The organism is uncultured Brachyspira sp. (genome assembly GCF_944390845.1).
GTDB lineage: Bacteria > Spirochaetota > Brachyspiria > Brachyspirales > Brachyspiraceae > Brachyspira > Brachyspira pulli.
In genome coordinates this window covers 1-57671 of record NZ_CALXRM010000008.1, presented here as the reverse complement: position 1 = coordinate 57671, position 57671 = coordinate 1, and the positions used below count along the sequence as shown (strand labels likewise).

Here is a 57671-nt window from a genome sequence, read left to right as displayed (position 1 = left end):
AAAGGTGCTTTAAAAACTTTATCTACAGAAAATAAATATAGAACTTTTGTAATACCTGATGATGTTGGCGGAAGATATTCAGTTCTTACTCCTGTAGGACTTATACCTATAGCTGTTGCTGGAATCAATATAGAAGAATTCGTTAAAGGATTCGATTCTATGGCAAAAATAACTAAAGAAATGGATTATAAGAAAAATCCTTCTATGCTATATGCTATGCTTAGAAATGCTCTTTATGCTAAAGGCTACAGCACAGAAATAATGGTTAACTATATACCTAGAATGCACTACATATCTGAATGGTGGAAACAATTATACGGTGAAAGCGAAGGTAAAGATAAAAAAGGTATATTCCCTGCTTCTGTTGATTTCTCTACTGACTTACACTCTTTAGGTCAATTCATACAAGACGGTAAAAGAGGATTATTTGAAACTGTTATAAGAGTTGATAAAGAAGATATTGACTTAACAATGAAAAAAGAAGATTCTGATTTAGACGGATTAAATTATTTAGATGGAAAAACTTTACATGAAATAAATAAATCTGCATTAGAAGCTACAGTTCTTGCCCATGTTGATGGAGGAGTTCCAAATATCATATTAGATATAGATAAAATCACTCCATTCACTATCGGAGAGCTTTTATATTTCTTTGAAAAGGCTTGCGGTATATCTGGTCACATGCTTGGAGTTAATCCATTCGATCAGCCTGGTGTAGAAGCATACAAGAAAAATATGTTTGCTATGCTTGGTAAAAAAGGCTACGAAGAAATGGGTAAAACTTTAAGAGCTAGATTAGAAAAATAATAAAATTATAAATAACAATAAAAAATAGGCTGATAATTTCTTATCAGCCTATTTCATTTTTAACTAACTTAAATAATTAAAATAAATCCTTAATAATTTCAGGATATTTTATACTATCTATTTTTTTATTCTCTGCCATATTATCAAATTCTGTTATATGCACCTTTATAGGATTAACCTGACTTCTGATATACTCTATAACAGATTCTGATACAAATATATCTTTCTTCACATTTATAATTATGAATGGTACTTTGAATCCTCTTGTATGAAATAACTCCACCTGCTCTAAAGAAGAATGTATAACATTTGAATCATACTCTACAACTGGTATTATATGAATTTCATTTTCTTTTTCTATATCCAATATTAAATCCATAAAATTATAATTCTCTTTTATAGGTTCATATAGGCATAATGATTCAAATACCATATAATCATAAATATCATTATTTTCGTATATTAAATCAGTAATATCTCTTTCATCTATTTTTGTGTTAATACTATGAAGCGGTGAAATACTTCCATTAGTAGCATAAGAAACAAATATTTCTGATGCTTTTAAATTAGTGGTATTTCTTATATATTCAGTGTCAAATAATTTATTGTCGCGTACTCCCATAACAAATGGCTTATAGTAGCATACACTTTTATCAAACAATTTTAATGATGATACTATATGAGAAGATATATAAGTTTTACCAACATAATTTTTATCTGATATTACACAAAACAGTTTCATTAAACACTACCCTTAAAATCAAATATCTTTAGCAGTTACTTTTATTTTATATTGAACTTTCTCACCAGGTTTCAAATTTATTTTCTTACAGCAAACTATAGTAGAATTTTGATAATTCATTTCAAGTTTATCAACAGCATCTGATATAGTATAATTAGGCATATATAAGAATGTAGTTTCTTCATTTGCTTCAAGAGATACTTTTACTTTTACATATCCTTCATCAACCATACCAATAGATTTGCCTTTATATTCAGAAGCTTCGCAAAGATTAGAAGATATTTTCTTATCATCTCCTATATAATATCTGTCCGGTTCCTGTCCTGCAAGCAATGTTATATTATTTTCTAATGCATATACAAATTCTGCATCTTCATTAGATTTATTTTGTATAATAGATTCAAGAGTGAATGTACCGTCTTTATCTATTACATATCTTTTCATCAAATAAATATCTTTGCCATTAACTTTAGAAACCTTATCATAAGAAATAGTAGCATAATCTTTATTTATTAAATTTTCTACTACATTATAATAAGACTTATAAAAATCAGCATCTTCTTCATATTTCATTAACTGGAATTCTTCAGCAGTAGGAATTTTATTCAAGAAGTGATCAACAGCAAATACTTTTTCGTTCTTATCGAATACCAAATATTTAGCTATTTTCTCATCAACTTTTTTAGCTATTTCATGTATTGATACATGCTCGCTGTCATTATTATCTTCATTAGCAGCATTTCTCATAGCAGCTATATGATATGCTTCTTCTCTTCTTTTTAAACAGTCTATTAAATTAATAGGAGTATCCTTTTTTAAATCCCATTCTATAATAGAACCGCTTAATCTATGGAAAATAATAGCAGATCTTTCACATGAAATTATAACTTCTTCTCTGCCGTCCATATCAAAATCTAAATGATGGCTTAAGAAATATTCTCTGCCGTATACTTTTTCTAATGATATAGATGTAGCTTTGATTAAATTAGCATAAGTAGCATGTCTTAAATTATTTAAATAAAGTCCTCCAAAAGTACCATGCCAATAAGGACAATTACACTGACCTTTTAATAAATAATTTAATGCTTCTTCTTTATCTTTATAATTAGATTCTGTAATCTCCCCTATCATATTAGAAACAAAAAGCATTCTTTTATTCATTCTGTTGCTTTCTGTATATTTAGTGAAATAATTTCTCCAGAAACCGCCTCTCATAAATCTAGTAATAATTTCATTTTCTTCTGATTTCTTCAATTCTTCTTGTTTTCTATGGAATTCATCTTGTATTTCAGCAGGCAAAACCCAAGTAAGCATTTCTTCATAAGAACCTGTAGGTATATATATTTTTGATACAGGAGGATATTTTTCCATATATTCACTGTATGTAGTAGTAATAATAGTATCCTTTTCTTTAGTTAAAGCTTCAAAGAATTTCTCAAGCCATTTATCTTCATAAACCCATTTTTGAGTACCAGGCCAATCTCCATATTTCTCACCATCATCATGAAGTACTACTACCCTATCGCCTTCCTCTGTAGCTATTGACTTTAAATATTCGATAGATTTCTCTACATCTCTGAAAGGTATTAAATAACGAAGTTCCTGAGATATTGGGAATATATTTAATTTATAATTTTCATTATCAGTAATGAAATAACCAAACATATTTTTAGTGTCTATACCTGTAGTTAAAAACTGTGAATCGTCTAACATTAAATATTTAAGTCCATTCATAGCTAAATTTTTAACTAATGTAGGTTCCCAAACTCTTTCAGCTATCCAAGCACCTTGAGGCACACAATTAAATCTGCTGTATATATATTTATTTAATCTGTCTATTTGTATATCTTTATCTTTATCTGGTATAGAAGGCATTATAGGTTCATAAAAACCGCCGCTTTGAAATTCTATTCTTTTTTCATCTGATAATTTTTTCAAAGCCTCTATATGTTCTGGGTGATTTTTTTCTATCCATTCTAAAAGACAGCCTGTATAGTGAAAATTAAATTTGATATCTTTATATTTTGCTAATATATCCAAAAAAGGCTTATAAGCTTTTTGATATGTGCTTTCAAATACAAAGTCAAAATTACCTACTGGCTGATGGTTATGATTTCCTAATATTAAATTAATAGTTTTCATGATGATGACCTGCTTAATTATAAATTTCCATATTATAGTGTCGTAATAATAAAAAATTTAATTAACATAATTCTATAATAAATGACCATTTTTGTAAAGCACATCATCTACAGTATTACTTCAAACAGTATTGACTTTTTAGCTTTTTTATTTATCATTTTAAATTATTAAAAAACTGATTTTTTTAATTATATTTTTTGATAAAATTTTATTTAAGGACTTTTTAATTTATGTGTGGAATAGTTGGATATATAGGTAATAATAATGCATCAGATATATTAATGCAGGGATTATCTTCTTTAGAATATAGAGGATACGATTCTGCTGGAATATCTATTGTTGATTCAAGAAATGATATTATTACATTTAAATCTGAAGGAAAACTTGAAAATTTAAAAAACATATTAAAAAATGAAAAAACATAGAATCAAATATAGGCATAGGTCATACAAGATGGGCTACTCATGGAGCTCCTTCCGATATCAATGCTCACCCTCATTTTACAGAAAGGCTTACATTGGTACATAACGGAATTATAGAAAATTATAAAGATATAAAAAATGATTTGATAAAAAAAGGATATAAATTCCTATCAGAAACAGATACTGAAGCAGCAGCTAATTTAATAGATTCATTATATGAAGGTGATCCTTTAACTGCTATAAAAAAGGCTTTAGATATTATAGAAGGTTCTTATGCATTCGCTATAATTTTTAAAGATGATATTAATAAATTATATGCCGTTAGAAAATCTGCTCCTTTGATAGCTGCTTTAGGTGAAAATGAAAATTTATTAGCTTCAGATATACCGGCAATATTAAAATATACAAATAAATATATTTTAATAGATGACGGAAATATAGCAGTTTTAGAAAAAAATAAAATAACTATATATGATAAAAATTTAAAAGAAAAAGATTATGAAGTACTAGAAGCAAATTGGACTGTAGAACAGGCTGAGAAATGCGGATATGAACATTTTATGCTTAAAGAGATTAATGAACAGCCTAAAGCTCTTCTTGATACAATAGAACCTAGAATAGTACATGGTATTCCTGATTTTTCAAGAGACGGAATCGAAGATGAAAGTTTTTGGACATTCTTTGACAGGGTTTATATAATAGGATGCGGTACTGCTATGCATGCCGCTATGATAGGAAAAAGACTCATAGAAGATAATTGCAGAATACCTGTAGAATGCGAAATAGCTTCAGAATTCAGATATAAAAACCCAATACTTACAGAAAAGACTCTTTCAATATTCATATTACAATCCGGAGAAACTGCTGATACTTTAGCTGCTTTAAATTTAGTTAAAGAAAGAGGATACAAAACTTTAGCTATAGTAAATGTTAATAGTTCTTCTATAGCTAGAAATGCTGATTATGTTATATATACTTATGCAGGCCCTGAAATCTCTGTTGCTTCTACAAAGGCTTATTCTGTACAAATGGCTATAATGTATTTAATAACTTTTAAAATCTTATCTGCAAGAAATATTAAAGATAATGATTATATAAAAACTCTAATAAAAAATTTACTTAATACAATAGATTCTGTAAATAAAGTTCTCACTATGAATGATGAAATAAAATCACTATGCTATGATTATAAAGAAGCTAACAGCATATTCTTTATAGGCAGAGATTTAGATTATTATCAGGTAATGGAAGGAGCTTTAAAAATGAAAGAGATAAGCTATATTCATTGCGAGGCTTATGCAGGAGGCGAACTCAAACATGGTGCTATATCTCTTATCACAGATAATACTCCTGTAATAGCATTGGCAATACAGGAAAAGATATTAAGCAAGATGATAAGCAATACAAAAGAGGTAATAACAAGAGGTGCTAATGTTTTACTATTTGTAAAAGAAGGTATTGATATAGATAAAGATTCATATAAAAAAATAGTTTATTTACCAAAAGTTGAAGATATGTTTATGCCTATAGTTTCCATAGTAGCATTGCAATTATTAGCTTATCATACATCTGTAATTAGAGGATGCAATGTTGATAAACCAAGAAATTTAGCTAAAAGTGTTACCGTTGAATAATTATAAAAATATGTAATATATAACTATAAATTATTATTATAATTGTAATTTTTTGTTAATTGATTTATTATTACATAATTATTAGAATACTATAACTTTAATACAAATAATATAAAGGAAGATATTTTGAGAACTATAAGACTTGATATAGAAACCAGAGAAAAAGATTTTTTATCTCCGGCAGCTGCATTTTCATCTGAAAGTAAAGGAACAGTATACCCTAGAGAAAAAGATGATATAAGAACAATTTATATGCAAGACAGAGATAGAATAGTACATAGTGAATATTTCAGGCGTCTTAAAGATAAGGCTCAGGTTATAATGCTTTCCGTAGGAGATTTCAGAACAAGATTAACTCATACTCTTGAAGTTATGCAAATAGCCAGAAGTATAGCAAGAGCATTAAGACTAAATGAAGATTTGACAGAGGCCATTGCATTTGGTCATGATTTGGGACATTCACCATTCGGACATGCAGGAGAAAAAGCTATATCAAAATATTTCAAAGGTTTTCATCATTCTTCACATTCTTTAAGAGTAGTGGAACATTTAGAAAAAGGCAAAGGACTTAATTTAAGTTTTGAAGTCAGAGATGGAATCATTAAGCATACAAAAGGTAAAACTGGAAAATTAATTGCAGATTCTTCTGGACCTTGCACTAATGAAGGTATGATTGTAAGGATATCCGACACTATAGCTTATGCTAATCATGATGTTGATGATGCTATTAGATACGGTCTTTTACAATATGATGATATACCAAAAGATATTACTAATGTACTTGGAAGCACTTATGGTGAAAGAGCCGACACTATGATTATGGCTGTTATAGAAGCCAGTATGGAAAAAATGGAAATAGATATTGATAAAAAAGTATTGAAAGCCATTAATGATTTAAGAGCTTTTATGTTCAAAAAAGTATATGAAAGCAAAGCTATACTTGAAGATGTAGAAAGAGTTAATAGAATTATATCTACAATATTTGAATACTTACTAAAACATAAAGAAATTATATTGGAAGATACTTTATTTAAAAAAGCTGATATTCCATATAATAGTGATGAAGAATTAGTAAAAGATTATGTAGCCCATCTTACAGATTCAGAGGCTATTAGTTTGCATAAAAAAATCACTTATGGAAAACTTAATTATATTTAAAATTTATATATTCAATAATAAAAAGTGCATGCATTTTATGTATACACTTTTTATTAAATATATTTCTTATAAAAATTATTGTATACCTAAAATCTTAAGCATTTCAGCTTCTATTGTTTTAATATCGCCTTTTGCTTCCTGAATAGTTTTGATTTCTGATCTTCTTTGTTCCAATAAATCTTCCTGACCTTGTTTATCTAAAGTAGACTTTTTAGCAAAATATGCATCGCTTATAAGTTTATCAGCCATTCTCAAAGTTCTGTCTGACACGATTGCTTTATCTGATGCATTTTCGGCCTTAGACATATCAAAGCTCGCATCAGTTTTTAAAGCTCCTTCAGGTACTCCATCAAGTATACTTCCTTTCCATTCCAATTTGGGCTGATAACTATATGTAATATAATTAAAAACTTCAGCATTATTTATTTTATTATTATCAATAAATATATCCAAAGCCTCATTAGCAATTTCATTTAACAAAAATATTTTATTTTTACCATCTTCAGTATATATTTTTTGAATACATTCTAAATTTTGAAAATCATTATTATTGATAAGCTGCCCTATTTCTGAATCAAAATCTATTTCCAAATTATCTTTCAAAAGTAAAGTATAATGTACTACACCGCCTCTTCCTCCTGTATAGTGATACTCGCTTGAAACCATTAATTCTTCTTTGCCGTCATTATCGATATCGCATAAGAAGAAAGATGGATAATGCAAAGACCAACGCGAATACATTGCTTCTCTTACATAATCTGAATATTCTTCTTCATTAAATTTACCAAAACTTATAAATTTAGAGTCTTTAGTATAATCTTTCAAATCATTTGTAGAAATTAAATTAATTTTGGCAGATTCTATATTATTTATATCTCCAAGTCTAAAATTATAATTTTTTATCTCTTCAAATGAAGCATATAAATTATCTTTTATAAACTCAGTATTATAATAATGTATATTTACCAGTCCGTTCATAGTGCTTTCAATTAAAAATGTATTCTTTTTAAACTCAAGTAAATTAAGATTGTTCCAGCCATTATAGGCATTATATGTATCAAGATTATAATAATTTTCATAATATGCTAAATACTCATTTATACTATCATCTGTTACCCTATTTTTTATATAAGTTCTTATATATTTGTTAATTATATTTGTATTGATTATTTCTGGTACTATATTTAATGAAGCTACACTAGCTGTACCTTCTTCTACAACTGAAGTTAAAGAATAATTATTTTCATTAAATAAATCTATATAGCCAGTATTTTTTACAATATATTTATAAAAACCATTATTATAGGCATCAATAACTAATTTTTCTGCCCTTAAAGAATCTGGAGCTTCTATTATATAATCAACTAATTTCATTTTATTGCTGTAAGCATTATCATCATCATACTTTTCTATCATCATAGATATATTAGTTCCGCCTGCTTTTTTCCATTCTGTTAAATACTTTTTTTCTTCTTCAAAATAATAAAATGAATCACAAGCAAAATGAGATAAGAATAAAGCTAAATAAACTTCAGCATCTTTTTTATTTAATTTTAATAATTCTTCTCTCGCTTTTTTTAATGCTAAATTTTGATCAACATATAAATATTCATCGACATAATAATCTGTAAAATCTTCATTGTACATATCCCAACTGCTGAATATTTCAATAAATGGATCATAATTAACATTTGATATAAACTCTATAGAATATTTTTTTCTTTCATCATCATTTGCAAATTTCCTATTAAGAAAATCAAAATTTCTTTTTGCATATTCATTATTTTCTCTTGCATTTTTAAGTTCTTCATCAAATTTAGTTTTATCTGCTCTAACACCTTTATAAACATATTTCATATCAAAGAATTCTTTTTTAGTTTCTATTTTTTGATTGTATGATGAAATTTGAGAGTTAGTATTTTGTTCTAATTGATTTGCTTCTTTGTTTCCGCCTCCGCATAAAATTACAGCTGTCATTAAAATAAATGCTGCAATTATAAAAATAACATTTTTCATATAGTACCCTCTGTATGTATTGTTATTTTTGTATCATAAATTAAAATTATAAAAAATTCAATTATAAAAAAACTTATATACCTAAACAAATATACTTTGTCAGAAATAATTTTTTTTAATTTTAAATATCTGCAGGGCTTTGCCCACTGCTAAGCACACAGAGTGCAGCTCTGCGTACTTCGTAGCACCCCACTTCTTTTGCGACTGAAAGGAGTGCCTGCGACCGAAGGAAGTCCTTTAGGGTGGTATTGCCACAAAGAAGCAGGCACAGCCCGCCTTTGGCGAAAGGCTATATTGGGCTTTAATTTAATAAATTATATTACATGTAAGACAACTTTAGTATGATTTAGTACCAATTTTATACCTTGCACTTTCGCAAAGCGTATCCGAGCTTGTCGAGGATATAGCTACTTTGGCAAAGTCCTCAGAGCGTATGCGGCGGGAAAAAGAACAATAAAAAAATTGACAAACTTAAAAATTTTCAGTATATACTATACATCAATTTTTATTTTGACAAACAAATATAATTTTAGTATAATACTTTCATTAGTTTCATAAATACAGAAAACTAAAAAACAATAAAAACGGAATAAATTTTGTATAATCAAAAACATTTAAAAACAATAGATAAAGCAATAGAAAAAGCAAAACTTCTATATGATAACTGTATATGCTGCGGACATATATGCAATGTAAATAGGAATAATAATAAAATAGGAAGATGTAAAATATTTGAAGATACTGATCATATAAAAGTAGCTTCTCATACTTTACATTTCGGAGAAGAACCTATGCTTGTAGGTGATGGAGGAAGCGGAACAGTATTTTTTTCAAGCTGTAATTTAGGCTGCGTATTTTGTCAGAATCATCAAATAAGTTCTGACGGAGTTGGAGAAGTAATAGATATTGAAACTTTAGCTGAATATTTTTTGGATTTAGAAAGACAAGGAGCAAAAAATATTAATTTTGTAAGTGCAACTCATGTTATATATCCAGCTTTGAAAGGATTAAAAATAGCTTTAGAAAAAGGACTCAATTTACCTATAGTATACAATACCAACGGATATGATACAAAAGAATTATTGGATTGTTTAGATGGTATTGTTGATATATATTTGCCTGATTTAAAATATGTTTTTGATGATAAAGCAGTAAAATATTCCAAAGCAGAAAATTATTTTAATGTAGCCATAAATGCAATAGAAATAATGAAGAAACAAGTTGGAGATTTAGTTCTTAATAACGAAGGAATTGCTCAAAGCGGAATAATAATAAGGCATTTAATACTGCCTAATAATGAATCAGATTCCTATGATGTGTTAATAGAATTAAAAGAAAGAGGTTTCTTAAACACTACAATATCATTAATGTCTCAATATAATCCAAAGTTTAAAGCTTGTGATTTTGAATCTATTAATAGGAAATTAAGCAAAAAAGAATATGATGATTTAGTAGATTATGCTCTTGACTTAGGATTTGAAAATTTATTAGTTCAGGAAATGGAAAGCTCAGAAAATTATTTACCTGATTTTACAAAGGATAAACCTTTTGAATAAGAGTTAATATTATATACCTAAACAACTATATTTTGTCAATTTTAGTTTTTTTAATTTTATTGTTTGTGGTGGCTTTGCCCCCACTCCCCCAGTTCTTTTGTTGGCACAAAGAACCAAAAAGCCTGCATTTATGGTCTAAATTTAGGATATATCCTATATTAATAAGTATTTTTAAAATATAAAGTTCTAATAATTGTGTTTTTTGCGTAGCGTATCCGAAGGATAAAAACTTTTTTGTGCAGCAAAAAAGTAGATAACATTTATATAAAGTGTATCAATTGACAAACTCTAAAATTTTAAGTATATACTAAAAATTTAATTTCTAATAAACTTAATATTTTTTATAATAACAATTTTTGATGAATCATAATTAAAAATTTAATTTAAAGAAATTATATATATTCTCTTTTGCTTTTTGTTCTAAAATTTCATCACTGCCCTTTATAGTTACATAAACCTCATCGCCTACTTTCAAATTAAGCTGCATAATTCCTATAATCTTTTTTATATCTTTTGAATTATTTCCTTTAATGATAGTAACTTCGCATTGGCTATCCTTTGCTATTTTAGCAAGATCGCTCAAAGGTCTGGCATGTATATTATTTGTATTATTTATAATATAATTAAAATCTGTCATAACACTACCCCCTCACTATTATTATTTTTCAATAAATACATCAAATTATCAAAAGTTTTATTTTCTATCAATTTCATAACAGTATTTTCATTTAATAAAAAGTCCACCGTATACTGATAAAATTTTTTCAAATTATCATCTTTATTGTTTGATATAGAAATTAAAAACACAACCTGAACATTATTTTTATACCATACAATAGGCTTATCCAATACAGCAACATATACAAAAGTTTTATCAGTTAAAATATCGAATGGATGCGGAATTGCAACTAAGTTTCCAAAATCTGTTTCTGATAAATATTCCCTTTTCATAACTGAATCATAAAAATTATCCGGTATATCTATATATTTTTTTATATCAATACATATATTTTTTATTATTTCATCTCTTGTATTGCCTTGAATATTTAGTGAGAATAAATCTTCATTATAATAATCATGTAAGAAATCATTCTTTGATAATTCCAAAGCATTTTTAACATTTATAATATCATTAGTTTCCAAGAAAAGACCTATCTGTACAATAGGAACAGGAACTTTAAATGCTATTGGAACTGTTGAGAATATATAATTTATCTTTGAAAAATCGAAATCTTTAAGCATTATTAAATCGGTTGTATAAATATTATCTATATATTCACCAAATTCCTTTTTATATTTATACATAAGTAATTTTGAAGTAGTCTTACCGCTGCCGCAAACTATAAGAATATTGATTTTACTTTTATGATCATTATTTTCTTCTAATGCTATTTGAAATAACAAAGCTAAATACCCTATTTCATCATCTGGTATTTCTTTTTTATAATAACTTTTCAAAACTGTATTAGCCTCGGAAGCTATCAAATAAGCTAATCCGTAATTACTTTTTATATCGCAAAGCATAGGATTTTTTTGCAATACATTATATCTTATTCTTATATCGAATGGTATCATGTGGTGATTCAGTAAAAGTCTTAAATTAAGATTATTTCTTAAATCTATTTTTAAATTATTAAATACTAAATCAAGCATTTCATGAACTATATTATCTAATTTATTTTGTATTATAAAATTAGGATTATCAGAAGATATTAATAAACTCTTTGAAGCTATATGTATTGCTACAAATATTACTTCCGTATCATTAAATTTTATACATATTTCTTTTTCTAATATTGCAGCTAATTTCTTTGCCAACTCCAATTCTTCATCTTTTATATCTTTAAGCACATCTTCATTATATGAATTAATTACTCTATTATTTTTTATTCTTTCTGCTGAAACTGATATATATTGTATAAAATTTTCTAAATTGATTTCGGATAATTTAATATCATTATCTTTAATAAAATTAATAATTACATTCTCTACCAATTTATTTTTATATATTTCATCATCTATTTGCTGTTTTAAATAGTAGTCTATAATACAATTTCTAATATCAAATTCGGTTCCTATTAATTTGATGCCGTAATTAGGTCTTCTTTCTATTTTTATATTATAATATTTAATATTATCTTCTATAAGTTTTAGGGTATTAGTTAAAGTAGTTTTTGATATATCAAGTGCTTCGCTTAAAGTATCAGATTTAATATATTCATCATTGTTTATTAAATATTCAAAAATATATTTTACTCTATATTCAAAATCATTTACCATATTAGAATTAAAGTTAATGGCTTTAATATCTTTATTATCATCGCATAATAATATATATCCATATCTTGGCTTGGATACTATTTTTATTCCAGTTTTTTCAAACTCATTATTTAATTCATGAATTTTTATTCTTATTGTTTTTTCACTAACATTAAGCTCTTTTGCCAATCTTTCAGCTGTTATATAGGAATTAGCTGATAATATAGATAATATTTCTTTAACATATTTACTTTTCATACTATATATTATACACCATTTAACGCCATAATCAAACAAAAAACTACCAGATTAATATAGAACTTTTAACGTTTGAGTTATTATAAAAAAATGGTAATCTACTATCATAAAATAAAACTAGAGAGGTTTAATATGACAAAAATTTTATTATTATGTTCAGCAGGCATGTCTACTAGCATGGTTGTAAAAAAAATGAAAGAAGCAGCTGCAAAAAAGAATATAGAAGCAGAAATTGAAGCTGTAAGCACTGCTAGATTTTATGAATTATTAGACAGTTATGATGTATTCTTACTTGGACCACAAGTTAAATTCCAAAAAGCAGAATTCCAAGCAAAAGCTAAAGAAAAAAATAAACCATTAGATGTTATAGACTTCAAAGATTATGGTACTATGAACGGTGAAAAAATATTAGATTTCGCTTTAAGTTTAAAAGTAGAATAATAAAACAGCAATCAAACAATACAAAAGATAAATATTTATAGGATTAAAATAAATTGTAATAGGATTAATTATTTATGAGAGAATTAGGTATTTCTATTTATCCATTTCATTCAAAAATGGAAGATAACAAAGCTTATGTGGATTTAGCTTCTAAATACGGTTTTACTAGATGTTTTATGTGCTTATTATCAGTAGAACATTCTAAAGAAGATATTATTAAAGAATTTTCTACTATAATAAATTATGCTAAAGACAGAGGTATATACACAACTTTAGATATATCTCCAGCTGTGTTTAAACATTTAGATATATCTTATGATAATTTAGAATTCTTTTATAAATTAGGAGCTTGGGGAATAAGATTAGATTTAGGATTCAGCGGCAATGAAGAAAGTTTAATGACTTATAATGATTATAATTTAAAAATAGAACTAAATATGAGCAACTCTACTTCATATATAGATACTATAATGAATTATTATCCTAACAGAGAAAATTTAATAGGTTGTTACAATTTTTATCCTCATGCATACAGCGGATTAGACAAAAAGCTATTTATTGAAAGTATGAACCGTTTTAAAAAACATTCAATAAAATCATCAGCTTTTGTTAATGCCAAAGAAGCAACTTTCGGACCTTGGCCTGTAGATGATGGTATATGTACTTTAGAAGAACATAGAAATCTTCCTATAGAATTACAAGCTATGGAATTATTCTTCTTGGGTGTTGATGCTGTATTTATCGCTAACTGCTATGCTAATGAAGAATCTTTTAAAAAGCTTCAAAGTTTAGATAAAAGATTAATAACATTAAAAGCTAAATTAGTAGATAATATCCCAGAAATAGAAAGAAAAATTATCCTTGAAGAACTTCATCAAAACAGAGCCGATGCTAGTTCATATTTTATCAGATCATCAAATCCTAGAGTAAAATATAAAGGAAATAACTTTAAAATATTTAATCCTATTACAGACATTAAAAGGGGAGATATACTTATAGATTCTTCAGAATATGGTACTTATGCTGGAGAATTGCAAATAGCATTAAAAGATATGAAAAATACTGGAAGAACAAATATTGTAGGTAAAATTGAAGAAAAATATTTATTCTTATTAGATTATATAAGCATGTCCCAAAGATTTAAAATTACAGAATAATTTCACTTAAATCAAATATACAAAATTACATCTTGCAATCCCTAATTTCTTTATATTGCAAGATGTTTTAATTATTAAAAAAATAAAAAAATATATATAACAATTTAATTATGGAGAGTAAATCATGAATGATAAATTAATGGCTATCATAGAAAATAAGGTTTTGCCAATAGCTTCTAAAGTGGCAAGCAACAGATATTTAAATGCAATTAGAGATGGTTTTGTGTTTTCAATGCCTTTTGCAATAGTGGGTTCCTTTATACTTCTTATTTTTAACTTACCACTTACAGATAAAAATACATTTTTGTATATGGAATGGTATACTAATTTAATGGCTGCCTTTAAAAATGACTTAATACAGCCTTTTTATGTTAGTATGGGTATAATGGCACTATTTGTAGCTTACGGTATAGGTTATTCATTATCAGGACATTATCAGCTTAATTCTGTAACAGGCGGATTTTTATCATTATATAGTTTTTTAATAGTATCTGCAAAAGTAGAATACGTTACTATAATAGAATCAGTAGCAAAATCTTTTTTAGTAAATGCTGATACTTCAATACTTGCTATGGATGCTAGATATATGGACTCAAAAGGATTGTTTGTAGCCATTATATTCAGTATAATATCCATAGAAATATTCAAGGTATTGGTACATAAAAAAATGATTATAACTTTACCTGATTCTGTACCTCCAGCAATAGCAAAATCTTTTGAATTGATAATACCAGTTTTTGTTGTAACAGTATTATTCCAAGCTATAAACTTAATAATACAAAAGAATTTCTTGATAATGGTTCCTGATTTAGTTATGAAAATATTTGAACCATTATTACATGCTTCTGACTCTTTACCTTCAGTAATATTAATACTATTCCTTATACATTTATTATGGTTTGCTGGTTTACATGGTACTAACATATTAGGTGCTATAGTATCATCAATTACAGCATATAATATAGCTGTAAATCAAACAGCATTACAAGCAGGAGAAGCTATTACAAAAGTTTGGGCTGGAAGTTTCTTTGACTGTTATGCTTTGATGGGCGGTGTTGGTACTACATTAGGATTAGCAATAGCTATGGTAAGAAGTAAAAATGAACATATTAAATCTATTGGAAAAATATCTATTGTACCTGCAATATTTAATATAAATGAACCTATAATGTTTGGAACACCTGTAGTAATGAACCCTGTTTTAATGATACCTTTCATATTTGTTCCAATCATTAATGCATCAGTAGCATTTATATTGACAAAATTAAATATTATAGGTCATATTGTAGCATCTGTTCCTTGGACAACACCAGGTCCTTTAGGTGCTTTACTTGCTACTAATTTTAATTTTGGCTCTATGATATTAAGTTTGGTATTAATATTTACTTCTTATTTAGTATATATACCTTTCTTAAAAGCTTATGAAATATCTTTGGAAAGAGAAGAAGCAAATAATAAATAAATTAATGAGGTTTTTATAATATGAAACAATATAAGTTTAAAGACAATTTTTTATTTGGAAGCTCTACATCAGGACCTCAAAGCGAAGGTTTCTATGATAAAGCTAATAAAAGTATATGGGATTATTGGTTTGAAATAGCACCAGAGAAATTCCATAATCAAGTAGGCCCTGTATATACATCTAATTTCTTTAGAGATTATAAAGAAGATATAAAATTAATAAAAGAAACTGGTCATAATGTTTTGAGAACTTCAATACAATGGAGCAGAATAGTAAAAGATTTCAAAACTTTAGAATTAGATGAAAAAGCAGTTGAGTTTTACGGCAATGTTATAGATGAACTTATAAAAAATGATATAGAACCTATAATGTGCTTATACCATTTTGATATGCCTTTAAAACTTCAAGAAATAGGCGGCTTTGAAAACAGAGAAGTTGTAGAATTATATGCTAAATATGCTGCAAAAATGTTTGAACTATATGGTGATAAAGTAAAAAAATGGTTTACATTCAATGAGCCTATAGTTGTTGCTGAAGGCGGATATTTATATAAATTCCATTATCCTGAAGTAGTATCATTTAAAAGAGCAGCTCAAGTAGTTTATAACATGAACTTAGCTAGTGCAAAAGCTGTAAAAGCATTTAAAGAATCTGGAAAAACTGGAGATATAGGAATTATATTAAATTTAACTCCTTCTTATCCTAGAGATGAAAACAATGAAGAAGATTTAAAAGCTTCACATATATGCGATTTATTATTTAATAGAAGTTTCTTAGATCCTGCTGCTAAAGGAGAATTCCCAGAAGATTTAGTAAAATTCGTAAAAGAAAATGATCTTACTCCTATATGTGAGGAAGGCGACAAAGAAATATTAAAAGAAAATACAATAACTTTACTTGGAATAAATTATTATCAGCCTAGAAGAGTTAAAGCAAGAGAAACTAAATTTGAATCAGATACTTTAATGCCTGAAAATTTCTTTGAACCTTATGAAATGCCTAACAGACTTATGAATCCATACAGAGGCTGGGAAATATACTACAAAGGTATTTATGATATAGCTAAAAATATACAAAATAATTATTCTAATATGAGATGGCTCATAACAGAAAATGGAATGGGCGTTGAAAATGAAGAAAGATTTATAAAAGACGGCGTAGTAGAAGATGATTACAGAATAGAGTTTGTAACAGAACATTTAAAATGGCTTCATAAAGGCATAGAAGAAGGTTCTAATTGTCTTGGATATTTAATGTGGACACCTATAGACTGCTGGTCTTGGCTTAATTCATATAAAAATAGATATGGATTTATTCGCTGCGATTTAGAAAGCGGTAAAAAAACAATAAAGAAATCAGGACATTGGTTTAAAGAACTTGTAAAAAATAAAGGCTTTGAAGCTTAATTTTTAATAAATCATTGGAGGTATAAATATGTCAAATAAATTAAAAATAGCTACTATTGGAGGAGCTTCTTCATATACTCCTGAAATTATAGAAGGATTTATAAAGAGATACGACAAATTGCCAGTAGATGAACTTTGGCTTGTTGATATAGAACCTTCAAAAGAAAGATTGGAAATAGTAGGAAATCTTTCAAGGAGAATGATAGAAAAAGCGGGATTAAAAGATAAATTCAAAATCTTCACAACTTTAGATAGAAGAGAAGCTATAAAAGATGCCAGCTTTGTAACTACTCAGTTAAGAGTTGGTTTATTAGATGCTAGAATAAGAGATGAAAGAATACCTTTAAGCTACGGCATGATAGGTCAGGAAACTAATGGTGCTGGCGGATTTGCTAAAGCATTAAGAACTATACCTGTAATATTTGATATTTGTAAAGATATAAAAGAATTAGCTCCAAATGCTTATCTTATAAACTTTACTAATCCATCTGGAATAGTTACAGAAGCAGTTTTGAAATATCACCCAGAAATAAAAATGATAGGCCTTTGTAATGTTCCTGTAAACATGAAAAAAAGTGTAGCAGAAATATTGAATGTTCCTGATGAAGAAATTACTTTCGTTGCCGGAGGAGTAAATCACTTCTTATGGGGAAGAGAAGTAATACATAAAGGTGTTGATAGAACTCAGGAAGTTTTAGAAAAATATTTAGATGGTTTTGAAAACGGTCCTGCTAATATCAATACTGAAATAGCTTGGATAAAAGAACAAGTACTTGATACTAAAATGATACCTTGTCCTTATCATAGATACTACTATCTTACAGATGAAATGCTAAGAGAAGAATTGGCAGAATTTAGAGATGGTAAAGGTACTAGAGGAGAACAAGTAAAAGATATAGAGAAAAAATTATTTGAAATATATAAAAATCCAGATTTGAACACTAAGCCTAAGGAATTAGATAACAGAGGCGGAAAATATTATTCTGATTCTGCATGTGAGCTTATAAGTTCATTATACAACAATGCCGGTACTGAAATGATAATATCTACAAGAAATAACGGTACTATAGATTGTTTGCCAGATGACTGTGCTGTTGAAATTACTGTTAATGTTTATAAAGATGAATTAAAACCTCATAAGCAAAAGCCATTCCCTATTGAAGTAAGAGGATTATTACAGCTTATGAAAAACTTTGAACAATTAACAGTAGAAGCAGCTGTTCATGGAGATTATGGTAAAGCACTTCAAGCATTAACAGTTAATCCATTAGTTGTAAGCGGAAGAGTTGCTAAAACTGTACTTGATGAAATAATCAAACAAAATAAAGAATATTTACCACAATTTTATAAAAATAAATAATTTATATTAGGAGATTAAATATGACTGAAGAACAAGAAAAATTTATGGAAGAAAATGTATTTCCTATTATTAGTTTAGCAGGAGAAAGTAAAAGTTTAGCTTATGAGGCTTTAAGACTTGCTAAAGAAAAAAAATTCGAAGAAGCAGCTGAAAAAATTAAAGAAGCTGATGAAATAATGTTAAAATCTCATGAGTTCCAAACTAATTTAATAACTAGGGAAGCAGATGGTGAGAAAATAGAAATTACTATGTTATTCGTTCATGCACAAGACCATTTAATGACTGCTATGAGCGAAAAAAATCTAATAAAAGAAATGATAAGTTTATTAGAAATAAATCATAATAAATAATCTTGCTTTTAAGCCATTCTATTCAATAAAAAAAGGGACTTAAATTAAATATTTAAGTCCCTATTATTTTTTATAATATAAATATTTAATTTCATGCTAATAAATCTCCTTTATGGCTTATGCATAGTTCTAATGAATTAGTTAATTTTATTCTATAGAAATTTATTCTTTTATTTATTTCAAATATACTAGCATTATTATATCTTTTCATTATGGATTTTACTTTATTAGCTATATTTCTTGGAAGTACATTTTCTTTTATCATATCATCACTAATTATATAATTCCAATCTCCATTTTTATCAAAATTAATATAAGTTCCATTTGATAATTTCACTTCATATTCATCTTTTATTTTATCAATATATACTATTTTAACTTTACCAAAATAGCATTCTATGAATCTTTTTGCGTTTTCAGGCAATTTACTAGGTGTTATTTTTATAAAAAGGTTTAATGTATTAGTCATAATGTCCCTCCCATTGGGTATGTAAATTATCTTTACAATTATATTATACTAAATTGTAAGTTTTTGGCAATATTATTTTACAATAATTTTACATTATTTTTACATTTTTACTAGTTTTTAACCATATAATAATACATATAACACAAATATTATTTTAATTGTAAATTTTATGTAAAAATATTGATAAAATTACCAATTATGAAAAATCTATATCTTATTATCTTGCGGTCTTTTTCAAAATGTGATATTCTATTTTTTCAGCTTGATAATAATTACTGGAAATAACAATGGAAAACTTTAATGAAACATTAGACTATATATACTCATTTATGGGAAAAAAGACATTACATAAAAAGAATTTAAATCATATAAATAATGTAAAAGAAATATTAAAAGTTTTAGGATATAAACAAACATTCAAAGTTATACATATAACAGGAACTAAAGGTAAAGGCTCTACTACATTAACATTATCAAAAATGCTTTCATCTATAGGATACAAAGCAGGAGCATTTACATCTCCGCATATAATTAATGAAAGAGAAAGAATATCAATAAACGGTGAATGGATTAGTGAAGAAGATTTCATTAATATCACTAAGAAAATTAAAAATATTATTGAAAGCAATAAAATATACAGCAATATCACAGTATTTGAAATATTTACAATAATAGGTTTATACTATTTTTATATAAAAAGCGTGGATTACGCTTGTATTGAGGTTGGAATAGGAGGAAAACTCGACTGTACTAATATAGTTGATTCTTGTATAAGTATATTAACTTCTATTTCTTATGATCATATGGAAATATTAGGATACACTATAGAAGAAATAACAGAACAAAAGGCAGGCATTATAAAACCAAATTCAACAGTAATATCAGCTTATCAGGAAGAAAATTCTATCAAAATAATAAAAAATATATCAAATGAAAATGAATGTAAATTATATGTATTCAAAAAAGATTTTGATGCTGACATAATATTAAACAGCAATGAAAAACTAGAATTCGTTTATAAAGATAATGGTAAAGAATATAATTTTTCCACTACCCTTTTAGGAGAACATCAAGCTGAAAACATTTCTTTATCTTTCAAAGCATTAACAATACTTTTAAAAAATGATAATAACTGCACAGAAAAAAATATAAATAAAGCTATTAATTCATTGAAAGATTTCCATATAAATGCAAGACTATCATTCATTCAAAAAAATCCTGATATAATAGTTGATGGTGCTCATAATGCTCAATCATTGGAAAGAGTATTAGAAACTATATATAAATGGTATGATAATATAGTAATACTGTTTGCCCCATTGAGTCAGAAAGACATAAAAGGTATGGCTAATGTTTTAAAACAGCATGATTCTATTATAATATTAAGCTCGCCTGATAATATATCTTATAAAGAAACAGACAGTTATAAAACTTATGAATATTTAAAAGATAATGACAATGTAAAACATATACCAGATTTTAAAGAGGCAATTGAGAATATCAAATCAATAAATAAGCCATTACTTGTAATAGGCTCATTATACACAGCAAGTGAATTTATAAGCATATACAAAAAATAGTATATACTGAAACGATTTCATTTTGCCGACTACTGCACATTATGTAATATTATCAACTTTTTTACCGCACAAAAAAGTTGCAAAAAACGCAATTGCTAGAACTTTATATTAAAAATATATGTATTAAATGTATGGTATAACCTAGATTTAGACTAAAAATGCAGTTTTTTTGGTTCTTTTATACCAATAAAAGAACTGGGGTATGGGGCAAAGCCCCAGATATAAAAACAAAAATATAAATTTATTTTTGACAAAATATAGTTGTTTAGGTATATACTAAGAATTTTTAAGTTTGTCAATTTTTTGTTGTTCTTTTTCCCGCCGCATACGCTCTGCGGACTTCGTCAAAGAACCCAAAAGTGCAAATATAAAATTAGTATTAAATCATACTAATTATGTTTTACATATAAGATAAATTACTAAATTTAAGTCGAAATGCAGCCTTTCGCGAAGCGTATCCGAGTTTATCGAGGATATAAGCTTCTTTGTGGCAATACTTACAGTATTTCCTTCGGTCGTAAAAGAACTGGGGACTGCACTCTGCGTGATTCGCAATGGCAAAGCCCTGCAGATATTTAAAATTCAAAAAAATTATTTCTGACAAAATATAGTTGTTTATGTATATATAAAAATAGGGATATATACGAATATATATCCCCATAAGTTTGTTATAAAACTTTTCGTAAATGTATGGCTTATTCTTTATTTAGTCAATTATGAATTTACAGTCTATTTTACAGACTATACTATTTTCTACAAAATTATTATAATATATAACAATTAAGTTTTGTATGAATATACAAGTAAAATATTAATGACTTAAAGAATCTTTCAAAGAAAATTTTTGAGATTAATTTTATAAGGATTTTATATTGTGAAAAATTATGTAATATAGAAAAGGAATTTTCTAAGAAAAATATTGTTAAATTCATCTTACTAACTTTCATAAACCCATTAGCAGTATAACAATATTTAATATAAAAGTCAATATATAATTTTAAACTATTCCTTGATATTTATTTATAATTGCAATAGTTCTTTTAGAAGCACCATTATTCTGTATTAATAAATTATATCCCTTTTCAGCCAATGAATTTCTTAATTCTTCATTGTCATAAAGTTCTTTTATAGAATCTGCTAATTTATCTTTATCATAACATGTAACTACCGCTTCTTTCATATACTCATAAATTTCAATAAAATTATACATATATTTTCCAAGTATAACAGGTTTCTTAAAATAAATAGCTTCTAATATATTATGTCCGCCCATAGTACCCATAAAAGTACCGCCCATTATAACCAAATCAGAAAGTTTATACCAATTTAACAATTCACCTATAGTATTTATAATAATACCATCTTCTGAAGACTTTTCATAATCTGTATAAAGAGGCAAATCATATCCTAACTTTTCTGCTTGTTTCTGTATATCTTCTCCCCTATTAATATCTCTAGGAACTATAACTATATATACTTTATCTTTCAAATCAAGAGAATTAATCGCTTTTAATATTAACTCTTCCTCTCCTGCATGTGTACTTCCGGCAGTTATTATAAATTTATTAACAGGTATTGTATTTTCCAACTCATCTATCTTTTTCTCATCAGCATAATAATTCATGTCATATTTTAAATTACCTGTAACTGTGATAAGAGATTCAGGCATACCTATTGTGATCATATTTTCTTTATCTATGCTGCTTTGAGCTAGAATTTTAGTATACATATTAAAATATGGCTTGAAAAAGAATTGGAAATTTTTATATCCTTTTAATTCCTTTTTTCCTATTCTTCCATTAATCATATATAATGGTATAAGTTTTTTATGAAGCATGTATATTAAAGTAGGCCATATTTCTATTTCTGCTATCATTACATATTCTGGAGAAATTAAATTGATAAGCTTATTAATCATATGCGGATAATCTAATGTAAGATAGAATAATTCTACCTTATCACCATAATTTTTTCTTGCTATATCGTATCCGCCAACTGTAGTTGTTGATAAATAAACATTATATCCCTTGTCTATTAATGTAAATACTATTTCTTTGACTGCAACTATTTCACCAACACTTACAGCATGTATCCAAACTGCATTTTTGTTATTCTCTTTAGGATATATAAAACCTAATCTCGATAAAGAACCTTTTCTAATAGGTTTATTAAATAACATTAGAATTGAAAACACCAAAAATATTAATGGATAAAATAAATACATTAAAAATACATAAATAGTATATATTATCAACACTGTAAAATCCTAATTTTAAGAACGTTTTTTACAAACCAATATAAAACATTCTGCTAATTTTTTATTATCCTCATTTGTCTTTACAATACCGCGTTTTTGCTTATGATTAAATGGAGTAACACTTCCGCTATTTTGATTATAACATTCTAAAATATCACAATAATCGCTAAGCAAAGAAGTAATTTGTTCATAATTATAATCTCTAACATGATATTTAGTCTTTCCAAATAAATGCTCACTCCAAGCATTAGGAGTAGAAACAATATAAAGTCCGCCGTCTTTTAATACTCTAAGAACTTCTTTTACCTGACCTTTATCATCTTCAACATGTTCTATAGTTTCAAATGAAGTAACAACATCAAATGTTTTATCTTCAAAAGGAAGATTTAATATGCTTCCTTGTAAATATTTTATGCCGGCTTTATTGCCGTATGTGAAATTAGCATATTCTACTGCCATTTCATCTAATTCTACACCTGTTATATCAATACTGTTTATTTTGGATTTCATATTGAAAGCACCGTATCCAGTACCGCTAGCTACATCTAATACTTTATTATTCTCTTTCAAATACTTAGAAGCAAATTCATATCTGTCTAAATGGAAATCACATCTATCAGGCTTAAACAATTCCTTTCTATTAGCATCCATTCTTTCGCCTGCATTTTTCTTAAGCCATTTTATATATTTATCTTCTCCATTAACATCTTTTTTATCAAAGAAATCAAATAATCCCATAATATCCTCTTAAATAAATTAACAATTATAATTAAACTATACTTATAATAGTTATTACTATTATAATAATGTATATTAATGCTGAAATTCCTGCCTTTACAATAGCATGCTGTTTCCTAGTACCCCATTCGCATTTTAAAGATACAATAATAAAAGAAATAAATAATAATATTTCTATTATATTTATTATCCAAAAAACAGTTCCATATACTCCTGCCTTTAATTCATTATGGCTAAGTATATAACAAGCTGCTATAGGAAATAGCATAAATATTGAGGCATTAACTAACTTATGTATTAAAATATATTTATTCATAGACTAAATTATACTAAATAAATGTATTATGTCAATTAATTAATAAATCAATTTATATAATTTTTTAATCAATCATTCTGATATAATATTTTTCAAATTTTTATATATATCTTTCAAAGTAGTTTTTTGAAGTTCTTTTTCCATAACATTTTGAACATTATCCAATTTAGGCTGTAATATATTATTGATATTATTTCCTACAGGACATTTTTTATTTGGATTTTCATGAAAACTGAAAAGCTTATTATCATCTAAACTTTCAACTGCATTAAATATATCTAATAATGTAATATTTTCTATTTTTCTATTTAAAGAAATTCCGCCTGTTCCTCTTTTAACAGTAATAATATCTGCTTTTTGTAATTGTATTAATATATTTCTTATAATAACCGGATTAACATTTACACTATTAGATATAAGATTTGATGTAATTTTTTTGTCTTCGAATTCTAATATGCATAATAAAGTATGAACTGCTATTGTAAACCTTGAACTAATCTTCATTATAAAATAATCCTTAAAACTATTTAAAAATTATAATCTATTTATAATCTTAATGCAAATACAAAAGAATTTACTATTATTATTGTTAATAAATATATAAAAGAAATATAATTTCAGATATTGGTATTTAAACTAAAAATATTATTTATTCTTTAAATCATTATAATTATCAGTCATAATTTTATACCAATAATCTAATTTTGCATTATCATCACCTTCTATATCTTTAAAATAGAAAGGTTTTAAAAATCTAACTTTAATTTTTTTGAAAGGATGTATTGTCATTGTTCTTGCTTTCATAATGCTTCTTGTTCCATATATGACAACAGGCAATACTTCTACATCAGGACATCTTTCAGTTATTTTTAATATACCTCTTTTAGGCTTTTTTATTTCACCAGTTTCACTTCTTGTACCTTCAGGATATATAACAACACTGGTATTATTTTTTAATCTGTCTTCCATATCATCTATAGATTTAACAGCACCAACTGTACCCCTTTTTACAAAAATATAATTTGCAAGAGACATACCGGCCCCTATTAAAGGTACCTTTCCATAAGTATCTTTGGATACAAAAGCATAAGACTTTTTAAATATACTAAAACATGCAAATATATCAAATGCACTTTGATGATTTGGAGTGAGTATATATGTTTTATTAGGATCATAATTTTCTTTTCCTTCTACTTTAAATGAAATAAAAGCCATTTTCATTAATCCTCTGCCCCAAAATTTTGCCATAGTATGTACATAATATCTAGCTTTTCTCTTACTGAATATTCTAATAAACGGATAAACAGGAAATGCTATAATGACGCATATCAAAGTATAAATAACACTTAATAAAAAATAAATTAAACTAAATATAATCATACTATATAGTTTACATAAAAATAAAAAATTATCAATATATAACTTGATATATTAATGACTGTTTGATATAATCAAGTCAATTATTTTTGAAGTTTTAATTTAATCGTATGAATAATAATACTAAAAAACAAATAGGAATTATAGTTAATACATTAAGAGGGGATCCTGCTTGTATTCTAAAACATATTGATAAAATATTAAAAAAATATGATATAGAAGCTATCATAATATACTATGACATATCCTCTTACATAAATATAAAAAAAGCTACAAAAGAATTAAAAGATGTATCTATGCTTATATCTATAGGCGGCGACGGAACTTTATTATCAGCTTTAAAAATAGCTATAAAATATGATATATCTGTTTTACCTATATATAATGGTACATTAGGTTTCATTTCAGAAATTCCTCCTGAAGAAGCATACTTAATATTAGAAGAATATTGTGAAGGTAAAAAAACTCTATATGAAATAGAAAACAGAACTTTATTATCTGTCAATATTTATTCAACCGAAAAAAATACATCAAAAGAATACCTTGCAGTAAATGAATTAGTTTTAAGCAAATGCGACGGCCGAGCTATATATATAAATATTATAATATCCGGTAAATTAATATCATCAATAGTAGGCGACGGAGTGGTAATAGCTACACCTACAGGATCAACTGCTTATGCTTTAAGTGCAGGAGGCCCTATATTATCACCAAATATTGATGCTATATCTTTTGTTCCTATAGCACCGCATTCATTAACATTCAGACCGCTTGTAATTCCTAAAGATGATACTATAGAATTAGAATTGACAGAAAAATCACTTAAAGCCATGGTAACTATAGACGGTTATGATATATGCCAATTCAAAAATCATGACAAAATAAAAGCAAAAATAAGCAATAAAAGCTGCTATATATTCCAAAGTGCAAACAGACTATTTTATGACATACTTCGCAATAAACTCAATTGGGGTAGATAATGCTTAAATATCTTGAAATAAGAAATTTCGTTTTAATAGATAAATTAAAAATAAACTTCAGTAAAGGCTTCAATGTACTTACTGGGGAAACTGGTGCTGGAAAAAGTATTATAATTAGTGCCTTAGAATTAATTACAGGAGAAAAAGGATCTACTAGAATGGTAGGCCCTAATGGCGATAGACTTATTGTTACTGGAAATTTTCAGCTTCAGTCATCTTATGATATAGTAAAAAATAAATTAAAAGAATGGAATATAGAACTTGGCAGTGATGAATTAACTATAAAAAGAGAAATAACAAGAGACGGAAAAAGTAAATCATTTATAAATAATACCGGTGTAAAAGTTGCTGAATTAAAAGAACTTGGAGATTTAATAGTTGATATTCATGGACAGCATGAACATCAATCACTTTTCAATCCTGCAAATCATTTGAATTTTTATGACAGTTATTTAAATATAGACGAAAAACTAGAAAATTATAAAAATCATTATTATAAACTAACAAAACTAATAAAACAATATAATGAAATATCTCAAAATAAAAATACTATATTAAAAGAAAAATCATTTTTAGAATATGCAATAGATGAAATAGAAAAAGCAAAATTAAAACCAAATGAAGATGAAGATATAAAGAATGATATTACTATGATGTCAAATGCTGAAAGCATAGCTTCATCTCTTTCTTCTATAAATAAAGATATATTCGGAAGCGAATCCGGAGCTTATACAAAATTGATGAGAAGTATTTCAGCATTACAATCAGTATCAAAATATGACAGCAGACTTTCAGATATAGCTTCTCAAGTAGAAGGAATCACTTTAAATCTTGAAGATATAAAAGTAGTATTAAGTGAAATAAGATCAAGAACGAAATTTGATCCTGAAGAATTACAATCACTTAATGAAAGACTTTTCTTTATAAATAATCTAAAGAAAAAATATGGTTCTAATATTAAAGATATTATCTCCTATGCCAAAGAAGCAAGAGAAAAATTAGATTCTCTTAATTTCTCAGAGGAAGATATTGAAAATCTAAGAAAAGATATAGAAACATTGAGAAAAGAAACTTCTATGTTGGCAAAAGAAATATCGGATATAAGACATAATAGAAAAGAAGAATTCATAAAAGCAATAGAAAGCGAAATGAATGATCTTGGAATGTCATCTACAAAATTTGATATTGAAATAACTTTAGATGAAGATGATGAAGGAATATTAAATATTGACGGTTCTAATATAAAAGCTAATGCCACTGGTATAGATAATATAGAATTCATAATAGCACCAAATAAACAAAGCATATATCAGCCTCTTAGAAAAATTGCATCAGGCGGTGAAATATCAAGAATAATGCTTTCATTAAAAAATGTACTATCTATTGGTGATTACTGTGAAACTTGTGTTTTTGATGAGATAGATGTAGGTGTAGGCGGAAGAATTGCTGAAGTTATAGGAGAGAAAATATCTGCTCTTTCAAAAAGAAAACAAGTATTAAGTATTACTCACTTAGCACAAATTGCAATATATGCTAATAATCATTTCAAAGTAACAAAAAATGAAGGTGAAGATATTGTTACTTCTACAATTGAAGAACTTGATAATTCTATGCGTGTAAATGAAATTGCCAGAATGATAACAGGAAAAGAAATAACAGAAGCAAGCCTTAAACATGCTGAAGAATTATTAGAAAGCACTAAAAAAGCAAGAAAATAAAAAGCAGGCATAAATTAATTTATTATTTACACCTGCTTTATAAAAAATCATTATTACATTTTTATTACAGTTTTTACTATATTAGCTTTATCATTAACACTATTATCCAAAGCTTCCTGTAAATCTTTGAAATCATAAATATTTGTAACTATATCTTTTATATTAATACTTCCATTTTCTACAGCATCAATCAATAATGGAAATAAATGTCTATATCTAAATACCGTTTTGAAAGTTAATTCCTTATCCAAAGCCATGCTAAGATTCATATTAACTTTTCCTGTTTTACTGTATCCTACTAAAACTATAACAGAACCTTTCTTAGCAAATTCTATAGCCTGATTAGTTGTAATTTCTGTACCTGCAGTTTCTATTGTTATATCGCTTCCTTTTCCTTGAGTTAATTCTAATGCTCTTTTAACAGCATCTTCTTTCGAAGCATCTATAACACCGTTTGCTCCTAATTCTAATGCTTTATCAAGACGTTTTTTAACAACATCTATAACATAAACTTTAGAAACTCCTGAAGCTTTTAAAGAAAGCATTGAACATAAACCTATACAGCCTGCCCCAGTAACAAAAGCAACATCTCCTATTTTAGCATCGCCTTGTCTTGCGGCATGCATTCCAACAGCTAAAGGCTCTATTAAAGCTCCTTCCATAGATGATAATTTTTCAGGCAATTTAAATGATAATGATTCTGGGTGAGTAACATATTCTTGAAAAACTCCATTAACAGGAGGTGTAGCAAAGAATATAACATCAGGACATAAATTATATCTTCCAGTTTTGCAAAACTCACATTCACCGCAAGTTTTTCCAGGTTCTAATGCTACCCTATCACCTACTTTTAAATGTTTAACTTTGCTTCCTATCTCAACAATTGTACCGCTGCATTCATGTCCCAATACAAATGGAGGCTTAACAATATAATCTCCTATAGCTCCATGTTCATAATAATGCAAATCTGAACCGCATACTCCTACATACTCAAGTTTTACTAAAACTTCATCGTCTTTTGGTTTAGGTTTATCAGCTTCTATAAATTGTATTTTTTTAATATCTGTCATCACAGCAACTTTCATAATAAAACTCCTATAAATAATAAATATACTTTTATAAAAGTATTTTATAAAAGTAATTATACTATCTCTATACATATTGTCAATACTTAATTTATATTAAATAATATATAATAATAATTTTATTACATACTGAAAATTTTTAAGTTTGTCATTTTTTTAGTCAACTTTTTCCCACCGCGTACACTCTGCTGACTTCGTCAAAGAACCAAAAACTGCAAGTATAAAATTAGTGTTAAATCATACTAAAATTATTTTACAGTAAGATAGATTATTAATTTAAGTACACCTTGCCAAAGGCACGCAGAGCGTCGGCAAAAGAAGTGGGGGTATGCGGCAAAGCCTACAGATATTTAAAATTTAAAAAATTATTTTTGACAAAATATGGTTGTTTAGGTATATACTGAAAATTTTTAAGTTTGTCAACCGATGCACTTTATGTAAATTTATCTACTTTTTTGCCGCACACGCTCTGCGGACTTCGTCAAAGTAGCAAAAAACGCAATTGCTAGAACTTTATATTTTAAGAATATATTAAATATAGTGTAATACCCTAGTTTTAGGTCAAAAATGCAGCTCTTCGCGAAGCGTATCCGAGCCTGTCGAGGATATAGGTTCTTTTATACCAATACTTACAGTACTTCCTTCGGTCGTAAAAGAACTGGGGTTCTGCGTAAGCACGCAGAGCGGTGGGCAAAGCCCTAAAAATATTTTAAATTAAAAAAATTATTTTGACAAAATATAGTTGTTTAGGTATATACTAAAAAATTATTATATTCCATCTATAAAATCATAAATATGCTTTAAAGAAGCTCCAATAGCCGATACCTCAAAATTATGCCTGCATACCTTTATATAATCAGCATTATTTTCAAATGTATTTAACTTTGAAACTAATTTTTTTAAATCATCAATATATTTCTGAAAATAACTTCCCACATATCCGCCTATAATAATATCGCAATCGAATGACATTCTTAAATTATTCACCATTATAGCTAAATAATTTAAATAATTTTTCCATACATCTAAAAATTCACCATTATCTAATCTTTCAAAAAATAAATTCAATTTACCGTCTGTTAAATCTGAAAGCAAAGAGGCATTACAATAGGAATCAAAACAGCCTATTTTTCCGCAATAACATTTTTTACCATCTGGAACTATTGTAACATGCCCAAACTCCCCTGCCCTAACATTATCCCCCATATAAATATTATCTGATAGAATTATTGCTCCTCCGACACTATCGCTTAAAGATAAATAAACTGCATTATTATCAATATATTTCGCTTCAGCAAAACCAGCAGCATTAGCATCATTTATAAATATAGAATTAAATGGTATAAAATTACTGAAAGAAGAACATTCTATATTATTGATTCCAAGAACATAAGAAGATGTAATATATTGCCCTGATTTATCTATTATTCCCGGTATGGATACTCCGGCACCTAAAATTCTTTCAAACTCAAAATCATTTATAAATTCATTAATAGAATCTTTAAACCATAATAAATATTTTTCTGAAAAATTAAAATGTTTTTTTAATCTTACACTATTAACAATATTGCCAAGTAAATTAACTAAAACTAAACTTATATGATTATTAGTAATATCTATTCCTAAAGAATATTTAGCATTTTCATTTATAGATATAGCCTTTGCCTTTCTTCCTCCGCTTGATTCAAACTCTCCAACTTCTTTTATCAAATCATCATCAAAAAGTTCTTTTATATTTTGAAGTATAGTAGGCATACTCATATTTAAATCTATTGATATATCATGCTTAGAAACTTTTCCGTTTTTTAAAATACATTTATATAAAATATTCTTATTAATTTTTTTTACGTCTATATTATTACTTTTTTTATGTATCATAATTTCTCATATCGCATTATTATAAATTAGAGTATATATCAATATATTAAAAACACAAATATATAAATGATAAATATAACTTAAAAACAATTGAAGCCATATAAAATAATATTTATACGGCTTCAACTATTTAGATTATTAAAAAACTATAATGAATTATTTTCTATAAACCATTCTTCTGTAAGTATGTCTTATACCTCTAAGAGCAATAGACATAGCCATGATATTTTCAGGCAATGCCATACCAGAATAAGCAGCATCACCAATATGTACAATATCAGCACCTGCCATTTTTGACCATAAAGTCATTTCTCTGATAGTATTAACATCAGCACCTTCCTGAGAAGTTCCTATAGCTGTTTTTGCTAAAGCTCCAAAACTATGTATTCTTTTTATTTGCTCATGAACAAAATCAACAGTATATCCTGGAAGTGTTGAAGGTGCACCAACCATAACAACATCAGCACCAGCTTTAACCATATTATCAAGTTCTTCCATAGAATATACATTATCGCCGCCTGCTCCATGCATTTTTCCAGCAATAATAAGAATTTTATCACCGCAAACAGTTTTTAATTCTTTAGCAGCTTTTGCTATATTTTCTATTGTAACGCCTGTATTTGGGTTTCCAGTAAGAACAACATAATCAAAACCATATTTAAGAAGTTTTTCATAGTTTTCTTTTGAAGCTCTAAAACCAGGATTATAATTACTATCTTCTGGTACCGGCTCTAAATTTACACCTATTAATCTTCCTGTAACTTTTTTTAAATCTCTAACAACATTATCATTGTTTTTATTCATTTCATTAACTAAACCTTTTAATCTTGCAGACAGCCAAGTTTGTTCTGAAGAATCAGGATTTTCTTTATATAGTCCCCAAACAAAAGGCTTATTCATATCAAATAAATTTAAAGTTATTAAATCCGCTCCAAAAGCAGCAGCAGCTTCAGCATTACTAACAGAATCTATTAAAGGCTGATGACCGCAGCATACCTCAGACATAACAGATCTTCCTTCAGATTTTTTAATAATTTCTTTTAGTAAAGAAGCATTCATATTTAATACATCTTCTAAACTTAATTCAAAAATTCTTTTACCCATATAAATCCCCTTTTATTTTATTTAGTTTCGCTATTTTCTCCATTTTCTTCTGCTTCTTCTAATAAAAGTTTTTTATCATAAGCTATTAAAAATGGAAAATATATAGCAGTTAAAATTGCTAAGTTAATTAAAACCAATATTATTGATTTCCAATCCCCGCCAGTTGCAAAATAAGCATATAAAGGTGCTGGGAATGTCCAAGGAACAACAGCAACAGTTTGTGCCACAAGTCCAAGTTTTGTAGCAATATATGAAGTTATTACGCACACCATAGGACCAGCAATATATGGAACAATTAAATAAGGGTTTAATACTATAGGTGTTCCAAATACTATAGGTTCATTAATATTAAACAAACAAGGTGCCAAAGATGATTTTCCTAAAACTTTCATATACTTTGAACGTGCTACAAAAGCCATTAATATAACAAGGCCTAAAGTACCGCCGCCCCCGCCTATCCAAACAAATGCATAATAGAATTGATTTGTTAATATATAAGGTATAGTTTCACCATTTATATATGCCTGTGCATTAGCTTCAAAAAGCTGTAATAATATAGGCATAGTAAATGCTTCTACTATAGAACTTCCATGAATACCCAAGCTCCATAATAAACATATAAAAAATACCATTATTAATGCACCAGGTAAGCTATTTATTATAATAGGTAGCCAGAAGAATAATTTTTGTAATATTACATGTAAATCTATGATTCCGGAAGGAAATTGATTTGGGAATAAAGCTGGTATTAAATGTAATAATTCAAATAATGATACTATAACCAATAAAGGAATTAAAGCTTCAAAAGATCTTATTACACCTTCTGGAACTCCGTCCGGCATTTTTATAGTTAAATTTTTCTTTTTGAAGAAATTAAATATAAGACATACCACTATAACACATAAAAATCCTACAAACATTCCTTTACTTCCCATATTATCCATAGGAATTATCATACCTAAAGAACTTAATGGATTTGAAGTAATGCTTAATGTATCTCCTATATTAGGGAGTGAATCTAATTTCAAAAGCTCCATTAAAGCTGCCTGATTTTCATTTGTAACTACAACAGTAGAAAATGATACTGATTCAAATGCTTTAGTCCAGTCTAAAGTCATAAAGAATGCTATCAAAGAAATTAATATAATTGGTATTGTTGGTAATTCTAAATTTCTTGATAGGTGATAAGCTGTTCCTATAATAACAAATATAGATATAATACTCATAGTAGCCTGAAAAGGCATCAATATTATGTCTCTATTTGCTGCTATCCATTTAAAAAGACCAATAGTTTCAAACCAAGAATTTGGAACTGGAGGATAAGCTATAAGAAGGAAGAAACTTCCTACTATTGTAATACCAATAACCGATATTACACCCTCTTTTACTGCACTAATATACTTATTATGAGATAATTTTACCACAGTATCCATTAAAAATTTTTCAACAAATTGTTTCATATGTATCCTTACTTTATATTTTCGGGCAAGTATAAAATAGTCAATTCATTTGTCAACAAAAAATATTACCACAATAATCTGGTAATAAATATACTTGACAGATTGCAATTTAAATAATATACTATTAAATTATATTATATTAAAAAATTATTATTTAATAATTTTCAAAACAAACAAAAGAGGAAAAAACATGCCAACTTATGAATATAAATGCGAAAACTGCGGTAAAGAATTCGAAGAATTCCAATCAATAACTGCAGAAGCTAAAGCTACCTGTCCAGAATGCGGCAGTGAAGCTAAAAGAATGATATCTTTAAATAGCGGTATTATATTTAAAGGTAAAGGATTCTATGTAAATGATTATAAAGCTAAAAACAGCGGTTCTTCTGCTCCTAGCAATAGCGATTCTACACCTAAGAAAAGCTGCTGAGGAGTTTAATTTTAGCTTATAGGTTATAAGTAAAATAATTAATAAATTGATAATTTAACAGGAAAATATGTCAAAAAAAATATCTATAATGAATGTTTCAGAAGAGGAATTATCTAAATTCTGTGAGGAAAATAACTTTCCAAAATTCCATGCATCTCAAGTACTTAATTGGATTTATAAAAAATACGCCATAACTTTTGATGATATGAGCAATATACCAAAAAATTTACGTACTTTATTAGATGAAAACTATTTTATACATAATTCTAAAATAGAAACTATATCTGAAGATGAATATGGAACACAAAAATTATTAATTTCATTATATGATAAGAAAAAAATAGAATCTGTTATTTTAAATAAAAAAGACAGAGTAACTTTTTGCCTATCATCTCAAGTAGGATGCGGATATGGCTGTGCTTTTTGTGCTACAGGAAATATGGGATTATCACGCAATCTTACTGCTGATGAGATATTAGCAGAGTTTATTTTGATGAGAGCGGTTACAAAAAAGGTAAATTCTATTGTTTTTATGGGTATGGGAGAGCCTTTAGCTAATACAAAAAACCTTTTTAAAGCAATAGAAACAATTAATTCTTTTAAAGGATTTAATTTAGGTATAAGACATATTACTATATCAACTTCTGGGGAGGTTGTTGGAATAAAACAATTAATAGAAAGGGATTTAGACTGCAGATTAGCTGTTTCTTTACATTCATTAAAAAATGATGTAAGAGATAAAATAATGCCTATTAACAAAAGATATCCTATAGAAAACCTTATGGCTGTGCTAAAAAGATATAGCAGAAATGGTAAAAGAATGATAACTTTTGAATGGGTTCTTATAAAAGATCTCAATGATTCAGTTAATGATGCTTACAGACTGGTAAATTTAAAAAAAGAATTCCCTTTCAAAGTAAATGTAATACCTATGAATCCTGTTGAACATGCTCCAGAGTTGCAGCGACCTAATAAAGATATTATACTAAGATTTAAATCCATACTAAAAGATAATGGAATTGAAGTAGTAGAAAGATTTAAACAAGGACAAGAAATTTTAGCTGGCTGCGGACAATTAGCTATAAAGAATTTATAAATAAATATAGTATTTATTTTTTATCTGAAAAATAGTATAATATGAGTAGTTTAGCTAATTATGAAAAGAGTTTTTTATGGAAAAATTTAATAGTACTTTGTTTAGCAGAAGATATGAAGGCTATAACTTAGAAAAAGAGATATGTGTTATCAATAGAGGCATAGTAGAAAATGATATATATGCCTTAGATTTCTTACGGGAAGCTAATTACACTTACAATAAAGATAAAGAGTATTTTTATACATTATATTCAAAATTAGAAAAAAGTAATAACTGCGGAATATATTTAATATTAACTGCTATTTTACTAAAAAACAATGATGAAAAAGTTAATCTAAAAATAGCTGAAAAAAAAATAGATCATCTTCTTCAAAAAATATATGATTCATACTATTCAAAATATAATATTGTAGAGCATTTAGGAACACCCAATAGTGTTACAGTAATAAATGATGACATTATATACGAAGATGATAAAAGATATGAATTAATCAAAAAATTCCATGTTAAAAAGTCAGCATTTGGATATTTCAGTGCTTTGAAACCTTATGCTCCATATAACTTAAAAAAAGCTCCAAATAGTAATGATATTGAATTTATAAAAAAATCTATGCTGACAAATTATAGAATATATTATATACTTTTATTAGCTGAATATTCTAAAAAAGCACAAAAATTACTAAATATAGTATTAAAAACTAATAATTATAAAGCATTAATATATTTAATATTAGTTAGAAAAGAAGGATTTAATATAACATATCAGGAAAGTTTAGATTATTTAAATGGTCTTGATATTACTTTATCAGATATAATCATATCATATATATTCTTCTATTCCTATAATGATAGAATATCTTATTATGATTCATTTGCTGTTCAAATAAAAAATAAAGAATTTAATAATTTTTTCTATTCTCTTATTAAAAATAACAGCGAATTTTTTGAAAGCTTATTTCATAATAAAAATTTTGTGAAAAAAATAACTAAAAACAGCAAAAATTTTATACCATTTTTAAATGAGCTATACAGTAAGGAAATAAACTTTAATTCCAGCAAAGTATTATGTGCATTACTTGATAATAAATCAAAAAATATAAGAAGATCTGTAATAAAAATAATTAATAGAAAGAAAAAAGAATCTTATGAATATCTCAAAAATTTAGACAGTAATTTAGCCAGAGATATATTAAAAAAATGGAAAAATAAAAAAATTATCAATTCCGGATTCAAAGATATTAATAGTTTAGTTAATTTTGTTAATAAAAATTATAATAAAAAATTTGAAAAAAACCTTTTATGTATAGATGAATCACTATTATATGGTATTGTTAGTAAAGACACTAATCAAAATATACCAATAATAGTTATAAAATATATATATATGGAATACTCAAGATTAAAATCTCCTACAAAAATAAGAGATTTAGATAAGATTATTTCATATTTTGATTTTACTTCTTTTATAAATGTCATAAAAAATGTATTTGATAGATGGATTTTTGAAGGTGCTGATACATCTTATAAATATGTAATGATACCTTATTTAGTATATGAAAATGAGTATAAAATAGACATCATTGTATATAAAGTAAGAGAATGGTGCGATTCCGGAAGGATATCACTTGCTAATTATGCTATATCGGCATTAGCATCTAATGGTAGTCTTTACTCTTTAATAGTAATTGATTATATATCAAATAATTTCAAATATTTCCAAATAAAAAATACATCAAAATTGGCATTTAAATCTGCCGCAAAAAGATTAAATATATCTGAAGATAAATTAAGTGATAAAATAATACCTAATTTTGGTATAGATTTAGACGGAAATAAGATATTAAAAGATGATAATCATTCCTTTATAATTACTATAGATGAACAATTAAATATTAAACAAATATTAGATAATAACACTAATAAAACTATAACAAAATTAGATAAATATCATGATTTAGATAAAAATCTTTTATATGAATTTTCTAGTATGAAAAGTCATATAAAAATGGCTAATAAATTCCAAATAAGCAGATTATATAAAGCGTTAATGACAGGCAAAAGATGGACAACAGATGAATGGTTTGAAATATTTGCTGAAAATTACATAATGAATTTATTGGCTGATATGTTTATATGGACTGTATACAACAAAAATAATAAAATACTACATCATATAAAATACAGCAGAAAAGACAAATCTTTTTATACATTAGATAATGAAAGTTATAAATTAAATAAACAATATGTATTATCATTGGCAAGTCCTATAGAAATGTCAAAAGAAGATGTAGAAAAAGCAAAAGCATTAATTGCAGAATTAAAAATAAAACAGCCTTTCAATCAGATGCAGTATATTACATTTACTTTTGAAGAAGGCGATATAAAAGAAAACATAATAGTGAAATATAGAAATAAAGAAGTAAAAATAAAAACATTTAAAAACTTAATTGATACCCTTGATATGGAATTAGATTATGAAAATTCTTATATTGTAGGATATAAAATCATAGATACTTCAATATCAATAGGGGTAAAAATTAATTTAATAGGTATGGATAGTGCCATAGAAGATAATGACATAATATTATTCGGAGATATAGTATTCTATACTGTAGATTCTGATGAAATATTCTCTTATAAAAATATTATAGATCCGACATCTACAAATATAAGATATGTACATTATATAATGTTTAATATAGATAGCCATATAAAAAAGAATTCAAATAAAACTAAAAAAATAGATACTATACAAAAGAGAAATAGAAGGGAAACGGATAAATGAAAGCTATTATAATTATACCAACGTATAATGAAAAAGACAATATAGAAAAAATGATAAATACTGTCTTAAATTTACCAACATATATAGAAATTCTAGTTGTAGATGATAATAGTCCTGATGGAACGGCTTCTATAGTTGAAAAGTATTTAAATAATGACAGGGTTCATTTATTTAAAAGAGAAAAAAAAGAAGGATTAGGACCAGCATATATAGCAGGATTTAAACATTCATTTCAATATAATCCGGATTATGTTATTGAAATGGACGCTGATTTCTCTCATGATCCAAATTTCGTAATTAAATTTATAGAGAAAATGGAAGAAGAAAAACTTGATCTGGTAATAGGTTCAAGATATTGTAATGGTATAAGTGTTGTAAATTGGCCTTTAAGAAGACTTTTTTTATCATATTATGGAAATAGATATGCTTCATTTATATTGGGTTCTAAAATAATGGATATTACTGGAGGATTTAAATGCTTCAGAGTATCTGTTTTAAAAAATATGAACTTTGACTATATACTTTCTGCCGGATATTCTTTCCAAATAGAAATGAATTATTCTTTTGAAAGTAATGGATATAAAGTAAAAGAAGAACCTATAATATTTTATGAAAGAAGAAGCGGACAATCAAAAATGTCTAAAAATATTATAGCTGAGGCTTTATTTAGAGTTGTAAGATTAAAATTTAGAAATAAGAAAAAATATTTCAAAGTTTAATCTAATTTTAACAACTTATATAAAATTACATCTATTTATAATGAATATTTTATAATTAAGAAAAACTATTTTTCTTATCATAAATATATATTTTTTATTACAAAAATATATAATATTGAGTTATATATAATATATTATATTTTTATATTTATATGATGTAATGATATATAATTATGAAAATATTATTCAGATATTTTTGTAAATTTAAAAAAATGGATCCATATATGAAACAACTAATACTCCTCTTTATTTTGTTAGCAGTAATAGGAATATCATGCAATAACAATCAAAATAATAACTCAAAAGAAAATAAAGAAATTAATGCAGAAAATGAAAATACTGCTAAACCAATAAAAATAAATGTAGGATATTTAGCTGAATTTGCAGGTGCTTCAGCCGTAGCTATAGCAAAAGAAAAAGGATATTTTGAAGAGGAAAATTTAGATGTAGAACTATTTAAATTTTTTAATGGTCATGCTGCTATTATATCCATGGTTGCTGGAGAACTTGATTTTGCTTATATAGGTCATACTGCCCATAATTTAATTATAGATGGAAAAGCACAAATATTAATACCGAATGCTATAAGTAAAGGCGAAACAATAATGACTACTAAATGGGCAAATATTAATTCTATAGAAGATTTAAAAGGAAAAACTGTAGCAACTCACTTCGGTACTTCAGGTGAAGCTATGTTATATATAGCTTTAACTAATGCCAATTTATCATCTAAAGATATTAATTTAATAAATGCCAATATAACAAATCTTGCTAATTTACTTATAAATAAAAAAGTTGATGCTATCTCTACTTGGGAGCCATATACAAGCGAAATTTTTACTGCAATTCCAAATGATTATAAAATACTTACAAACATTACCCATTACAGTAATGACATAATATTAACAAGCAGTTTTATATCAACTTCTAATTATATACAAAGACACCCTGAAACTGTAGAAAAATTTACAAGAGCAATACTTAAAGCTATGGATTATAGAAAAGACAATTTATATGAAACAGTAGCATTAGTATCAAAACTTACTGATAATGATATAGAATCTGTAAAAACAGAAGTAGATTCTGCTATATGGCTTACATCATCAAACTTAGAAGAAGCATATCAATCTGGCGACTTATTTAAATGGTATGAAAAACAGCAAAAAATATTCCTATACTCGGAACTTGCAAAAAATGATGTTCCTGTAACTAACTATATAGAAGTAGAAATGCTTAAAGATGCATTAGATAATTTATAATGCTATATTGGCACCAATACTTCTAAATTGTTCTATAAAGCTGAAAGATGATTTATTTATAGATTCAGCATCATCTATAATAATACTATCATTTGACACTATAGAAGCCACAGAAAGTGCCATAGCTATTCTATGATCATTATGAGATGTAGTTTTTCCGCCTTTTAATTTTTCAACACCTTCTACGAAAATCTCATCTTTAGTAACTTTTATCTTAGCACCTATTCGGCTGAAACTGTCTTTAAGGTCATTGATTCTGTCGCTTTCTTTATATCTTAATCTTGATGCATTATATAATTTTGTTGTACCTTTGGCAGTACATGCTAAAGTTACAATAATAGGTGCCAAATCAGGTATATTTCCAACATCAATATCTAAAGCATTAAGTCTGGCATTTTTCTTAATTGTTATGGAATTATCTTCATTGTATACAATAGAAGCACCCATAAACTTTAATATATTAAGTATCTCTCTATCTCCTTGAATAGAATACTTATTAAGTCCATACAAAGTAACTTCTCCTCCTAAAGCCCCAGCTGCAGCAAAAAATGCCGCATGAGACCAATCAGATTCTATTTCATAATCAATAGGAGAATATTCCTGATCCCCATAAACTTCTATAATATTAATGTCTTTCTTAGAAATTTCTATATTAGCAGATCTAAGAGTTTTTAAAGTCATCATAACATAAGGTGCAGATTGAAGCTCACCATCTATAATAATTTTAGAATTTCCATTCAATAAAGGCAAAGCAAATAAAAGACCGCTTACAAACTGACTGCTTACATTACCATTTATTTTAAAATCTCCGCTTTTTAATTGACCTGAAACTTTTAAAGAACTTTTTGATATGCTAAATTTTAATCCCTGCTCTTTCCAAATATTTTTATAAATATCCATAGGTCTTGAAAATAATTTCTTAGAACCTATAAAAGTACAATCTATACCTAATGCTGACACTATTGGAATTAAAAGCCTTAAACTTGTTCCTGATTCTTTAACATCTATGGTTAATTCTTTTTCATATTCAGATTTTGGAGTAACCTTCAAACCATCATCAAATACCTCTAAATCTGCAAAATTTGATATAGCTTCCTTAGTAACTTCTATATCAACACCAACATTATCAATCCAAGGCTTTATAATACTTGGCTCTTTTGCTAAAGAAGATGCTATCAAAGCCCTATGAGCATCACTTTTACTTATTTGAATATAAACAGAGCCAAAAATATCAGATGGTTTAACGGTTAAAGACATATATAACTCCAAAATAATTATTATTTATTGTAATATAGAATCAATGAAATTATCTATATCAAATTCTCTAAAATCATCAACCTTTTCACCAAATCCGCCGTAATATATAGGAAGTGATAAATAATGAGCTACACTTATTGCAACACCGCCTTTAGCTGTACTATCTAATTTTGAGACTATAGCTCCTTGTATATCTAAAGCATTAGTAAATACTTTTGCCTGTTCTATACCATTATGTCCTACATTGGCATCTAATACTAATATTGGAATAAAATTAAACTCTGTAAATCTTTCTGTAGCTATCTTTTTCATTTTTTCAAGCTGTCTTACCAAATTTTCCTGATTATGGAATCTTCCGGCAGTATCAACTATAACTACATCAGCATTTGTTGCTTTAGCCTTATCTAATGCTGAGAATAATACACTAGCAGGGTCTCCAGCTTGCTGTCCCTTAACTATAGTAACGGAAAGTCTATTAGCCCATTCTTCTAATTGTTCTATAGCTGCTGCTCTGAATGTGTCTGCGGCAGCTAATATAACTTTATGATCTTGTTTTAATATATTAGCTAGTTTAGCTATTGAAGTTGTCTTACCTACCCCATTAACTCCTACTATAAATAATATATTTTTATCTTTTAATTCTATTTTTTTAGATATGAATTTAGATTTTAAAATTTCTCTTAAATGTTTTTTAGCTTCTGCTGGATCTTTAATATTTTCTTTTTCTACTACTTCTCTTAATTTTGAAATTATATCTTTTGTTGTTTCTACACCTGCATCAGCCGTTATCAATGTGCTTTCTAAACTTGCAAAAAACTCATCATTGATTGATGAAGTATTAAATAATGATGATAAAGAAAATTTGCTTTTAGAGCTTGTTAAAGATACTTTAGGCTTCTTAGATTTTTTTTTCAAAACTACAATTAATAAAACTAAAACAATAATAACCGCACAAGCAGCTATTATAATATTCATATATGGCATTGTTGATTGCATTTATAAAATTCTCCGATTTAAAAAAATTGTTTGAAATATTATATAGGCTATTAATATTTTTTCAAGTGTTATAAATTATAGGATAATAAGAAATACATATAAGTTTTTAATGTATTTTCAATAATATTATACTTAAAATTTTATTATTTTTCATTGTTCTAAACGCATGTCATACATAAAAGAAGTTTATTAGTCATACATAAATACTCAAGTACTAAATACCAAAAACAACTATAATTTTATTTTTTACAAAATATAGTTGTTTAGGTATATACTAAAAATTTTTAACTTTGTCAATTTTTTGTTGTTCTTTTTCCCGCCGCATACGCTCTGCTGACTTCGTCAAAGAACCAAAAAGTGCAAATATAAAATTAGTATTAAATCATACTAATTATGTCTTACTTGTAAGATAAATTACTAAATTTAAGTCGAAATGTAGCCTTTCGCGAAGCGTATCCGAGTTTATCGAGGATATAAGCTTCTTTGTGGTAATACTTACAGTACTTCCTTCGGTCGCAAAATAACTGGGGTATTGCGTAAGCACGCAGAGCGGTGGGCAAAGCCCCAGATATAAAACCAAAACATAAATTTATTTTTGACAAAGTATATTTGTTTAGGTATATACTAAAAAATAAAAAAGCAGCCTATTTTTTATAAGCTGCTTATAATATTTTTGTTATATTGTTATTTTATTTACGCATTTCCTGTATAACTTTCGCTAGTATAGAAATACCTTTATCAATATCTTCAGGTTTAGAATTAGTATAATTTAATCTTAAAGTACCCAAACCTCTTTTAGCTTCATAGAAAGGCTCACCAGGTACAACTGCAACACCTTCATCAGCAGCTTTTTTATAGAATTCAACAGCATCTATTCCTTTTGGTAAAGTAACCCATACAAACATACCGCCTTCTGGGTGAGTCCAATGCATATCATCTGGGAAATATTTATCCATAGCTTCCAACATATAACCGCATTGTCTGCCGTATAAGTCTATAATTTTCTTTATATGTGCATCATAATCATTATCTTCAAAATACTGACTAACAACAACTTGAGCAAATGTGCTTGTATGCATATCTATAAGCTGTTTATATTCTGTCATCTTCTGCATTAACTCTTTAACAGAACAAGCAATCCAACCTATTCTAAGTCCAGGAGCAACTGTTTTTGAGAATGTACCTAAAAGTATAGCCTGTTCTCCCAAGTATGTATATAAAGATTTTTGATGCTCGCCTTTAAATCTTAATTCTCCATAAGGGTTATCTTCAACAAAGAATGTATCCTTACCTTTCATAATTTCTGCCATTTTTTCTCTAATAGCATTAGTATAAGTTATTCCTGTTGGGTTTTGAAAGTTAGGAACTGCATAGAAGAATTTATGATCATATTTACTCATAGATTCTTTTAATTGTTCTATATTAACACCATCTTCGTTCAAATCAATAGTTTTAATACTAGGATTATATAAATGAAATGACTGTAATGCTGCTAAATATGAAGGATCTTCAACTAGAACTGTATCGCCAGGATCTAACAGACATGAAGAAATAATATCCAAAGCTTGCTGAGAACCATTAGTAATGAGAATATCATCTGCAGTAACATTAACACCTTGCTTTTTATACCTGTTAGCAATGAACTCTCTTAATGGCTTATAACCTTCTGCACTATTATACTGCAAAGCATAAGTACCTTTTGTTTCTAGTACTTTAATAGATGCAGCCTTTAATTCCTCAACTGGGAAAGATGTTGGATTAGGCAATCCTCCTGCAAATGATATCAAATTACCTTTTGCTGCTACCTCTAAAATAGCTTTTACAAAACTGCCCTGAAAATCTTCTTGTAATGCTCTTTTTGATAATCTTAATTTCATAATCCTATCCATTTAAAAAATTTGAATGTATTATACACTACTATTCATAATAATGCTATAATACTTTACAATTTTTTTATAAACTATTGACTTTTTATTACCTAAATTATATTATCTATATCGAAAAAATTAGTCAATAAGGGTATTAATTATTATGAATATTTTATCATTATCACAAAATATGCATTTCATTAATCAATACCACTTTCCTCAGTTAATATAATTACCATAGGCAGGTTGTCTATATAAAAAACAATATCTATATTCTTTCTATTGAATATCATTAATTAGTATTTTAATTTTTTAAAAATAAAGGATAAATAACATGAAAACAAAAGCATATTCATTAAGTTTTTGTGCTATAGGTGTAGCTTTGAATATAGTGCTATCATTTATAGCATCACATTTGAAAATCCCATTCGTATTTTTTGATGTAATGGGTACAGTACTAAGCGGTGCAGTATTAGGACCTCTTTATGGTGCTATCACTGGATTTGTTACAAATTTAATAACTTCTATGTTAAACAATCCTGCTGAATTGCCTTATGCCATAGTTAATATGATGATAGGTATAATAGTTGGATTTATATCTGTTAAATTTGGATTCAAAATTCACATTGCTATTATAACAGGTGTAATACTTGCTGTTGCTGCTCCTTTGGTTGGAACTCCTATAACAGTAATATTATACGGAGGTTTAGCTGGAGGAACAATGGATATTATGACAGGATTCTTGATTCAAAGCGGTCAGAAAATATTTACTTCTGCATTCATACCTAGAATAATATCTAATATTATAGATAAGCCTTTATCTTGTATAATAGCATACATTATAATTTTAAGAATACCAAATTCTTTATTATCAAAAATAACTACAAATAAAAAACTTTTAGCTCAAAAGATGGAAAAATCATCTAAAGAGAGTTTAGAAAATGAAGAGATCTAAAAGAATAGCTATATTATCTCATTGCATATTAAATCAAAATGCTGTTGTAAAAGGAGAATACAAAGATATGAATGTATTTCTTCCTTTTGTGAAAAAATTATTTGAAGATAATATAGGAATATTACAATTGCCTTGTCCCGAAACTGAATGTTACGGATTAAAAAGATGGGGACATGTAAAAGAACAATTCTGTAATTGCGGATATAAAAAATATACAATAGAAACTCTTAATTCATTTGTTAATATAATTAAAGAATATATTGATAATGGTTACGAGATAATTGGAGTATATGGAATAGCAGGAAGTCCAAGCTGCGGAGTTAACTTAACCTGCTCTGCTGATTGGGAAGGTGAAATTGGAATATACAAAGATAAAGAAGATATAATATCAAGAGTAAAAATGATTAATGAAAGCGGTATATTTATGGAAATATTTAAATCTATTCTAAAAGAAAATAATATAGATATACCGTTTTATGATGTTGATGATTATTTAAAATAATTTCAATAAAAAAATATTAGGGTTTTATTTTTTTAAAGCCCTAATATTTTTTTGATTTATAATAGGAACTTTATAATGAATAAAGCTGTTGAATTTGAAAATGTTTGCTTTTCTTATATTCAAGATGATGATAATAATTTTATAGAAAATCTTAATCTAACAATAAATGAAAATAGTTATTTAGCATTGCTTGGAAAAAATGGAAGCGGAAAATCTACATTAATAAAACTTATGTTCGCAATAGAAAAAGCAAATAAAGGTAAAATAAAAATATTTGATATGGATATAAATGAAAATACATCCGAAATATATAAAATAGCTAGTTTAGTATTTCAAAATCCTGACGATCAAATAGTTGCTGATACTATAGAACTTGATATTGCATTTGCTATGGAAAACTATTCTGTGCCAAGCAAAGAAATGAATAAAAAAATAGACGAAGTTTTAGAAATAGTTGGCTTATCAAATAAAAGAAAAGATAAAGTGCATTCATTATCAGGCGGAGAAAAACAAAGACTTTGTATAGCTTCATCTCTTGTATTAAATCCAAAAATTCTAGTATTAGATGAACCAACTTCTATGCTTGATGCTGAAAATAGAATGAAAGTAATTGAAGTTCTTAATAAAATACATTCAATGGGTACAGCTATAATAATAGTTACGCATCATATAAATGAAATAGAATATTGTAATGAGGTTGTATTTATGGATAACGGTGCTGTATCTTTTAATGGTTCTGCAAATGAATTTGTAAATGCTTTAATAAAAAATGATGAATTTCATAAGCTTAATATGCCTATCAATTTTCAATTAGCTTATGAATTATATAAAAAGAAAAATATATTAATAGATGAATACATTTTTGATTATAAAAAGGTTTGTGAAAATATATGGAAATATCTTTAAAAAATTTAACTGCCGGATACATAATAAATAAAAAAGAAAAAAATATAATCATAGAAAATTTAAATGCCGATTTTGAAAGCGGTAAATTTCATTTTTTAGCCGGAGTATCAGGAAGCGGTAAATCTACACTTCTTGAAACTATATGTCTTCTTATAAAAAAAATATCCGGTGAAATATTATTTGACGGTAAAACATTAGACAATAAAAATAATTTAAAAGAGTTCAGACAATCATCTGGTATAATGCTTCAATACACTGATAAACAATTCTTTAATAATACAGTAAGAGAAGAAATAGTTTTTAATCTAAAAAGAAATAAATTAGACAGTAAAGAAATAACTAAAAAATTAAAAGAAACTTTGGAGATATTAAATATAGATAAAAAAATATTAAAAGCTTCTCCTTTTGAAATAAGCGGAGGTCAAAAAAGAACTATAGCATTGGCTTCTATAATAATAACTTCTCCAAAAATATTATTCTTAGATGAACCTACAGCAGGTCTTGATTTTGAAAGTAAAAATATATTTATGAAAACTATAAAAGAATTAAATAAAAACTCTAAAATTACAATTATACAATCTTCTCATATACTAGATGATATTATAGAATTTGGTGATAATGTTTTCATCATAAATAAAAATAAAAAATATATATCAGGAAAACCAAAAGATTTATTATTCTCAAAAAAAGTATTAGAAGAATATAACTTAATAGAACCGGAAATTTATAAATATATAGAAGAATTAAAAAAATTAGGAATTAAAAATATTGATGAAGTATCCAATTCAAATGAATTAATACAAAAATTATTTTATTAAAAGAGTATAATCATGACTAAAAAATTTGATCCAAGAACAATTTTCTTATCAACACTATTCCTTGCTGTATCGTTAATAGTGATGAATAATATTAATCAAACTATATTTTGTGCTGCGGCAATATTTATACATGTAATTATTATAGGTGTAAATATAAAAAATATATTAAAAATATTTTTAGCTTCTATATGGTTATTATTGTCAATTATACTTATCAACTATTTTCTTATAGGCAGAGATATAGGATACATAGCAAATACAACTTTCAGACTATTCGGAATAATTATATTGGCAGCAGTTACATTATCTTCTATGGATATAATGGATATAGGTTTTGTCATTGAAAAAATATTCTATCCTTTAAAATATTTGAAAATCCCAATAGAAAGTATAAGTATCATAATAGCATTATCTTTAAAATTTATACCCCTTATTAAAGATGAAGCTGTAAGAATAAGAAAGGCTCAAAAAGCTAGAGGATTAGATTATAAATTAATGTCATTAGGTGAAAAAATATCTAATATAGCAAATCTTTTTATACCAATAGTTATTTTAGCTATACAATCATCAGTAAAAACTGCTGTAGCTATGGAAGTAAGAGGATATAGTGCACCTTATAAAAAAACAAGATTATATGAATCATTCATAAAAATAAAAGATATTATGTATATATTATTTAGTATTATATTTTTAGTATTTATTATATTAATAAGATTAAATTTTATAAAAGTTTTAGAAAATATAAAGATATAATAAAAGGGCTTCACTTTACAGTAAAACCCTTTATATATTTTTATATGACAGAATTATATTTTCCAATCTGGGAAACGTTTAATAACAGCTGATATTATATCTGTTTTATAATGCTGTTCTAAGTTTACTAATTTTTGGAATTCGCTGAATATAATTTTAACATCTTCTTCAGACTCATTTTCTATAAATTTAAGCAAATAAGCCTTATCAAATACTAAATCATATACAACCTTCAAAAGCTTTCTGGCCTGAGCAGAAGTTTCTTTTTTATCAACCATTTTTGATAAGTGAGGCATAATACTCAATAAACCTATCATAAGAGAATTTTTATTTATCTTAATATCGCCTTCTATATCATCATAATATTCACCATCTAATATCTTCTGAGCAAAATATACGAATGCATCAGGATATTCTCTATAATGAAGGAAAATATCATCTATAGTTTTTGCCAATAAATCAACTTTGCCGTCAGCAAATAATTTGTTTACTATGAGATAAGTATTTTTTACTTGAGAAGAATACAATATCTTTAATATTATATTGTAATAATCATCTTTTCTTCCGTCCCAAATAGCTTTAATAAATTTCTCTCTATAGTTAGAAGAAGGCAATATCTCATAAACATGAGTGTAATCATCTATATCCTTAACTATATCTGCAAGAACTGGTATATCTTTATCATAATCAGACTGACTTCTTAAATATATAGTACTTACTATTCTAGCATCATTAGGTGATTTCTTGTCTTTAGAAATTTTAACAAAGTAATCATTCATTTCTCTAGCTTCATCAGAATTCAAATTAGGAGTATAAGTTAAATATTCCATATATATTTGATATCTTTCAAAGAAATCATCTGTATTATTAAATTTAGATAAACATTCAGCATCATAAGTTTCAGCTTCTTCATTATAAAGGAAAGTATTTTTATCTAATTTAACAGTAGTAGATGCCCTAACAGATTTTTTAGCAGTTTCCAACCATTTAGTATAAGAAGCCTCTGGAACAACTACAGCTGGCTGAGAAGTAAGTTCCTGCTTCAAATCTTTTGTTGTAATAGTTTTTTTATACTTTAATATGATAGTTAAAAGTTCTGTAGGATTTTCTTCTGCTATTTTCTTTATCTCATTTAATCTATATGCTTTATAAACATTTATATCATCGCTAGGCAAAGTAGAAAGAGATTGTATAGCCATATCAAATGTCATTTTTCTAACATCTTCCTGAGATACAAATTTTATCATTAATGAATCTATATCAATAGCTTTAATTTTACCTACTCCGAAATTTCTATGAATAACATATTTATCAACATCATATTGTATGTATTTTTCAAATATTTCTATACATTCTTTAGGTTTTTTATTAACATTAGTTATTAAAGATATTTCTTCTATTTTTTCAAAAAGCGTATGATTAGGATATAATGCTTTATAAACGTCTACAAGCCTGTGTCTAAAGAATTTAGCTTTTTTATTATTTTGAGCTACTATATCTTGTTCATAATTAAGCAAATTCTTTATAGTTTTTAAAGCTTCATTATATCTATTATTTTCTAAATAATAGAAGAATATGATTTTCCAAACATCTATCATTATATTAGAATCAACCAATGCCTTTAAAGCATTTTCATGTTTTAATAAATAATTATAGTTGTCAGGTTCATACTGCAATACTTTTTTTATATCGCTTTCAGCATTGCTTCTCTTTCTTAAAAGATTTCTTTCAAAAGCAATTTTATAATAATGTACAGCACTATTAATATCTCCAGCCATTTCTTTGGTATGAGCTATCTTTTCAGGAAGTTCCGGATTTGAAACATCAAAACGTATAAGTCTTTCCCAAATTTCTAAAGCTTCTGCTTCTCTGTTAGTGCTTTGATAATAATTAGCCAAATATCTTAAAGCATAATCGCATTCATAATATTCATCTAAAATTTTCTGTGCAATAAATTCAACAATATTCCACTTCTTAGCATTTTTAAAAATACCTAAAAGTTTATCTAAACTGCCGTCTGTATAATTTTGTATTTTTAAATGCAAAAGTCCATTAGCATATAATGCTGATATATGACTGGAATTTTTATCTAATTGTAATTTAGCAGTTTCTATAGCAGCATTTATATCATTAGTATCATTTATTTCATTAATTACAGCAGCTAAATCAAAAAAATATTTAGTTGTATAATTAAGTAATGGCTTTCTAGTAAATGTTTCTTCTGAGAATATATTTTCCAATTTTTGTAGAGCTTCTGACATAGTTATCACTCCTTATCTAATATTTTTATATAGTATTGTAGCAAGTCCTTGTCTATCATAGCCATTTTTCTGCCCCATACCTTCACTTCTTCAACATCTGAATCATTTTGCCTCATAATAAGATATGTTGTCAAAAATGCATAAGAAGCCAAAAGTTTAGGAGCAGTAATTTCTCTTAACTTTAGCTTTCTATAGTCAGCTTCTAATCTAGATATCCTTTTTCTTAAATCAAATTCCTCTCTTTCATTCAAAGGCCTTTTAACATCTAGTATATTCATAAGCTCACCATAAGCACTCATCCAAAGTATTATTTCTTCTTGACTATTATTATGAACACCTCTTTTTATTATAATGTCTCTAATCTCTCTCAATACTTCTAAGCTAATATTTTCAAATTCTATACTTAAAGGATCATAGAATAATGCCTCTCTTATATACAATTTACACTTTTTTTCATCGCCTAATATATTATAAAGCATAGCAATAAAGCTTAGTGTCTTTGAATTATAAGGCTCTATTGTATTTAAATATTCATAAGATTTTAATGCTCTAGAATAATCCTTTAACTCTATAAAAGCATTAGAAAGTAAATGCAGTTCCTCCGTGCTTTCAATATCATCAGTGTTTCTTTCCATTATTAGTTCTATAGTTTTATTATAGACATAATAATGTATAGCGTTAATTGCTACCAGATTCTCATCATAAGACTTACTCACTACAAAAATACTGAATTTCTTATATGTAGAATCCAAAAGTTTACAATATTCTACGCAATTTCTCTCTACACTTTTAAATTTATCAAGTCTGTTAATCCAAAACTTAACGCAGGATATATTTTCATATAAATTAGGACTTTCAAAATCCATAGACATAATTCTGTCAAAATCTTCCATAGATTCATTAAATAAGCCTCTTTTTAATTTATTTTCAATAACATTGAAAATATCCTTAACAGACTCCTTCCTAGAAAATAATTCTTCTTCCATTATATTTAATATATAATTCTCCCTTCATAAATCTAAAAACGTACAGAGATATATACGTATATTTATATAATATAATCAAATAAAAGTAAATTGTCAAGTACAAATAATATTTTTATACCCTTATTAATAATACTATATAAAGAAATATTATACAGATTAAATGTAAATTAATTTAATATAATTTTACTTAGACTTCTGATTTGCTGTAAACCAACTCTCCTGATTTAAAAACCATATTACACAAATTATTATCCAAAGTATAAAGCAAGAAATGAAGACTCTTTGAATTCCACACTACAATATCAGCCTTTTTACCAATTTCAATAGTTCCTATTTCCTTTCCCCTATTAAGAGCACAAGCAGCATTAATAGTTACTGCATTCAATATTTCCTCTGGGTTTAATCTGTATATTATATATGCTAATTTCATAATAAACTGCATATTTAAAGTTGGACTGGAACCTGGATTATAATCTGTTGCTATTGCAATAGGTATACCGCATTCAACCATATATCTAGCTCTAGCATAAGGCATTCCCAAATAAAAAGAAGCATTAGGCAATAACACAGCTATTACACCCTGTTTTTTTATTGTTTGTATAGACATATCATCTGCCATAATCAAATGTTCAGCACTTATAGCATTAAATCTAGCTGCTAAATAGGAACCTCCGCTAGTTTCCAACTGATCTGAGTGAATTTTTATACCCATATTGTATTTTTGAGCCGCTGTTAATACTATATCTGTTTCCTCCATATTAAGTCCGCAATCCTCACAAAATACATCACAAAACTCAGCAAGTCATAACCTTGATATTTCAGGTATCATTTCATTACATATTAAATCTATATAAGCAGCCCTATCATTTTTATATTCATTTGGAATTACATGTCCGCCCATAAATGTAGATACTATACTAATCTTATGATTATCATTCAATTTTTTCATAACATTTAGTATCTTTATTTCATCTTTCAATGTTAATCCATAACCGCTTTTACCCTCTACAGTTGTAGTACCATGTCTTAACATACTATCTAATATAGGTATTGATTTTTTATAAAGAGTATTTTCTGTCTGTTCTCTAGTATCATTTACTGTTGAAAGTATTCCATATCCTGATTTTATTATTTCAGAATAGCTCATATGACCAGTAATGATATTATACATTTCTTCCTCACGTGAACCGCCATATACAAAATGTGTATGGCAATCTATTAAACCAGGAGTTACTAAGGCACCATTAGCATTAACTGTTTTTTAGCCTTTTCTGTTGGATTTTCTCCAATATATTCTATTAATCCATTTTTTATACCTATAGAAACATCGTTATAAACCTGAACTTTGCCTTGATTCTTACCGGATAAACTATTGCTACCTTGAGCAGTTATTAATGAACCTATATTTTTAATAATGACATCAAACATAAAACACCAGCTTTAAATATTAACCATTTATAATTATAGTAATTTTATTAGATAAAACAATACAATAATTACATATTTAATAAAAATATATAACAATAATAAAATTATTATATTATTAATTATAAAACCATATATTTTTACATATATAAAATATTAATAAAATAATTTTTTTATATTATACATTAATGAGATAAAATATTACTATTTTTCTATATTAAGATAATCCATCAATCTGTCATAATCTGCATTAAGTATAAGTTTATCAGGAAAATTAATAGACTCTAATAAATCTATAGAATCTTTATGATCACCAACTTTATACATAGAATGAGCATCAGAAGTTACCACAATAGTAGTTTCATATTTTTTACAAGCCAAGGCAACCTCTTTGCATACAGGGCCGCTTCCAGGTCTTACTTTAAAAGATGATGAATTAATTTCTATAAGTTTATTATATTCTTTACACAATTTGACTATATATTCGATATCAAATGAAAATTTTGGATTTCCAACATGTCCCAAACAATCAACATCAGCATTCTTAACAACTTCAGCATATCCATTAGTATGGTCTTTTACAGTAAGAGGCTGTATAGCATCTTCATGATAAGAAGCTATAACAAAATCTAAATAATTAAGCACATTAGCACTTAAATCTAATTTTCCGCTATAATCTATTATATTTGCTTCACAACCTCTAAGAAGTCTTATACCATTAATATGATTAGGTAAATTATGCATAGCTTTAAAATGAACTGACTTAGCACCATCACTAGCAGCAGGTCCATGATCTGTTATAGCTAAAACCAAAAAGCCTTTTTCTTTAGCTGATTGCACCATTTCATTAACTGTGCTGTATGCATGTTCACTCACTAATGTATGAGTATGTAAGTCAGCTATTATTTTCATAATAATCCTTAACTATCAAGTTTAGCCTTTGCTATTTTTTCTATTATATCTATAGTATTATCAATGCCTATAAAATCGCTATTTAAACAAGCATGATAATTTCTAGCATCTCCCCAATTCTTACCTGTATAATAATTATAATGTTTGGATCTTAATTTATCCCTGTCTTTAAGAATTTTTTCAATATTAGAACTATCCAATTTATATTCATTAACTGCACGTTTGATTTTGCTTTCCATATCTGAATAAATAAATATATTTACACAGTTATCCATTCCTTCCAAAACATGGTTAGCACATCTTCCAACTATAACGCAAGAATGTTTTGAAGCCACTTCTTTAATAACATTACTTTGAGCAAAAAACATAGTATCTTGTAAAGATTCACCATTACCAAACACCATATTTCCGGCATAAGAACCTGTTATGGCAAAATTAAATAAAGAAGCACCTGTCAATTTTTGTTCATTTTCTTTAATATAGTCTGGAGAAAAACCTGTTTTATCTGAGGCCATTTCTATTATGGCTTTATCATAAAAAGGTATATCCAATTTTCTAGCAACCATCTCCCCTATATATCTTCCGCCGCTTCCAAATTCTCTGCTAATAGTTATAATGATATTTTTACTCATAGTTATACCTCACTTATAATTTTACCAATATTTAAATATTTGTCAATTAAAAACAATACCCTTTTAAGAATATTTTTTAATAAGAAAAAAAGGATATTCAATGCAAATAAATTAGAAGAAGTCTGAGAATGTTTTTTCTCTTGCATTTTCATCTTTCATAACACCTATGTCATATAAATATCTGGTAACTGCTAATGAAAAACCACCCTTTATAGGAGTTTTAGGATAAAGTATTATAATAGGAGTTCTTTTTTGTACTGATATCATTACTTTTTCTTCATCAAATAAAACCGGTCCTAAAAGTACTAAATTAATATCAAGAGAAAATTTTGATGTTACTTTTTTAACTTCCCTATATAAATTGATAGCCCAATCTATGTTTTTTACTTTATTAACTATTAAATACATTTTATCTGTCATATTATTAACATAGATCATTTTCATAAGTCTGTAAAGATCTGTAAGGGCTGTTATTTCTGGATTTGCCACTAATATTATATCATCAGACATTTCATAGAAACGCATCATAGGCTGTGTTATGCCTGCTGCATAGTCTATAATAACATAATCATATTCTTCTGCTAACACTTTCAAATCTTTTGCCAAATTAGATAAATTGAAATCATTTTCAAATTGAACAAATCTTTGTATATTAACACCGGCACTTATAACATCTATGCCGTATTCACTTCTTATAACACAATCTTTTAATGTTAAAGTACCTTCAAAATATTCCTGTAATTTGGATTGCGGTTTAACATGTAATAAGATAAAAACATTAGAACAGTTAATATCTATATCAAATACTAAGACCTTATATCCCCTAGAAGCTAGTTCTGCAGAAAAATTAACTGAACATAAAGTTTTGCCCGCACCACCTTTACCGCTAGAAAAAGATATTATTCTTCCCATAATTATTGTCCTGTATACAATTTTAATACTTGAGCCACTCTAAGTCTAACATTTTCGTCCCAATCTAATATATGCGGCTTCAATGCTTTAATTACAACTGTTTTATCGGAATTATCTACATTTTTTGCCAACTCATCAAGAGCCTCTAATCTTTTTTCAGCATCTTCATCTTCTAAAAGTGCTAAAATTTCTTTCATAGTTTCTTCCTTTAGAGAACAAAATAAAAATATTCTTCTAATAAATTATACATTATAAAATATTTTTGTCAAAATAAACATTATTTAATTTACAATAAAAAAATCTCATAATTTCACAATTATTAATGATTAATTTTTTTTATTGCTTCTTCTTTATTTAATTGAGCTTTAGTATAATTAGGATCTATTTCTATAGCCTTATCATAATCTTTTATAGCTTCTTCATATTTGCCTATAACATATTTAACAAATCCTCTGTTATTATAAGCATCAGCAGAATTTGGACTAAGCTCTATAACTTTATCATAATTCTTTATAGATTCCTGATAGTTTGATAAATAATAATAAGAAAGTGCTTTATTATAATAAGCATCTATATGATGATTATCAAATTCTATAACCTTATCATAATCTTTTATAGCTTCTTCATGCAATTCCATATTATTTTTTGCCACAGCTCTATTATAATACGCTTCAACATAAGAAGGTTCTATACTTACAGCCATATCAAAATCCTTTATAGCTTCTTTATATAATTCCAAGCTGCTTTCAGCATTGCCTCTATTATTATAAGCATAAAAATATTGAGGAGAAAGTTCTATAGCTTTATTAAAATCCTCAATAGCTTCTTTATACAAACCTAAATTATATTTTGATATTCCTCTATTATTATAGGCATCAGTATATTCATCATATATTTCTATGGCTTTGTTTAAATCAATTATAGCTTCATTATAAAGCTTTAATCCATTTTTGCATGCACCTCTATTATTGTAGGCATAAGCACTATTAGCTGGCGAGATTTCTAAAACTTTATTATAATAATTAATAGCTTCTTCATACAATCCCATACTTCTTTTTGCATCACCTATTCCATTATAAGCGTATATATCTGTGTCATCTAATTCTAATACTTTTTTATAATCTTCTATTGCCTCAATATATTTTTTTGAAATAAGTTTTATAAATGCCCTGTCGCTGTATGCATCAATATTATTACTATCTAAAATAATAGATTTATCAATATCCTTTATAGCTTCTTCATAATATCCTAAATTACCTTTAGCGAATCCTCTGTCATCATAAGCCTTTGAATGAGTTGGTACTAATTCTATTGTCTTGTCATAATCTTTTATAGCTTCTTCATAATATCCTAAATTACATTTACAATTAGCTCTGTTATAATAAAGTTCTGAATAGTTTTCATCTATTTCAATGGCTTTATCATAATCCTTTATAGCTTCTTCAAAAAATCCTAAAGCCTGCTTAGAAAGTCCTAAATAATTATATATTTCTGAATTATTAGAATCTTCTTCTAAAGCTTTATTCAATAATTCTATTGAATTTTTATATTGGCCTTCTCTAAATAATTTTACACCTTCTTCAAAGTATGACATTGTATTTCCTTATCCTTTATTATTTACCTAACTGTAAAAAATATAAAGCAAAGTATTATTTTGTCAAGCAATTTAGTTTTTTATTATTATGCTTAATAATTCATGAAGATTAAATACTCTTACAAAAAGTTAATATATCAAAACATAATTTAGTATGATTTAGTACTAATTTTGTAATTGCACTTTCACGTAGCGTATCCGAGTTTATCGAGGATACGCTTCACGAAAGACTGCATTTTTAATATAAATTTAGGTTATATCCTATATTTAATAAGTATTTTTCAAATATAAAATTCTAGAAATTGCGTTTTTTGCTACTTTGACGAAGTCCGCAGAGCGTGTGCGACAAAAAAGTATATAAAATTTACATAAAGTGCATCGGTTGACAAACTTAACAATTTTCAGTATATACTGAAACGATTTCATTTTGCCGACTACTGCACATTATGTAATATTATCAACTTTTTTGCCGC

Annotated in this window: 50 protein-coding genes and 1 pseudogene (1 of these 51 running past the window's edge); 23 read left to right on the top strand and 28 right to left on the bottom strand. The window is 26.7% G+C overall.

Annotated features, from left to right (window positions below):
- Nucleotides 1–807 carry the 3' portion of a glucose-6-phosphate isomerase gene (locus Q0K52_RS02955; protein WP_297296300.1) on the top strand. Its footprint begins 525 nt before the window's first position, so 807 of the gene's 1332 nt are visible here — the last part of the coding sequence; its start codon lies beyond the left edge, outside the window; the stop codon is at nt 805–807.
- Nucleotides 808–883: 76 nt separating this feature from the next.
- On the opposite strand, the gene bioD is transcribed toward Q0K52_RS02955, so the two are convergent.
- Nucleotides 884–1549 (bottom strand): AAA family ATPase, encoded by a 666-nt coding sequence (gene bioD, locus Q0K52_RS02950; RefSeq protein ID WP_297296298.1) that lies wholly within the window; start codon nt 1547–1549, stop codon nt 884–886.
- 18 nt (nt 1550–1567) lie between these two features.
- Nucleotides 1568–3691 (bottom strand): alpha-amylase/4-alpha-glucanotransferase domain-containing protein, encoded by a 2124-nt coding sequence (locus Q0K52_RS02945; RefSeq protein WP_297296296.1) that lies wholly within the window; start codon nt 3689–3691, stop codon nt 1568–1570.
- 230 nt (nt 3692–3921) lie between these two features.
- On the opposite strand from Q0K52_RS02945, the pseudogene glmS reads away from it, so the two are divergent.
- A pseudogene (gene glmS / locus Q0K52_RS02940) lies at nt 3922–5747 on the top strand (glutamine--fructose-6-phosphate transaminase (isomerizing)).
- A 126-nt stretch (nt 5748–5873) separates the two neighbouring features.
- Nucleotides 5874–6905 carry a deoxyguanosinetriphosphate triphosphohydrolase gene (locus Q0K52_RS02935; RefSeq protein ID WP_297296294.1) on the top strand — a complete coding sequence of 344 codons (1032 nt, stop codon included), beginning with the start codon at nt 5874–5876 and terminating at the stop codon, nt 6903–6905.
- A gap of 75 nt (nt 6906–6980) precedes the next feature.
- On the opposite strand, the gene Q0K52_RS02930 is transcribed toward Q0K52_RS02935, so the two are convergent.
- A complete protein-coding gene (locus tag Q0K52_RS02930; RefSeq protein ID WP_297296292.1) occupies nt 6981–8921 on the bottom strand; it encodes a hypothetical protein in 1941 nt (646 codons plus the stop codon).
- A gap of 593 nt (nt 8922–9514) precedes the next feature.
- On the opposite strand from Q0K52_RS02930, the gene Q0K52_RS02925 reads away from it, so the two are divergent.
- Nucleotides 9515–10477 carry a radical SAM protein gene (locus Q0K52_RS02925; RefSeq protein ID WP_367270955.1) on the top strand — a complete coding sequence of 321 codons (963 nt, stop codon included), beginning with the start codon at nt 9515–9517 and terminating at the stop codon, nt 10475–10477.
- 370 nt (nt 10478–10847) lie between these two features.
- Here the strand turns inward: Q0K52_RS02925 and Q0K52_RS02920 are convergent, their stop codons facing one another.
- Together Q0K52_RS02920 and Q0K52_RS02915 are read right to left on the bottom strand one after the other, a co-directional pair.
- Entirely contained in the window at nt 10848–11114 is a 267-nt protein-coding gene (locus Q0K52_RS02920) for an HPr family phosphocarrier protein (RefSeq protein ID WP_297296288.1), read from the bottom strand.
- Nucleotides 11111–12994 (bottom strand): BglG family transcription antiterminator, encoded by a 1884-nt coding sequence (locus tag Q0K52_RS02915; RefSeq protein WP_297296286.1) that lies wholly within the window; start codon nt 12992–12994, stop codon nt 11111–11113. Before Q0K52_RS02915 ends, Q0K52_RS02920 begins: the two co-directional genes overlap by 4 nt.
- Before the next feature lie 132 nt (nt 12995–13126).
- Here Q0K52_RS02915 and Q0K52_RS02910 point away from each other — a divergent pair, with 132 nt between their 5' ends.
- The 6 genes from Q0K52_RS02910 (at nt 13127) to Q0K52_RS02885 (ending at nt 19170) form a co-directional block, all read left to right on the top strand.
- Nucleotides 13127–13435: a PTS sugar transporter subunit IIB gene (locus Q0K52_RS02910; protein WP_297296284.1), complete on the top strand. Its 309-nt coding sequence runs from the start codon at nt 13127–13129 to the stop codon at nt 13433–13435.
- A gap of 74 nt (nt 13436–13509) precedes the next feature.
- On the top strand, nt 13510–14592 hold the full coding sequence (locus Q0K52_RS02905; RefSeq protein ID WP_297296282.1) for a DUF871 domain-containing protein: 1083 nt from the start codon (nt 13510–13512) through the stop codon (nt 14590–14592).
- Nucleotides 14593–14716: 124 nt separating this feature from the next.
- On the top strand, nt 14717–16054 hold the full coding sequence (locus Q0K52_RS02900; RefSeq protein ID WP_297296280.1) for a PTS transporter subunit EIIC: 1338 nt from the start codon (nt 14717–14719) through the stop codon (nt 16052–16054).
- A gap of 20 nt (nt 16055–16074) precedes the next feature.
- Nucleotides 16075–17460: a glycoside hydrolase family 1 protein gene (locus tag Q0K52_RS02895; RefSeq protein ID WP_297296277.1), complete on the top strand. Its 1386-nt coding sequence runs from the start codon at nt 16075–16077 to the stop codon at nt 17458–17460.
- A 28-nt stretch (nt 17461–17488) separates the two neighbouring features.
- Nucleotides 17489–18820 carry a 6-phospho-beta-glucosidase gene (locus Q0K52_RS02890; protein ID WP_297296275.1) on the top strand — a complete coding sequence of 444 codons (1332 nt, stop codon included), beginning with the start codon at nt 17489–17491 and terminating at the stop codon, nt 18818–18820.
- A gap of 20 nt (nt 18821–18840) precedes the next feature.
- On the top strand, nt 18841–19170 hold the full coding sequence (locus Q0K52_RS02885; protein ID WP_297296273.1) for a PTS lactose/cellobiose transporter subunit IIA: 330 nt from the start codon (nt 18841–18843) through the stop codon (nt 19168–19170).
- Nucleotides 19171–19261: 91 nt separating this feature from the next.
- On the opposite strand, the gene Q0K52_RS02880 is transcribed toward Q0K52_RS02885, so the two are convergent.
- On the bottom strand, nt 19262–19639 hold the full coding sequence (locus Q0K52_RS02880) for a PepSY-like domain-containing protein (protein WP_297296271.1): 378 nt from the start codon (nt 19637–19639) through the stop codon (nt 19262–19264).
- A gap of 287 nt (nt 19640–19926) precedes the next feature.
- Between Q0K52_RS02880 and Q0K52_RS02875 the strand changes: the two genes are divergently transcribed.
- A complete protein-coding gene (locus tag Q0K52_RS02875; protein WP_297296269.1) occupies nt 19927–21219 on the top strand; it encodes a Mur ligase family protein in 1293 nt (430 codons plus the stop codon).
- 997 nt (nt 21220–22216) lie between these two features.
- Here the strand turns inward: Q0K52_RS02875 and Q0K52_RS02870 are convergent.
- From Q0K52_RS02870 to Q0K52_RS02850, 5 genes are all read right to left on the bottom strand, one after another.
- Complete coding sequence (locus Q0K52_RS02870) at nt 22217–23443, bottom strand: 3-deoxy-D-manno-octulosonic acid transferase (protein WP_367270954.1); 1227 nt, start codon at nt 23441–23443, stop codon at nt 22217–22219.
- 48 nt (nt 23444–23491) lie between these two features.
- The gene (locus tag Q0K52_RS02865; RefSeq protein WP_297296265.1) at nt 23492–24214 is read right to left on the bottom strand and encodes a bifunctional 2-polyprenyl-6-hydroxyphenol methylase/3-demethylubiquinol 3-O-methyltransferase UbiG; all 723 of its coding nucleotides are present in this window, start codon (nt 24212–24214) and stop codon (nt 23492–23494) included.
- A 31-nt stretch (nt 24215–24245) separates the two neighbouring features.
- Nucleotides 24246–24530 (bottom strand): hypothetical protein, encoded by a 285-nt coding sequence (locus Q0K52_RS02860; protein WP_297296263.1) that lies wholly within the window; start codon nt 24528–24530, stop codon nt 24246–24248.
- 72 nt (nt 24531–24602) lie between these two features.
- Nucleotides 24603–25034 (bottom strand): Rrf2 family transcriptional regulator, encoded by a 432-nt coding sequence (locus tag Q0K52_RS02855; RefSeq protein WP_297296261.1) that lies wholly within the window; start codon nt 25032–25034, stop codon nt 24603–24605.
- A 141-nt stretch (nt 25035–25175) separates the two neighbouring features.
- The gene (locus tag Q0K52_RS02850; RefSeq protein ID WP_297296259.1) at nt 25176–25910 is read right to left on the bottom strand and encodes a 1-acyl-sn-glycerol-3-phosphate acyltransferase; all 735 of its coding nucleotides are present in this window, start codon (nt 25908–25910) and stop codon (nt 25176–25178) included.
- Between the two features lie 107 nt (nt 25911–26017).
- On the opposite strand from Q0K52_RS02850, the gene Q0K52_RS02845 reads away from it, so the two are divergent.
- Together Q0K52_RS02845 and recN are read left to right on the top strand one after the other, a co-directional pair.
- Nucleotides 26018–26887 carry an NAD(+)/NADH kinase gene (locus tag Q0K52_RS02845; RefSeq protein WP_297296257.1) on the top strand — a complete coding sequence of 290 codons (870 nt, stop codon included), beginning with the start codon at nt 26018–26020 and terminating at the stop codon, nt 26885–26887.
- On the top strand, nt 26887–28605 hold the full coding sequence (gene recN, locus Q0K52_RS02840; protein WP_297296255.1) for a DNA repair protein RecN: 1719 nt from the start codon (nt 26887–26889) through the stop codon (nt 28603–28605). The genes Q0K52_RS02845 and recN overlap by 1 nt, the downstream gene beginning before the upstream one ends.
- Before the next feature lie 53 nt (nt 28606–28658).
- Here the strand turns inward: recN and Q0K52_RS02835 are convergent, their stop codons facing one another.
- The 4 genes from Q0K52_RS02835 to Q0K52_RS02820 form a co-directional block, all read right to left on the bottom strand.
- The gene (locus Q0K52_RS02835) at nt 28659–29690 is read right to left on the bottom strand and encodes an NAD(P)-dependent alcohol dehydrogenase (RefSeq protein ID WP_297296253.1); all 1032 of its coding nucleotides are present in this window, start codon (nt 29688–29690) and stop codon (nt 28659–28661) included.
- A gap of 768 nt (nt 29691–30458) precedes the next feature.
- Entirely contained in the window at nt 30459–31568 is a 1110-nt protein-coding gene (locus Q0K52_RS02830) for an ROK family protein (protein ID WP_297296251.1), read from the bottom strand.
- Between the two features lie 156 nt (nt 31569–31724).
- The gene (locus Q0K52_RS02825; protein ID WP_297296249.1) at nt 31725–32672 is read right to left on the bottom strand and encodes a hypothetical protein; all 948 of its coding nucleotides are present in this window, start codon (nt 32670–32672) and stop codon (nt 31725–31727) included.
- A 17-nt stretch (nt 32673–32689) separates the two neighbouring features.
- Nucleotides 32690–34132, bottom strand: coding sequence for a PTS transporter subunit EIIC (locus tag Q0K52_RS02820; protein WP_297296247.1), 1443 nt, complete (start codon nt 34130–34132; stop codon nt 32690–32692).
- Between the two features lie 190 nt (nt 34133–34322).
- On the opposite strand from Q0K52_RS02820, the gene Q0K52_RS02815 reads away from it, so the two are divergent.
- From Q0K52_RS02815 to Q0K52_RS02795, 5 genes are all read left to right on the top strand, one after another.
- Nucleotides 34323–34562: an FmdB family zinc ribbon protein gene (locus tag Q0K52_RS02815; RefSeq protein WP_297296245.1), complete on the top strand. Its 240-nt coding sequence runs from the start codon at nt 34323–34325 to the stop codon at nt 34560–34562.
- A gap of 67 nt (nt 34563–34629) precedes the next feature.
- Nucleotides 34630–35658, top strand: coding sequence for a 23S rRNA (adenine(2503)-C(2))-methyltransferase RlmN (rlmN, locus tag Q0K52_RS02810; protein ID WP_297296243.1), 1029 nt, complete (start codon nt 34630–34632; stop codon nt 35656–35658).
- Between the two features lie 76 nt (nt 35659–35734).
- Entirely contained in the window at nt 35735–38443 is a 2709-nt protein-coding gene (locus Q0K52_RS02805) for a DUF4132 domain-containing protein (protein WP_297296241.1), read from the top strand.
- Nucleotides 38440–39162 carry a polyprenol monophosphomannose synthase gene (locus Q0K52_RS02800; protein ID WP_297296239.1) on the top strand — a complete coding sequence of 241 codons (723 nt, stop codon included), beginning with the start codon at nt 38440–38442 and terminating at the stop codon, nt 39160–39162. The genes Q0K52_RS02805 and Q0K52_RS02800 overlap by 4 nt, the downstream gene beginning before the upstream one ends.
- A 224-nt stretch (nt 39163–39386) precedes the next feature.
- Nucleotides 39387–40421, top strand: coding sequence for an ABC transporter substrate-binding protein (locus Q0K52_RS02795; RefSeq protein WP_297296237.1), 1035 nt, complete (start codon nt 39387–39389; stop codon nt 40419–40421).
- Here the strand turns inward: Q0K52_RS02795 and aroA are convergent.
- The 3 genes from aroA to Q0K52_RS02780 form a co-directional block, all read right to left on the bottom strand.
- Nucleotides 40416–41678: a 3-phosphoshikimate 1-carboxyvinyltransferase gene (aroA, locus tag Q0K52_RS02790; RefSeq protein WP_297296235.1), complete on the bottom strand. Its 1263-nt coding sequence runs from the start codon at nt 41676–41678 to the stop codon at nt 40416–40418. The two genes, Q0K52_RS02795 and aroA, sit on opposite strands and share 6 nt — an antisense overlap.
- 24 nt (nt 41679–41702) lie before the next feature.
- Nucleotides 41703–42674 carry a signal recognition particle-docking protein FtsY gene (ftsY, locus tag Q0K52_RS02785; protein ID WP_297296232.1) on the bottom strand — a complete coding sequence of 324 codons (972 nt, stop codon included), beginning with the start codon at nt 42672–42674 and terminating at the stop codon, nt 41703–41705.
- A gap of 689 nt (nt 42675–43363) precedes the next feature.
- The gene (locus Q0K52_RS02780; RefSeq protein WP_297296231.1) at nt 43364–44551 is read right to left on the bottom strand and encodes a PLP-dependent aminotransferase family protein; all 1188 of its coding nucleotides are present in this window, start codon (nt 44549–44551) and stop codon (nt 43364–43366) included.
- A gap of 325 nt (nt 44552–44876) precedes the next feature.
- Between Q0K52_RS02780 and Q0K52_RS02775 the strand changes: the two genes are divergently transcribed.
- The 5 genes from Q0K52_RS02775 to Q0K52_RS02755 all read left to right on the top strand — a co-directional run bounded on the left by Q0K52_RS02775 (nt 44877) and on the right by Q0K52_RS02755 (nt 48476).
- Nucleotides 44877–45497, top strand: coding sequence for a CD3073 family putative ECF transporter S component (locus Q0K52_RS02775; protein WP_297296229.1), 621 nt, complete (start codon nt 44877–44879; stop codon nt 45495–45497).
- Nucleotides 45484–45999 carry a CD3072 family TudS-related putative desulfidase gene (locus tag Q0K52_RS02770; RefSeq protein WP_297296227.1) on the top strand — a complete coding sequence of 172 codons (516 nt, stop codon included), beginning with the start codon at nt 45484–45486 and terminating at the stop codon, nt 45997–45999. The genes Q0K52_RS02775 and Q0K52_RS02770 overlap by 14 nt, the downstream gene beginning before the upstream one ends.
- A 75-nt stretch (nt 46000–46074) precedes the next feature.
- The gene (locus tag Q0K52_RS02765; RefSeq protein ID WP_297296225.1) at nt 46075–46905 is read left to right on the top strand and encodes an energy-coupling factor ABC transporter ATP-binding protein; all 831 of its coding nucleotides are present in this window, start codon (nt 46075–46077) and stop codon (nt 46903–46905) included.
- Nucleotides 46890–47723: an ATP-binding cassette domain-containing protein gene (locus Q0K52_RS02760; RefSeq protein ID WP_297296222.1), complete on the top strand. Its 834-nt coding sequence runs from the start codon at nt 46890–46892 to the stop codon at nt 47721–47723. Before Q0K52_RS02765 ends, Q0K52_RS02760 begins: the two co-directional genes overlap by 16 nt.
- Before the next feature lie 12 nt (nt 47724–47735).
- On the top strand, nt 47736–48476 hold the full coding sequence (locus Q0K52_RS02755; protein WP_297296220.1) for an energy-coupling factor transporter transmembrane protein EcfT: 741 nt from the start codon (nt 47736–47738) through the stop codon (nt 48474–48476).
- A gap of 53 nt (nt 48477–48529) precedes the next feature.
- Here the strand turns inward: Q0K52_RS02755 and Q0K52_RS02750 are convergent, their stop codons facing one another.
- The 10 genes from Q0K52_RS02750 to Q0K52_RS02705 all read right to left on the bottom strand — a co-directional run bounded on the left by Q0K52_RS02750 (nt 48530) and on the right by Q0K52_RS02705 (nt 57198).
- Nucleotides 48530–50737: a transcript cleavage factor gene (locus Q0K52_RS02750; RefSeq protein ID WP_297296218.1), complete on the bottom strand. Its 2208-nt coding sequence runs from the start codon at nt 50735–50737 to the stop codon at nt 48530–48532.
- A 5-nt stretch (nt 50738–50742) separates the two neighbouring features.
- Nucleotides 50743–51723, bottom strand: a complete 981-nt coding sequence (locus Q0K52_RS02745) for a hypothetical protein (protein WP_297296216.1) — start codon at nt 51721–51723, stop codon at nt 50743–50745.
- A 187-nt stretch (nt 51724–51910) separates the two neighbouring features.
- On the bottom strand, nt 51911–52480 hold the full coding sequence (locus Q0K52_RS02740; RefSeq protein WP_297296214.1) for an amidohydrolase family protein: 570 nt from the start codon (nt 52478–52480) through the stop codon (nt 51911–51913).
- A gap of 45 nt (nt 52481–52525) precedes the next feature.
- Nucleotides 52526–52894, bottom strand: a complete 369-nt coding sequence (locus Q0K52_RS02735) for a hypothetical protein (RefSeq protein ID WP_367270953.1) — start codon at nt 52892–52894, stop codon at nt 52526–52528.
- A 62-nt stretch (nt 52895–52956) separates the two neighbouring features.
- The gene (locus Q0K52_RS02730; protein ID WP_297296212.1) at nt 52957–53151 is read right to left on the bottom strand and encodes a hypothetical protein; all 195 of its coding nucleotides are present in this window, start codon (nt 53149–53151) and stop codon (nt 52957–52959) included.
- A gap of 201 nt (nt 53152–53352) precedes the next feature.
- Complete coding sequence (locus tag Q0K52_RS02725; RefSeq protein ID WP_297296210.1) at nt 53353–54060, bottom strand: phosphatase; 708 nt, start codon at nt 54058–54060, stop codon at nt 53353–53355.
- 8 nt (nt 54061–54068) lie between these two features.
- The gene (locus Q0K52_RS02720; RefSeq protein WP_297296208.1) at nt 54069–54692 is read right to left on the bottom strand and encodes an AAA family ATPase; all 624 of its coding nucleotides are present in this window, start codon (nt 54690–54692) and stop codon (nt 54069–54071) included.
- Between the two features lie 111 nt (nt 54693–54803).
- Nucleotides 54804–55604, bottom strand: coding sequence for an AAA family ATPase (locus tag Q0K52_RS02715; RefSeq protein WP_297296206.1), 801 nt, complete (start codon nt 55602–55604; stop codon nt 54804–54806).
- Nucleotides 55605–55606: 2 nt separating this feature from the next.
- Nucleotides 55607–55801, bottom strand: a complete 195-nt coding sequence (locus Q0K52_RS02710; RefSeq protein ID WP_297296204.1) for a hypothetical protein — start codon at nt 55799–55801, stop codon at nt 55607–55609.
- 122 nt (nt 55802–55923) lie between these two features.
- A complete protein-coding gene (locus tag Q0K52_RS02705) occupies nt 55924–57198 on the bottom strand; it encodes a tetratricopeptide repeat protein (protein ID WP_297296202.1) in 1275 nt (424 codons plus the stop codon).
- Between the last annotated feature and the right edge of the window lie 473 nt (nt 57199–57671).

What these genes read in the sequence shown, in the direction of transcription:
- bioD (WP_297296298.1), bottom strand. Translation starts at nt 1,549, where the DNA reads ATGAAACTGTTTTGTGTAATATCAGATAAAAATTATGTTGGTAAAACT.
- Q0K52_RS02945 (WP_297296296.1), bottom strand. Translation starts at nt 3,691, where the DNA reads ATGAAAACTATTAATTTAATATTAGGAAATCATAACCATCAGCCAGTA.
- Q0K52_RS02930 (WP_297296292.1), bottom strand. Translation starts at nt 8,921, where the DNA reads ATGAAAAATGTTATTTTTATAATTGCAGCATTTATTTTAATGACAGCT.
- Q0K52_RS02920 (WP_297296288.1), bottom strand. Translation starts at nt 11,114, where the DNA reads ATGACAGATTTTAATTATATTATAAATAATACAAATAATATACATGCC.
- Q0K52_RS02915 (WP_297296286.1), bottom strand. Translation starts at nt 12,994, where the DNA reads ATGAAAAGTAAATATGTTAAAGAAATATTATCTATATTATCAGCTAAT.
- Q0K52_RS02910 (WP_297296284.1), top strand. Translation starts at nt 13,127, where the DNA reads ATGACAAAAATTTTATTATTATGTTCAGCAGGCATGTCTACTAGCATG.
- Q0K52_RS02905 (WP_297296282.1), top strand. Translation starts at nt 13,510, where the DNA reads ATGAGAGAATTAGGTATTTCTATTTATCCATTTCATTCAAAAATGGAA.
- Q0K52_RS02900 (WP_297296280.1), top strand. Translation starts at nt 14,717, where the DNA reads ATGAATGATAAATTAATGGCTATCATAGAAAATAAGGTTTTGCCAATA.
- Q0K52_RS02895 (WP_297296277.1), top strand. Translation starts at nt 16,075, where the DNA reads ATGAAACAATATAAGTTTAAAGACAATTTTTTATTTGGAAGCTCTACA.
- Q0K52_RS02890 (WP_297296275.1), top strand. Translation starts at nt 17,489, where the DNA reads ATGTCAAATAAATTAAAAATAGCTACTATTGGAGGAGCTTCTTCATAT.
- Q0K52_RS02885 (WP_297296273.1), top strand. Translation starts at nt 18,841, where the DNA reads ATGACTGAAGAACAAGAAAAATTTATGGAAGAAAATGTATTTCCTATT.
- Q0K52_RS02880 (WP_297296271.1), bottom strand. Translation starts at nt 19,639, where the DNA reads ATGACTAATACATTAAACCTTTTTATAAAAATAACACCTAGTAAATTG.
- Q0K52_RS02875 (WP_297296269.1), top strand. Translation starts at nt 19,927, where the DNA reads ATGGAAAACTTTAATGAAACATTAGACTATATATACTCATTTATGGGA.
- Q0K52_RS02870 (WP_367270954.1), bottom strand. Translation starts at nt 23,443, where the DNA reads ATGTATTTATTTTATCCATTAATATTTTTGGTGTTTTCAATTCTAATG.
- Q0K52_RS02865 (WP_297296265.1), bottom strand. Translation starts at nt 24,214, where the DNA reads ATGGGATTATTTGATTTCTTTGATAAAAAAGATGTTAATGGAGAAGAT.
- Q0K52_RS02860 (WP_297296263.1), bottom strand. Translation starts at nt 24,530, where the DNA reads ATGAATAAATATATTTTAATACATAAGTTAGTTAATGCCTCAATATTT.
- Q0K52_RS02855 (WP_297296261.1), bottom strand. Translation starts at nt 25,034, where the DNA reads ATGAAGATTAGTTCAAGGTTTACAATAGCAGTTCATACTTTATTATGC.
- Q0K52_RS02850 (WP_297296259.1), bottom strand. Translation starts at nt 25,910, where the DNA reads ATGATTATATTTAGTTTAATTTATTTTTTATTAAGTGTTATTTATACT.
- Q0K52_RS02845 (WP_297296257.1), top strand. Translation starts at nt 26,018, where the DNA reads ATGAATAATAATACTAAAAAACAAATAGGAATTATAGTTAATACATTA.
- recN (WP_297296255.1), top strand. Translation starts at nt 26,887, where the DNA reads ATGCTTAAATATCTTGAAATAAGAAATTTCGTTTTAATAGATAAATTA.
- Q0K52_RS02835 (WP_297296253.1), bottom strand. Translation starts at nt 29,690, where the DNA reads ATGAAAGTTGCTGTGATGACAGATATTAAAAAAATACAATTTATAGAA.
- Q0K52_RS02830 (WP_297296251.1), bottom strand. Translation starts at nt 31,568, where the DNA reads ATGATACATAAAAAAAGTAATAATATAGACGTAAAAAAAATTAATAAG.
- Q0K52_RS02825 (WP_297296249.1), bottom strand. Translation starts at nt 32,672, where the DNA reads ATGGGTAAAAGAATTTTTGAATTAAGTTTAGAAGATGTATTAAATATG.
- Q0K52_RS02820 (WP_297296247.1), bottom strand. Translation starts at nt 34,132, where the DNA reads ATGAAACAATTTGTTGAAAAATTTTTAATGGATACTGTGGTAAAATTA.
- Q0K52_RS02815 (WP_297296245.1), top strand. Translation starts at nt 34,323, where the DNA reads ATGCCAACTTATGAATATAAATGCGAAAACTGCGGTAAAGAATTCGAA.
- rlmN (WP_297296243.1), top strand. Translation starts at nt 34,630, where the DNA reads ATGTCAAAAAAAATATCTATAATGAATGTTTCAGAAGAGGAATTATCT.
- Q0K52_RS02805 (WP_297296241.1), top strand. Translation starts at nt 35,735, where the DNA reads ATGGAAAAATTTAATAGTACTTTGTTTAGCAGAAGATATGAAGGCTAT.
- Q0K52_RS02800 (WP_297296239.1), top strand. Translation starts at nt 38,440, where the DNA reads ATGAAAGCTATTATAATTATACCAACGTATAATGAAAAAGACAATATA.
- Q0K52_RS02795 (WP_297296237.1), top strand. Translation starts at nt 39,387, where the DNA reads ATGAAACAACTAATACTCCTCTTTATTTTGTTAGCAGTAATAGGAATA.
- aroA (WP_297296235.1), bottom strand. Translation starts at nt 41,678, where the DNA reads ATGTCTTTAACCGTTAAACCATCTGATATTTTTGGCTCTGTTTATATT.
- ftsY (WP_297296232.1), bottom strand. Translation starts at nt 42,674, where the DNA reads ATGCAATCAACAATGCCATATATGAATATTATAATAGCTGCTTGTGCG.
- Q0K52_RS02780 (WP_297296231.1), bottom strand. Translation starts at nt 44,551, where the DNA reads ATGAAATTAAGATTATCAAAAAGAGCATTACAAGAAGATTTTCAGGGC.
- Q0K52_RS02775 (WP_297296229.1), top strand. Translation starts at nt 44,877, where the DNA reads ATGAAAACAAAAGCATATTCATTAAGTTTTTGTGCTATAGGTGTAGCT.
- Q0K52_RS02770 (WP_297296227.1), top strand. Translation starts at nt 45,484, where the DNA reads ATGAAGAGATCTAAAAGAATAGCTATATTATCTCATTGCATATTAAAT.
- Q0K52_RS02765 (WP_297296225.1), top strand. Translation starts at nt 46,075, where the DNA reads ATGAATAAAGCTGTTGAATTTGAAAATGTTTGCTTTTCTTATATTCAA.
- Q0K52_RS02760 (WP_297296222.1), top strand. Translation starts at nt 46,890, where the DNA reads ATGGAAATATCTTTAAAAAATTTAACTGCCGGATACATAATAAATAAA.
- Q0K52_RS02755 (WP_297296220.1), top strand. Translation starts at nt 47,736, where the DNA reads ATGACTAAAAAATTTGATCCAAGAACAATTTTCTTATCAACACTATTC.
- Q0K52_RS02750 (WP_297296218.1), bottom strand. Translation starts at nt 50,737, where the DNA reads ATGTCAGAAGCTCTACAAAAATTGGAAAATATATTCTCAGAAGAAACA.
- Q0K52_RS02745 (WP_297296216.1), bottom strand. Translation starts at nt 51,723, where the DNA reads ATGGAAGAAGAATTATTTTCTAGGAAGGAGTCTGTTAAGGATATTTTC.
- Q0K52_RS02740 (WP_297296214.1), bottom strand. Translation starts at nt 52,480, where the DNA reads ATGGAGGAAACAGATATAGTATTAACAGCGGCTCAAAAATACAATATG.
- Q0K52_RS02735 (WP_367270953.1), bottom strand. Translation starts at nt 52,894, where the DNA reads ATGTATAATATCATTACTGGTCATATGAGCTATTCTGAAATAATAAAA.
- Q0K52_RS02730 (WP_297296212.1), bottom strand. Translation starts at nt 53,151, where the DNA reads ATGTTTGATGTCATTATTAAAAATATAGGTTCATTAATAACTGCTCAA.
- Q0K52_RS02725 (WP_297296210.1), bottom strand. Translation starts at nt 54,060, where the DNA reads ATGAAAATAATAGCTGACTTACATACTCATACATTAGTGAGTGAACAT.
- Q0K52_RS02720 (WP_297296208.1), bottom strand. Translation starts at nt 54,692, where the DNA reads ATGAGTAAAAATATCATTATAACTATTAGCAGAGAATTTGGAAGCGGC.
- Q0K52_RS02715 (WP_297296206.1), bottom strand. Translation starts at nt 55,604, where the DNA reads ATGGGAAGAATAATATCTTTTTCTAGCGGTAAAGGTGGTGCGGGCAAA.
- Q0K52_RS02710 (WP_297296204.1), bottom strand. Translation starts at nt 55,801, where the DNA reads ATGAAAGAAATTTTAGCACTTTTAGAAGATGAAGATGCTGAAAAAAGA.
- Q0K52_RS02705 (WP_297296202.1), bottom strand. Translation starts at nt 57,198, where the DNA reads ATGTCATACTTTGAAGAAGGTGTAAAATTATTTAGAGAAGGCCAATAT.